The sequence below is a fragment of the Archaeoglobus sp. genome (assembly GCF_017656475.1).
GTDB lineage: Archaea > Halobacteriota > Archaeoglobi > Archaeoglobales > Archaeoglobaceae > Archaeoglobus.
In genome coordinates this window covers 1-55,674 of sequence record NZ_JACDNT010000009.1, presented here as the reverse complement: position 1 = coordinate 55,674, position 55,674 = coordinate 1, and the positions used below count along the sequence as shown (strand labels likewise).

At 45.9% G+C, this 55,674-nt stretch carries 60 protein-coding genes (1 of these 60 only partly in view); 28 read left to right on the top strand and 32 right to left on the bottom strand.

Going from position 1 to position 55,674, the window contains the following annotated elements:
- Positions 1-191, bottom strand: partial view of a phosphoribosylformylglycinamidine synthase subunit PurS gene (gene purS / locus H0Z19_RS04300; RefSeq protein WP_290724175.1) — the 5' portion only. The gene continues 52 nt to the left of window position 1, outside the view; 191 of the gene's 243 nt are visible here — the first part of the coding sequence; its start codon is at positions 189-191; the stop codon falls past the left edge of the window.
- A 165-nt stretch (positions 192-356) separates the two neighbouring features.
- Here purS and H0Z19_RS04295 point away from each other — a divergent pair, with 165 nt between their 5' ends.
- From H0Z19_RS04295 to H0Z19_RS04280, 4 genes are all read left to right on the top strand, one after another.
- The gene (locus tag H0Z19_RS04295; protein ID WP_290724173.1) at positions 357-1,118 is read left to right on the top strand and encodes a hypothetical protein; all 762 of its coding nucleotides are present in this window, start codon (positions 357-359) and stop codon (positions 1,116-1,118) included.
- On the top strand, positions 1,052-3,409 hold the full coding sequence (locus H0Z19_RS04290) for a CARDB domain-containing protein (RefSeq protein ID WP_290724171.1): 2,358 nt from the start codon (positions 1,052-1,054) through the stop codon (positions 3,407-3,409). The genes H0Z19_RS04295 and H0Z19_RS04290 overlap by 67 nt, the downstream gene beginning before the upstream one ends.
- A gap of 189 nt (positions 3,410-3,598) precedes the next feature.
- The gene (locus H0Z19_RS04285; protein WP_290724169.1) at positions 3,599-4,288 is read left to right on the top strand and encodes a hypothetical protein; all 690 of its coding nucleotides are present in this window, start codon (positions 3,599-3,601) and stop codon (positions 4,286-4,288) included.
- A gap of 160 nt (positions 4,289-4,448) precedes the next feature.
- A complete protein-coding gene (locus H0Z19_RS04280; protein WP_290724178.1) occupies positions 4,449-5,798 on the top strand; it encodes a RuvB-like helicase in 1,350 nt (449 codons plus the stop codon).
- A 53-nt stretch (positions 5,799-5,851) separates the two neighbouring features.
- Here the strand turns inward: H0Z19_RS04280 and H0Z19_RS04275 are convergent, their stop codons facing one another.
- The 3 genes from H0Z19_RS04275 to H0Z19_RS04265 are packed head-to-tail and all read right to left on the bottom strand — an operon-like array spanning position 5,852 to position 8,488.
- A complete protein-coding gene (locus H0Z19_RS04275) occupies positions 5,852-7,768 on the bottom strand; it encodes a type B DNA-directed DNA polymerase (protein ID WP_290724167.1) in 1,917 nt (638 codons plus the stop codon).
- Positions 7,710-7,982 (bottom strand): hypothetical protein, encoded by a 273-nt coding sequence (locus tag H0Z19_RS04270; protein ID WP_290724165.1) that lies wholly within the window; start codon positions 7,980-7,982, stop codon positions 7,710-7,712. The genes H0Z19_RS04275 and H0Z19_RS04270 overlap by 59 nt, the downstream gene beginning before the upstream one ends.
- Positions 7,982-8,488, bottom strand: a complete 507-nt coding sequence (locus tag H0Z19_RS04265; RefSeq protein WP_290724163.1) for a hypothetical protein — start codon at positions 8,486-8,488, stop codon at positions 7,982-7,984. Before H0Z19_RS04265 ends, H0Z19_RS04270 begins: the two co-directional genes overlap by 1 nt.
- A gap of 87 nt (positions 8,489-8,575) precedes the next feature.
- Between H0Z19_RS04265 and H0Z19_RS04260 the strand changes: the two genes are divergently transcribed.
- The 3 genes from H0Z19_RS04260 to H0Z19_RS04250 all read left to right on the top strand — a co-directional run bounded on the left by H0Z19_RS04260 (position 8,576) and on the right by H0Z19_RS04250 (position 10,733).
- A complete protein-coding gene (locus H0Z19_RS04260; RefSeq protein ID WP_290724161.1) occupies positions 8,576-9,661 on the top strand; it encodes an ORC1-type DNA replication protein in 1,086 nt (361 codons plus the stop codon).
- Positions 9,662-9,744: 83 nt separating this feature from the next.
- Entirely contained in the window at positions 9,745-10,536 is a 792-nt protein-coding gene (locus H0Z19_RS04255) for a septum site-determining protein MinD (RefSeq protein ID WP_290724160.1), read from the top strand.
- Between the two features lie 5 nt (positions 10,537-10,541).
- On the top strand, positions 10,542-10,733 hold the full coding sequence (locus H0Z19_RS04250; RefSeq protein ID WP_290724157.1) for a hypothetical protein: 192 nt from the start codon (positions 10,542-10,544) through the stop codon (positions 10,731-10,733).
- On the opposite strand, the gene H0Z19_RS04245 is transcribed toward H0Z19_RS04250, so the two are convergent.
- The 6 genes from H0Z19_RS04245 to H0Z19_RS04220 are packed head-to-tail and all read right to left on the bottom strand — an operon-like array spanning position 10,730 to position 15,454.
- Positions 10,730-10,930, bottom strand: coding sequence for a KEOPS complex subunit Pcc1 (locus tag H0Z19_RS04245; RefSeq protein WP_290724155.1), 201 nt, complete (start codon positions 10,928-10,930; stop codon positions 10,730-10,732). The two genes, H0Z19_RS04250 and H0Z19_RS04245, sit on opposite strands and share 4 nt — an antisense overlap.
- Positions 10,931-10,932: 2 nt before the next feature.
- Positions 10,933-12,249 (bottom strand): DHH family phosphoesterase, encoded by a 1,317-nt coding sequence (locus H0Z19_RS04240; RefSeq protein ID WP_290724153.1) that lies wholly within the window; start codon positions 12,247-12,249, stop codon positions 10,933-10,935.
- Positions 12,227-13,615, bottom strand: a complete 1,389-nt coding sequence (locus H0Z19_RS04235; protein WP_290724151.1) for an aspartate kinase — start codon at positions 13,613-13,615, stop codon at positions 12,227-12,229. The genes H0Z19_RS04240 and H0Z19_RS04235 overlap by 23 nt, the downstream gene beginning before the upstream one ends.
- A gap of 41 nt (positions 13,616-13,656) precedes the next feature.
- Positions 13,657-14,469: a hypothetical protein gene (locus tag H0Z19_RS04230; RefSeq protein WP_290724149.1), complete on the bottom strand. Its 813-nt coding sequence runs from the start codon at positions 14,467-14,469 to the stop codon at positions 13,657-13,659.
- Entirely contained in the window at positions 14,466-15,224 is a 759-nt protein-coding gene (locus H0Z19_RS04225; protein WP_290724147.1) for a sulfide-dependent adenosine diphosphate thiazole synthase, read from the bottom strand. Before H0Z19_RS04225 ends, H0Z19_RS04230 begins: the two co-directional genes overlap by 4 nt.
- A gap of 47 nt (positions 15,225-15,271) precedes the next feature.
- Positions 15,272-15,454, bottom strand: a complete 183-nt coding sequence (locus tag H0Z19_RS04220) for a hypothetical protein (RefSeq protein WP_290724144.1) — start codon at positions 15,452-15,454, stop codon at positions 15,272-15,274.
- A gap of 114 nt (positions 15,455-15,568) precedes the next feature.
- On the opposite strand from H0Z19_RS04220, the gene H0Z19_RS04215 reads away from it, so the two are divergent.
- Complete coding sequence (locus H0Z19_RS04215) at positions 15,569-16,390, top strand: class I SAM-dependent methyltransferase family protein (protein ID WP_290724142.1); 822 nt, start codon at positions 15,569-15,571, stop codon at positions 16,388-16,390.
- Positions 16,391-16,589: 199 nt separating this feature from the next.
- Here H0Z19_RS04215 and H0Z19_RS04210 read toward each other — a convergent pair whose 3' ends face one another.
- Together H0Z19_RS04210 and H0Z19_RS04205 are read right to left on the bottom strand one after the other, a co-directional pair.
- On the bottom strand, positions 16,590-17,036 hold the full coding sequence (locus H0Z19_RS04210; RefSeq protein WP_290724140.1) for a YbaK/EbsC family protein: 447 nt from the start codon (positions 17,034-17,036) through the stop codon (positions 16,590-16,592).
- A complete protein-coding gene (locus H0Z19_RS04205) occupies positions 17,033-17,287 on the bottom strand; it encodes a TIGR04076 family protein (protein ID WP_290724138.1) in 255 nt (84 codons plus the stop codon). The genes H0Z19_RS04210 and H0Z19_RS04205 overlap by 4 nt, the downstream gene beginning before the upstream one ends.
- 137 nt (positions 17,288-17,424) lie before the next feature.
- Between H0Z19_RS04205 and H0Z19_RS04200 the strand changes: the two genes are divergently transcribed.
- A complete protein-coding gene (locus H0Z19_RS04200) occupies positions 17,425-19,200 on the top strand; it encodes a S16 family serine protease (protein ID WP_290724136.1) in 1,776 nt (591 codons plus the stop codon).
- On the opposite strand, the gene H0Z19_RS04195 is transcribed toward H0Z19_RS04200, so the two are convergent.
- Complete coding sequence (locus H0Z19_RS04195; RefSeq protein ID WP_290724134.1) at positions 19,166-20,377, bottom strand: TIGR00297 family protein; 1,212 nt, start codon at positions 20,375-20,377, stop codon at positions 19,166-19,168. The genes H0Z19_RS04200 and H0Z19_RS04195 overlap by 35 nt on opposite strands.
- 41 nt (positions 20,378-20,418) lie before the next feature.
- Here H0Z19_RS04195 and H0Z19_RS04190 point away from each other — a divergent pair, with 41 nt between their 5' ends.
- Genes H0Z19_RS04190 through H0Z19_RS04180 form a run of 3 tightly spaced genes read left to right on the top strand, consistent with a single transcriptional unit; the run spans position 20,419 to position 21,825 of the window.
- Positions 20,419-20,973: an undecaprenyl diphosphate synthase family protein gene (locus H0Z19_RS04190; RefSeq protein WP_290724133.1), complete on the top strand. Its 555-nt coding sequence runs from the start codon at positions 20,419-20,421 to the stop codon at positions 20,971-20,973.
- Positions 20,963-21,427, top strand: a complete 465-nt coding sequence (locus tag H0Z19_RS04185) for a PUA domain-containing protein (RefSeq protein ID WP_290724131.1) — start codon at positions 20,963-20,965, stop codon at positions 21,425-21,427. The genes H0Z19_RS04190 and H0Z19_RS04185 overlap by 11 nt, the downstream gene beginning before the upstream one ends.
- Positions 21,424-21,825: a hypothetical protein gene (locus tag H0Z19_RS04180; RefSeq protein WP_290724129.1), complete on the top strand. Its 402-nt coding sequence runs from the start codon at positions 21,424-21,426 to the stop codon at positions 21,823-21,825. Before H0Z19_RS04185 ends, H0Z19_RS04180 begins: the two co-directional genes overlap by 4 nt.
- On the opposite strand, the gene ppsA is transcribed toward H0Z19_RS04180, so the two are convergent.
- Positions 21,822-24,080 carry a pyruvate, water dikinase gene (gene ppsA, locus H0Z19_RS04175; RefSeq protein ID WP_290724128.1) on the bottom strand — a complete coding sequence of 753 codons (2,259 nt, stop codon included), beginning with the start codon at positions 24,078-24,080 and terminating at the stop codon, positions 21,822-21,824. The genes H0Z19_RS04180 and ppsA overlap by 4 nt on opposite strands.
- Positions 24,081-24,172: 92 nt before the next feature.
- Here ppsA and H0Z19_RS04170 point away from each other — a divergent pair, with 92 nt between their 5' ends.
- Positions 24,173-24,529, top strand: coding sequence for a thioredoxin family protein (locus H0Z19_RS04170; RefSeq protein WP_290724126.1), 357 nt, complete (start codon positions 24,173-24,175; stop codon positions 24,527-24,529).
- The gene (locus tag H0Z19_RS04165; protein ID WP_290724124.1) at positions 24,526-24,876 is read left to right on the top strand and encodes a hypothetical protein; all 351 of its coding nucleotides are present in this window, start codon (positions 24,526-24,528) and stop codon (positions 24,874-24,876) included. Before H0Z19_RS04170 ends, H0Z19_RS04165 begins: the two co-directional genes overlap by 4 nt.
- On the opposite strand, the gene H0Z19_RS04160 is transcribed toward H0Z19_RS04165, so the two are convergent.
- On the bottom strand, positions 24,873-25,544 hold the full coding sequence (locus H0Z19_RS04160) for a HisA/HisF family protein (protein ID WP_290724122.1): 672 nt from the start codon (positions 25,542-25,544) through the stop codon (positions 24,873-24,875). The genes H0Z19_RS04165 and H0Z19_RS04160 overlap by 4 nt on opposite strands.
- Positions 25,545-25,615: 71 nt before the next feature.
- Here H0Z19_RS04160 and H0Z19_RS04155 point away from each other — a divergent pair, with 71 nt between their 5' ends.
- Genes H0Z19_RS04155 through H0Z19_RS04140 form a run of 4 tightly spaced genes read left to right on the top strand, consistent with a single transcriptional unit; the run spans position 25,616 to position 28,824 of the window.
- On the top strand, positions 25,616-26,437 hold the full coding sequence (locus H0Z19_RS04155; protein ID WP_290724120.1) for a F420-dependent methylenetetrahydromethanopterin dehydrogenase: 822 nt from the start codon (positions 25,616-25,618) through the stop codon (positions 26,435-26,437).
- Positions 26,434-27,393: a potassium channel protein gene (locus tag H0Z19_RS04150; protein WP_290724118.1), complete on the top strand. Its 960-nt coding sequence runs from the start codon at positions 26,434-26,436 to the stop codon at positions 27,391-27,393. The genes H0Z19_RS04155 and H0Z19_RS04150 overlap by 4 nt, the downstream gene beginning before the upstream one ends.
- Complete coding sequence (locus H0Z19_RS04145) at positions 27,365-28,009, top strand: NAD-binding protein (RefSeq protein WP_290724117.1); 645 nt, start codon at positions 27,365-27,367, stop codon at positions 28,007-28,009. The genes H0Z19_RS04150 and H0Z19_RS04145 overlap by 29 nt, the downstream gene beginning before the upstream one ends.
- A gap of 23 nt (positions 28,010-28,032) precedes the next feature.
- The gene (locus H0Z19_RS04140; RefSeq protein WP_290724116.1) at positions 28,033-28,824 is read left to right on the top strand and encodes an MBL fold metallo-hydrolase; all 792 of its coding nucleotides are present in this window, start codon (positions 28,033-28,035) and stop codon (positions 28,822-28,824) included.
- A gap of 20 nt (positions 28,825-28,844) precedes the next feature.
- Here H0Z19_RS04140 and H0Z19_RS04135 read toward each other — a convergent pair whose 3' ends face one another.
- From H0Z19_RS04135 to H0Z19_RS04105, 7 genes are all read right to left on the bottom strand, one after another.
- Entirely contained in the window at positions 28,845-29,900 is a 1,056-nt protein-coding gene (locus tag H0Z19_RS04135) for an ATP-grasp domain-containing protein (protein WP_290724114.1), read from the bottom strand.
- On the bottom strand, positions 29,882-30,628 hold the full coding sequence (cofE, locus tag H0Z19_RS04130) for a coenzyme F420-0:L-glutamate ligase (RefSeq protein WP_290724112.1): 747 nt from the start codon (positions 30,626-30,628) through the stop codon (positions 29,882-29,884). Before cofE ends, H0Z19_RS04135 begins: the two co-directional genes overlap by 19 nt.
- Positions 30,618-33,341: an alanine--tRNA ligase gene (gene alaS, locus H0Z19_RS04125; RefSeq protein WP_290724111.1), complete on the bottom strand. Its 2,724-nt coding sequence runs from the start codon at positions 33,339-33,341 to the stop codon at positions 30,618-30,620. The genes cofE and alaS overlap by 11 nt, the downstream gene beginning before the upstream one ends.
- 100 nt (positions 33,342-33,441) lie before the next feature.
- Positions 33,442-34,620 carry an inositol-3-phosphate synthase gene (locus H0Z19_RS04120; protein ID WP_290724110.1) on the bottom strand — a complete coding sequence of 393 codons (1,179 nt, stop codon included), beginning with the start codon at positions 34,618-34,620 and terminating at the stop codon, positions 33,442-33,444.
- A gap of 65 nt (positions 34,621-34,685) precedes the next feature.
- The gene (locus H0Z19_RS04115; protein WP_290724107.1) at positions 34,686-35,720 is read right to left on the bottom strand and encodes a M42 family metallopeptidase; all 1,035 of its coding nucleotides are present in this window, start codon (positions 35,718-35,720) and stop codon (positions 34,686-34,688) included.
- A 9-nt stretch (positions 35,721-35,729) separates the two neighbouring features.
- Entirely contained in the window at positions 35,730-36,281 is a 552-nt protein-coding gene (gene hxlB / locus H0Z19_RS04110; RefSeq protein WP_290724105.1) for a 6-phospho-3-hexuloisomerase, read from the bottom strand.
- A gap of 53 nt (positions 36,282-36,334) precedes the next feature.
- Entirely contained in the window at positions 36,335-37,300 is a 966-nt protein-coding gene (locus tag H0Z19_RS04105; RefSeq protein ID WP_290724103.1) for a phosphate uptake regulator PhoU, read from the bottom strand.
- Positions 37,301-37,387: 87 nt separating this feature from the next.
- Between H0Z19_RS04105 and H0Z19_RS04100 the strand changes: the two genes are divergently transcribed.
- Positions 37,388-38,389 (top strand): inorganic phosphate transporter, encoded by a 1,002-nt coding sequence (locus tag H0Z19_RS04100; protein ID WP_290724101.1) that lies wholly within the window; start codon positions 37,388-37,390, stop codon positions 38,387-38,389.
- Positions 38,386-39,066 carry a TIGR00153 family protein gene (locus H0Z19_RS04095; RefSeq protein ID WP_290724099.1) on the top strand — a complete coding sequence of 227 codons (681 nt, stop codon included), beginning with the start codon at positions 38,386-38,388 and terminating at the stop codon, positions 39,064-39,066. Before H0Z19_RS04100 ends, H0Z19_RS04095 begins: the two co-directional genes overlap by 4 nt.
- Here H0Z19_RS04095 and H0Z19_RS04090 read toward each other — a convergent pair.
- Genes H0Z19_RS04090 through dph2 form a run of 4 tightly spaced genes read right to left on the bottom strand, consistent with a single transcriptional unit; the run spans position 39,031 to position 42,935 of the window.
- Positions 39,031-40,053, bottom strand: coding sequence for an AI-2E family transporter (locus H0Z19_RS04090; protein WP_290724097.1), 1,023 nt, complete (start codon positions 40,051-40,053; stop codon positions 39,031-39,033). The genes H0Z19_RS04095 and H0Z19_RS04090 overlap by 36 nt on opposite strands.
- Before the next feature lie 2 nt (positions 40,054-40,055).
- Entirely contained in the window at positions 40,056-40,751 is a 696-nt protein-coding gene (locus H0Z19_RS04085; RefSeq protein ID WP_290724096.1) for a TrmJ/YjtD family RNA methyltransferase, read from the bottom strand.
- 21 nt (positions 40,752-40,772) lie between these two features.
- Positions 40,773-41,999, bottom strand: a complete 1,227-nt coding sequence (locus H0Z19_RS04080) for an LUD domain-containing protein (protein WP_290724095.1) — start codon at positions 41,997-41,999, stop codon at positions 40,773-40,775.
- A gap of 3 nt (positions 42,000-42,002) precedes the next feature.
- Positions 42,003-42,935 (bottom strand): diphthamide biosynthesis enzyme Dph2, encoded by a 933-nt coding sequence (dph2, locus tag H0Z19_RS04075; protein WP_290724092.1) that lies wholly within the window; start codon positions 42,933-42,935, stop codon positions 42,003-42,005.
- A 50-nt stretch (positions 42,936-42,985) separates the two neighbouring features.
- On the opposite strand from dph2, the gene H0Z19_RS04070 reads away from it, so the two are divergent.
- Genes H0Z19_RS04070 through H0Z19_RS04060 form a run of 3 tightly spaced genes read left to right on the top strand, consistent with a single transcriptional unit; the run spans position 42,986 to position 46,282 of the window.
- A complete protein-coding gene (locus H0Z19_RS04070; RefSeq protein WP_290724090.1) occupies positions 42,986-43,762 on the top strand; it encodes a serine protein kinase RIO in 777 nt (258 codons plus the stop codon).
- 1 nt (position 43,763) lies between these two features.
- Positions 43,764-44,300 (top strand): KH domain-containing protein, encoded by a 537-nt coding sequence (locus H0Z19_RS04065; RefSeq protein WP_290724088.1) that lies wholly within the window; start codon positions 43,764-43,766, stop codon positions 44,298-44,300.
- On the top strand, positions 44,297-46,282 hold the full coding sequence (locus H0Z19_RS04060; RefSeq protein WP_290724086.1) for a DNA topoisomerase I: 1,986 nt from the start codon (positions 44,297-44,299) through the stop codon (positions 46,280-46,282). Before H0Z19_RS04065 ends, H0Z19_RS04060 begins: the two co-directional genes overlap by 4 nt.
- Positions 46,283-46,328: 46 nt before the next feature.
- Here H0Z19_RS04060 and H0Z19_RS04055 read toward each other — a convergent pair whose 3' ends face one another.
- Entirely contained in the window at positions 46,329-46,640 is a 312-nt protein-coding gene (locus H0Z19_RS04055; protein WP_290724084.1) for a helix-turn-helix domain-containing protein, read from the bottom strand.
- Between the two features lie 117 nt (positions 46,641-46,757).
- Between H0Z19_RS04055 and H0Z19_RS04050 the strand changes: the two genes are divergently transcribed.
- The 5 genes from H0Z19_RS04050 (at position 46,758) to H0Z19_RS04030 (ending at position 50,613) form a co-directional block, all read left to right on the top strand.
- Positions 46,758-46,985 carry a winged helix-turn-helix domain-containing protein gene (locus tag H0Z19_RS04050; RefSeq protein ID WP_290724082.1) on the top strand — a complete coding sequence of 76 codons (228 nt, stop codon included), beginning with the start codon at positions 46,758-46,760 and terminating at the stop codon, positions 46,983-46,985.
- A 1-nt stretch (position 46,986) separates the two neighbouring features.
- Positions 46,987-48,129 (top strand): radical SAM protein, encoded by a 1,143-nt coding sequence (locus H0Z19_RS04045; protein ID WP_290724080.1) that lies wholly within the window; start codon positions 46,987-46,989, stop codon positions 48,127-48,129.
- Positions 48,126-48,599 carry a phosphoribosylaminoimidazolecarboxamide formyltransferase gene (locus H0Z19_RS04040; protein WP_290724079.1) on the top strand — a complete coding sequence of 158 codons (474 nt, stop codon included), beginning with the start codon at positions 48,126-48,128 and terminating at the stop codon, positions 48,597-48,599. The genes H0Z19_RS04045 and H0Z19_RS04040 overlap by 4 nt, the downstream gene beginning before the upstream one ends.
- On the top strand, positions 48,586-49,119 hold the full coding sequence (locus H0Z19_RS04035) for an ASCH domain-containing protein (RefSeq protein WP_290724077.1): 534 nt from the start codon (positions 48,586-48,588) through the stop codon (positions 49,117-49,119). The genes H0Z19_RS04040 and H0Z19_RS04035 overlap by 14 nt, the downstream gene beginning before the upstream one ends.
- A gap of 108 nt (positions 49,120-49,227) precedes the next feature.
- On the top strand, positions 49,228-50,613 hold the full coding sequence (locus tag H0Z19_RS04030; RefSeq protein ID WP_290724075.1) for a PAS domain S-box protein: 1,386 nt from the start codon (positions 49,228-49,230) through the stop codon (positions 50,611-50,613).
- Here H0Z19_RS04030 and H0Z19_RS04025 read toward each other — a convergent pair.
- The 5 genes from H0Z19_RS04025 to H0Z19_RS04005 form a co-directional block, all read right to left on the bottom strand.
- The gene (locus tag H0Z19_RS04025; RefSeq protein WP_290724074.1) at positions 50,597-50,983 is read right to left on the bottom strand and encodes a 4Fe-4S binding protein; all 387 of its coding nucleotides are present in this window, start codon (positions 50,981-50,983) and stop codon (positions 50,597-50,599) included. The genes H0Z19_RS04030 and H0Z19_RS04025 overlap by 17 nt on opposite strands.
- A 6-nt stretch (positions 50,984-50,989) precedes the next feature.
- A complete protein-coding gene (locus H0Z19_RS04020; protein ID WP_290724072.1) occupies positions 50,990-52,465 on the bottom strand; it encodes a homocysteine biosynthesis protein in 1,476 nt (491 codons plus the stop codon).
- 92 nt (positions 52,466-52,557) lie between these two features.
- On the bottom strand, positions 52,558-53,445 hold the full coding sequence (locus tag H0Z19_RS04015; protein ID WP_290724070.1) for a 3-hydroxyacyl-CoA dehydrogenase NAD-binding domain-containing protein: 888 nt from the start codon (positions 53,443-53,445) through the stop codon (positions 52,558-52,560).
- Complete coding sequence (locus H0Z19_RS04010; RefSeq protein WP_365892336.1) at positions 53,446-54,273, bottom strand: enoyl-CoA hydratase-related protein; 828 nt, start codon at positions 54,271-54,273, stop codon at positions 53,446-53,448.
- A 41-nt stretch (positions 54,274-54,314) separates the two neighbouring features.
- The coding region (locus H0Z19_RS04005) for a CoA-binding protein (protein WP_290724066.1) at positions 54,315-55,674 on the bottom strand (1,360 nt) is incomplete at its 5' end.

Genomic DNA, 55,674 nt, shown 5'->3' with positions numbered 1-55,674 from the left:
TTTTCGCACATCTCCTCAATTTCTCTTTCCGCATCCTCTTTGCTCCTCGATTCGATGTCTATGCGAAAAACTTTCACGGTTGAGACCTTCTTAACCCTCTTAAAACCGAGCAGCCTGAGAGCCTTGAGCGTTGCCTCACCTTCAGGATCGGCAACACCTTCCTTCAGCTCGATGTAAACGTCGGCAATCATAGTGGTCTTTTCACACCTGACTTTAAAAATCAAGCGATATGACAGTGTATAATTGTAATGATAATCTTCATGTAATAAATAATAACTTTTATATAGGAAGAATCCAAAAAAGGAGGGAGAGAGTTGAGAACGCCTCTGGCTGTTCTTAACTTAAATGGTGGTTGAATGAGGGTGGAATTGGTTCTAATAGCCATGCTGCTTTCGATGTCGGCCGTAACTGCATCAACCATTTGCGAACAGGGAGAGAGTGGGACGTGGGGATACCTAAAACTCTCAGATTTTACCGTTTCTGCCGATAAACCGGTTAGAGTTGGAGATACGGTTTACTACAGTTTCTATGTGGAAAATGTCGGTTCAGAGCCAGTGAAGGTCGGCAAAGGGGGCGTTTTCCTCAAGACCAGTGCTGGTGATGTTTTTTCGTTCTACAATGGCGTCAATTTAGACCCAGGAAAAGGCCTACAGGTCAAATCCTCATTTAAACCTGCAAACTCAGGAGAGTTGGAAGTATACCCAGGAGTTTGCGTTCTGACAGGCAAAGGAGAAATTTGCCATGAATACGACACTTCATGCACTTTCGACGTTTTCATCGAGTGTCCTGAGAACTGGAGCTGCATGACGGCAGAGCAAGCTTCCGGAAACTACGTCCGACTTTCCGATGAAGTATGTGGATACCAGATCTCAGGACTTGCAGCTCTTACAAAAACACCGATGTACTGTTATAGAGAGGTTGTTGAGTGTCCTGAAGGAACTGAGTATTTAACTCCGGAAGAAGCAGAGAAAAATGGGATGGACCAACCGGTCTGTTTTGCAGCTATGAAAAAGGGCAGGAAAAATACTGCTATTCAAGAGGAAAGCCAGATTTGGCTATTAGCGATGTTTGGTGGTACAACACCACACCAGGGGTTTACTCTGAACTCAGGGCTTTGATTTACAACAGAGGTGACGGGTACGCTGGTAGTTTTACCGTTGCCTTCTTCATTGATGGCGACTACGTTGGAGAGGTGGAGGTTAATGGACTTGGTGTGAACGAAAATACAGTAGCAAGGCTGAGCTACCCCCACCCCTGTGAAGGAATCACCGACACCGTTTCAGCAGAGGCTGACTACTACAAAGAAGTTGCAGAATCCGATGAGAACAACAACTACTACAAAAATCCTCGTCCCTTCCAGTGCAGCGGGAGAGGTATGCCAAATCTTAAAGTAAGCGATGCGTACATTGACTACGCAGACTACTGCAGGGCGCTTAACTACCAGAACAGCAGCGTTGTGGTTGTTGTCAAGAATGCAGGCAATCAAGCATCTCCGGCAACTAACGGATGGTTATACATCGATGACAATTCAGCCGGATCATTTAGCATTCCCGCTTTACAACCCGGAGAAACTGCAACAGTGGAGATGAACTATAACATGTACTGTTCTGGAAATACAGACACCATCAGAATTGTTGTTGATAACAGAAACTACGTTCCGGAGAGCAACGAGGATGACAACGAGTTTACCTTTACCACCGAATGCGTCCCTATGCCATCAGGAACAGCGGATCTTGTAGTGAGCAATGTAACTACCTCGGTTGTAGAGGAACTACTATTGGCCAATGGAGAAAGTTACCCCCTCAAATCAGTGATAAGCTACACGGTTAAAAACATTGGAAACGACTACTCGTGTAATTCAGAGACCGGTTTGCTTATCGATAATGTACTTCACGCATATGAGTATCTTCCCCCGCTCGCTCCCGGTGAGTCAATAACAAAAACTTTCAGTTACCAATATGACTGGGAGAGTTGCAGTGGCACCAGCGACACGCTGACAGTAAAGGCAGATGTCAACAACGATGTTGCTGAATCCGACGAAGGCAACAATGAAAAAAGTGTCACAATCCAGTGTGTGGAATATCCGCTGATAAAGCCCGATCTGACTGTCGAGGATGTATGGATTGAGGGTGAAGGGGTTTCTGACCTTGACATAGTTTTCAGAGTTAGAAACATCGGTCTCGCTGCGAGCAGTGCTACTAACGCGGAGGTGACAGTCAACTACAACCCTGCTGGAAGCTCCTCTATCCCACCACTCGACCCCGATGAGAGCGTGGAGCTTAGAGTATCAGGATTTACTGCCCAGTGGCCAGAAAATCGTATAAGTGTTTGTGCAGACAGCGGAAACTTTGTTGATGAGGTTCCCATGGAGACAAATAACTGCATCACTAAAACTATAACTATAGAAGGTGTAGGGTGTGACGACGGTGTCAGAAACAGAGATGAAGTAGGAATTGACTGTGGTGGGCATTACTGCATCCCCTGCGGTTTTGTTGAGGTCAGGGGAAGAATTGTGTATGAAGATGATGATGGGAGCTGGCTTCCAGCCAAGTTTATAAAGTTTAGAACAGATGGAGACATTAAATGGGGTCCTTTCCTGACAGACAGCGACGGCAATTTCCGAATACCTTTATCACAAAACCTTGCTGGAAAGAAATTCAGAATTAAGATTGAGCCATGGGATATAAACTACGCTGCAAAAATAGCGAGAGACCTGGATTACTGTAACGAATATGTCTGGTTCCTCTCCACTGAAATTACTGTGCCAGACAAGGGAAGAGTTGATCTGGGTGAACTGAGGATCGGAAAGGACACAAACCATGACTTCAGCGCTTACTGGATGGAACCAAAAAATTACTGCTTATTTGACCTCTGCATTTGTGGAGGAAGTACTCACCAAATTCAAGGCGGGTCGGTTTATCTGAACATAGCTGATGCTCTGCTTGCTGCCAGGGCTTATGCAGACTTCCACAGAAGCGATGATGACGGTATTGGAAGAGTTGACGTGCAGTACCCTGACGATGATTGGTCGGAGTATGATCCTCACTGGTGGGATGAAATAACACTATACAGAGGTCCACGGGGCGACCATGGATTTGATGATGGTACTGTTATCCACGAATACGGTCATTTTCTTGAAGATCATATAAGCGAAGAGGATGTGTACACAGGAGACTCTTCTCACACATTCTGCTCCGACAAAGATGACACAGAGTTCGCATGGAGCGAGGGGTTTGCCGAGTACTATGGTACATTAATAGTTGCTCTAAACAGCCATCTATCGCATCCAAATGTAGGATACTCCTCAATCGAAGACCCCTACTGCACCAAGTCGGATGACGATATTGAAGCAACCGTGGCAGCGGTGCTGTGGGACATGTTTGACAATTCCAGTTCGCCGGATACATAGATGAGCCTTTTGACACTGTTGAAGGGCTTGATGACATCATCTTCAAGATGCTGGACAGCGAGCTCGATCACTGGTATGACGCGCCTGATCTCTGTGAAATGCATAATAAGCTGGATCACAGGCTCGATTCGACCATGCTTAGCAGAGTTGAGCAGATATTTGTGCATTACAATGCGTGTAGGTGATAATATGAGGTGGATTTTACTCTTTCTGGCAATTTTGTTGGCGTCCATGGTTTCTTTGTGCACACAACCAGAGGAAAAGCCTGGAATTGAGCAAAAAAATCAGTCTTCCATTGTTTACAATGTAACTCTCGACAGCAGTTATTTTGAGAAGTTCAAGGAAATAATTGATGGAGATTCATCACCGAAAGAAAAAGAAACGGCGATACTGGAAATGGCTCAGATTGCAATTATGCTGAACGACAGTGATAGAGTGGTCGAGTATTTGAAAGACGTTGCAACCACGTCTGATGATCAAAATGTGGTCGCTGCGGCTTATGCGGCGTTGGACATTATCCGCGATTACTACCCGCCCGAAGCGCTTGGGGAGCTTGCAGTGGATGTTGACGGAGAGTTAAAACTAGGATCATCTGTAAACATAACCGCAAATGTCAGGGCCTACTCCAACTGCAACGGAATGGTCGGAATAAAGAGATTACCAATTGGATTTGAGCTAAAATCAAACGTGCGGTATAAGTTTGAAATTTCTGCAGATGAGGCGAAGAGTTTTACCTTTGAAATAGTACTGCCGGAACAGAGTGGTGAATATCCATTGACCGTAACTCTGTTTCTGGAAAAAAGCAGATTTGATTACCAGCAGATAGATCAAAAGATCATTCTCAAAGTTAACGAAGAGGGAGGAGAGGTTCTTTACTAAGTTTTTTAATTTTTATTTTAAAAGATTTTTAAATAAAAATCCTTCCAATGGACTTCAACACGCTTCTTGCAAAACTACTTCAACATTTCAATAGGTCACCAACGCATCTAAAGTGGAATCTTTATATAGTCCTACTTTTCCACCAATTTTGGTGGTGGCTATGGCGGGCGAGATTAGAGAGATTGCTCAAACTTTTGAGAGGATAAGCGCTCACTCACACATTCGCGGTCTGGGACTGGATGAGAACTTAAGGGCTAAGGACGTTGCAGACGGACTTGTTGGCCAGAAAAAGGCAAGAGAGGCTGCAGGAGTCGTAGTAAGGCTGATAAAATCAGGAAAGATGGCTGGTAGGGGAATACTGATCGCCGGCCCTCCTGGGACGGGAAAAACCGCCATAGCTGTGGCAATAAGCAAGGAGCTTGGAAAAGACATCCCGTTCGTGCAGGTGTCAGCGAGTGAGTTTTACAGTGCGGAGATAAAGAAAACTGAAGCACTCATTCAGGCAATGAGGAAGGCTATTGGTGTCAGAATAAGGGAAACGAGAACGGTTCTTGAGGGTGAGGTGGCAGGTCTCGACTACAACATGGTTCCTAATCCTTACAACCCAACGCAGAAGATTCCCGAATCAGCAACGCTAACCCTTGCAACAAAAGATGAGAAAAGAACCTTCAGCGTTGGAGGAAGACTGGCCATGCAGTTCATGGCTCAGGGAATAGAGGTCGGAGATGTTATAGTGATCGACAAGGAGACCGGAAGGATTAGCAAGCTTGGAAGGAGTGAGAAAGCCAAAAAGAAGTACGATCTTGGCGATGATGAAGTCGTGCCAGTCCCTTCAGGAAAAGTAGAGAAGGAGAAGGAGTTCACGTATGTCGTAACTCTCCACGACCTCGATGAAGCAAATGCGAGAAGGACGAGCATTTTCAGCCTGTTCTCCCCGCCAAGTAGAGAGGTGGACAACGAGGTGAGAGAGGCAGTGGATGAGCAGGTAAAGAAGCTTGTTGAAGAGGGAAGAGCGGAGCTTGTGCCGGGAGTTCTGTTCATCGATGAGACCCACCTTATGGACATTGAGCTATTTGCATTCATGAACAGAGCAATGGAGTCGGAGATGGCGCCTATCATAATACTCGCATCAAACAGAGGATTTTCGAAGATTAGGGGTACTGACATCACCGCCCCACACGGCATTCCACTCGATCTGCTCGACAGGCTGCTGATCATCACAACCGAGCCATACAGCAGGGATGAGATCAGAACGATCATCGAGATAAGGGCTGCTGAATCGGGAATGATGCTGAGCGATGAGGCTATGGAGAAGCTCACCGATATTGGAGAGAAGACTAGCCTGAGATATGCAGTGCAGCTCCTCGCCCCCGCATACGAGTTTGCCAAGATGAGGAACTCCGGAAAAGTGGAACTTGATGATGTGGAGAGAGCTGCGAGCATTTTCGCCGACGTAAGCCAGAGCTCAGCCTACCTCAAGAAGTGGGAGGAGAAGATGCTCGGGATGTAATTTTCCAACCAATTTCTCATGGGTGTTATTGACTCTGACTCAACTATTTTTTGCTAATTTAAAAACCAGCTCACCTCCTCCCACGCCTTGTCAAGTAGTTTTCTGTAGTATTTCACGTCAAAGGCTGAATGCCCTCTCACACTCACAACCTTTCTTCTTGCATCAACCACGACATATTCTATCGCCATCCCCGGTTTGACGCTTATTCCAGCTTTCCTGTACTCTTGAATCGCCGAAGATTCCAGCAGCTTTTTTCCGTACTCTGCTTTTCCTGCAACTTTCCTTATTACCATCTCTTCAGGCCTCGCCCCTCTCATGTTTTCAGAGTGCTTCCTGTAAATCTGCATTAGCTCAGGATAAAGCCCGCGAAGCTCTCTTACGCTTCTGGCCTTTTTCATCACTTCAAAGCACTCCATCTGCATTCTTCTCACGTATTCTGGAGTGTCGCGCCTTCTGGCCATGACACCTCTGAGCTTCATTTCTCCGCTGGAAAGCCTGCCGTAATAGCGGTTGTAAGCCCCACTGCCGTCCTTCATTGGAAGAAAGACTATCCAGTCGTATTTTTCCACATCAGTAAGCAGGCCAGTCTCTTCCTCGACCCTCGCCTTCAGCTCGTCGATGTTGCCCCCTCTAACCCACAGACAGTCGACTATCCCGTGCAGAACCTCAAATCCCATTTCCTCTGCAATCTCCTTCATTTTTATCAGAATCTCCCTTCCAATCCTGTTTATCTCCTCATGAACCTCTATTCTACCGAACTTGGCATTTCTGTAGCCCGTGTAGCCAAAGCACGTAACGAGCATCCACTTCAGGATTGAGTCAACACCGGCGTATCTGGGGTTTTTCTTCTTCAGACTCTTTGTTTTTATCCTCATTCTTAAAAGAGGTTCGAGAACCTCAGCCAGAAATCCTCTTCGCTTGCTTCCTATGCTCTCTGGAGAGAGGTTGTACTTCACGATTATTGACGGATACATCGACGTGAAGTCGAGCTGCCATACGTTCTCATAAACTCCCGGCTCAGGCTGGAAGATCATCCCTCCCCTGTCCGAAAATCTGAGCTCCTCCAAGTCCTTCATCCTCTCCGCATCGCTCTTTCTGAAGGGCACGGCTATGCCCCTCATCAAAGCCTCGAAAACTTCGTAGAGGGAAATGAGCGACCCGGGAGTGACACGAGATGCGTGGTTTGGTGAGATCGCAGAGATTCTTGAGGCGAGGAGAATGCCTTTAAGCCCCCCTTCTCTGAAGTTGAAGGAGTTCGTGTCTATGAGAATCCTCCCCTCAGGTATTAGAGCTTGCTTTCTATACCTTGCTTTCCCGTAGCTCCAGTAGATTTTCTGAGAGAGTCTGCGGAACTTTCCGGTTCTGCTCACAGCCTTCAGGCAAATATGCGGCATCCAGAAATCCGCGTCTTCCATCAGAATTATGTCAGGATTTTGATCCTCAATGACTCCGGAAAGCTCCTCAATGAGTTCTTTCTCTTTACTCCTAATTCTCCTCCCGTTTATGCTTATCTCCCTAATTTCCGGCTTGAATACGTCCCCCTTCACACCCACCTTTAAAACGTCAAACGGCAAATCGAAATCGACCTCGAATCTCTCGGAAACGTCTTCGAGTATGTGTGAGCATGGGAAAATCCCCTTTTCAGCCATGAACTTTTGCTCTAACCTCACATCAACGTTGTACAGTTTCACATCCTTGGCCTGCCTTTCTATCATCTCTGCAACCTTTTTTCCGGCGTAAACTCTGTATCCCTCGCATTCTCCATAAATCGTTTTGAATGTGCACTCTTCAACTCTGTATCGCGTTTCAAGAGCTTCTAAAAGCTCAACGTGAAGAGTTCTGTCGGGAAAATGCAGAAAAAAGTAGTTTTCGAACTTGAATCTTCTTTTAACAACCTTTCCATTCTCCTTCTTAATCCAGAGATCGACGCTGTTTCTGAAAGGTAAGCAGTCCAGTATCCACATCCCCATCAAGCTCCTTCACGAGCTCAATTAGAACGGAGAACACCGCCGCCTCCAAGGGATCGTCGAAGGTGTAGAACACCTCGCTGCTGTGCTTCTTCACCAAGCCGGCGAGCTTTATGGCGTAAACTCTATCCTCTTTCTTCATCGCCTTGGCAGTCCTTTCCCACCTCTCTGCTATTCTTTTTACCCCCATTCTTACGCTTGATATACTCCTTCCCATCAGAACACCTCCAGTGTCAGCTGTCCGGCTCTCTTAGGATAGAAACGCTGAGTTATTCCCTCGTCATCAACATCTGCTATGAAGTAACCACCTTCCTCCGCCTCAACGAGGATGTAGCGATCAGCAAGCGTCGTTATGAAGTCGAAGATTCTGTCTCTCTTGGTGGTGAAGTAAACGACCGTTCTATCTCTCCCTATCTGCCTCAACAGCATCACGAAGTCTTCGAGAGTATGAAAATCGCAGTCTTCGAAGAGCATCGCATCATGCTCAATGAAAACAGTGTCCTGATACGCATTAAGGAGAATCTCTATTACCTGATGTATGGTGAAGCCTCTCCTAACCCCGAAGTTCCCCCTGACACCATCCAGAACTTTTGATCTGTTCCCACAGACGTACAATGCCGGAAATCTGCTTCTATATCTGTTCAAAAAGTCGAGACATACCTCTTGTGGTGCAGCAACAGCGTTAAACCCCCCAAACACCTCAACCGAAAGTACCTCTATCATATAATGTAATGCTTCTAAGTCAATATAAGCTTCGACCCCCGGATGCAAGTGAAAAAGATTATACATATTGACGTGTGCTTTACATTAATGCTCTCATGGGACGAAACGATATTCAGAAATCCTGAGATCTTCGATCCGGATTACGTTCCGGACGAGCTGCTTTTCAGGGATAGCCAGATCAGGCAGCTTGTGTCCTGTATAAGACCTGCAATGCTCAACTCATCCCCGATCAACGCCTTCTGCCTCGGCCCACCGTCAACGGGAAAAACTTCGACAATAAAGTACGTTCTCAGGGAGGCGGAGAGCGAGGCAGGAATTCTGTACTCCTACATACGAATACCGAGGTTCAGAGAGCCCTACAAGGTCTTCTCAAAGATTTTTCAGGATGTTCTCGGACAGCAGTCCCCGCCATCTGGAATAAGCAAAACGGTTCTGATGGACAGGGTGTGGAGCAACCTTGACGAGCCTCTTTTAATCGTCCTTGACGATATAAACTTCCTCAGCAAAGCCTACGCGAACGAGATTCTGTATGAAATCCTCAAAGCGCCTGACGAGTATGGGGTTAAGGTGGGTATTGTTGCGGCAGCAACCGATGTCAAATTCCCCCTGCTGCTCGACCCTTTTGTCGGTGCGTCATTCCACTACATGGAGATACACTATCCCTCATACGGCTACCGGGAGATGAAGGAAATTCTTAGAAAGAGGGTTGAATACGGGTTTTACGAGGGTGTTTTTGATAGCAGAGCTTTCAGAAGAGTTGTTGAGCTTGCTTACAATGCGAGCGATGTTAGGTATGGGATATACCTTCTAAAGGCTGCAGGAGTGAACGCAGAAAGCAGGGGAAGCAGAAAAGTTGAGGAGAGGGATGTTGAGGTTGCACATGCCGGAGAGTCTTTATCCTTTGTCGCCAAAATTCTCACAGCATTGAACAGTGAGGAGAGGGCTGTTCTGAGAATTATATACTCCAACGACACGATTTCTACTGGCGACCTGTACGAGCAGGTGAGCAACGAGGTGAAGATGAGCTACAGAAAATACTACAACATCCTCGAAAAGCTCGAAAGGCTGAAGTTGATTGAAATATCCTTCGGAGAAAAGAGGAGGGGTAAGACGAGGTATGTACACCGGAAGTATGACGCAGAGGTCGTTGAGAGGGCAATGGAGCTGATTTAGTTTCGAATGAATTTTTTGCCTTGACATTCAAAATATTTAAATAGTGAGAAGTTCATAATGAGTATTAGGATGGAGGGAGTATCATGGTTAGAACTATAACGGTCGCTTCAGGAAAAGGAGGGACAGGAAAAACAACGATAACAGCAAATCTTGGTGTGGCTCTCGCTCAGCTTGGTCACGACGTTACAATTGTTGATGCAGACATTACAATGGCAAATCTGGAACTCATTCTTGGGATGGAAGGTTTGCCTGTAACGCTACAAAATGTGCTTGCTGGAGAAGCGAGAATTGATGAAGCCATATATGTTGGGCCGGGTGGTGTTAAGGTCGTTCCTGCAGGTGTAAGCCTTGAGGGGCTGAGAAAAGCAAATCCTGAGAAGCTTGAGGACGTGCTTACACAAATTATGGAAAGCACGGACATATTACTTCTCGACGCTCCAGCAGGTCTTGAGAGGAGTGCCGTTATAGCAATAGCCGCAGCACAGGAATTGCTTCTCGTCGTGAATCCTGAGATTTCATCAATCACCGACGGTTTGAAAACAAAGATAGTTGCAGAGAGGTTGGGAACCAAGGTTCTCGGTGTTGTTGTCAACAGAATCACAACACTTGGAATTGAGATGGCAAGAAACGAAATAGAGGCGATTCTTGAGGCGAAGGTAATCGGACTTGTCCCAGAAGACCCAGAAGTGAGAAAGGCTGCGGCTTACGGTAAGCCTGTTGTTTTGAGGGCTCCTAACTCTCCTGCGGCTAAGGCAATAACTGAGCTTGCAAATCTTATCGCCGGAAAGCCCAAGAAGAAAGTTCCGGCAGAGGTTAGGGAGAAAAAGAAGGAAGGAGCTCTGGCAAAAATGCTTAGAATATTTAGGAGAAGGTGATAGTTATGGTTATGGATTTGCTTGGATATCTGCTTATTCTACTTCTGCTTATTAGCATTGGTTTAAACTTGGTGCTACTAAAAAAAGTGAGAGACTTAAACAGAGAATTAAGAGAGGTTGGAGCAAGGGTAAGCGTGACCAAGGATGAGCTTTCTGCAATCAGATCAAGGCTTGAGAGAATGAAGGGAGAACTTTAACTATATTCAAGAACCTCTAATATTTTTTCACACATTTTTATGTTCATGAGATAATCATCGAGTGCCGAAAGAAGTGTTCCGATTTTCTCAACCTTAACCTCTATCATGATTTGGCCCTTCTCTGACCAGCATTTACACCACTCAGGATCATCCGGCTTTAGAGCTTTGACAACTGCCTCAGGATCCTTTGAGTCCAATTCTAAGCGAGCATGGTACAGCAAAGCCTGTCAACCTCCTTCAGAAACTCTTCCACTTTATCGGGAGTTATGTTAGCTCCCGCAGCAACTCTATGCCCGCCACCCCTTCCCCCAACTTTCTCGGCAGCAATTCTCATAATCTCAGCCAGGTCGACCCTCTCTGCCAAAGCTTCATTTGTTCTTGCAGAAACCTTCGCGTACTCATTTTTTATGTTAACGACGATAAGAGGTTTGTCCGTAAAAACGTAGCGGGAAAATATGGTTGCTATTGGACTTGCTGACAGCCCGTTCTCCATTACGAGGTATCTTATGCAGAAACCCTCTTTTACCTCATCCCTCCACTTTTTGAGCTCTTCGAGAGTCTGGATTACATATTCGTCGTTTATTCTGATAGCTCTGTTCATCGCCTCTACATCGCCGAGGAGCATGGCCAAGGCTGTGCTCATAGCTCCGATTCTTCCGCAGGAGTTTACAACATCGACGGCCATAACGGCATTCTTGATAAGCAGGTTTTTCAGGATGAGTCTTTTCCCGATAATCTGGCTGAATATTCCAGTGTAGGCGTTCATCTTGAGAAGTCTGAGGACTACGGCATCCGCAAGACGCCTCATTTCATCCTCACCAAGCTCATCAAACTCCCTGTCTCCATCAAGCTTGGCTTTTTCAAGAAACTCCTCAAGCTCTCCCTCCTTGCCGTAGAAATCGAGGTAGGGCTCCAGACTTTTTACCAGCGCATCTCTCAGCCTTCCGGATGGAAGGTTCAATCCTTTTCTCTCCTCAACAACTCCAGCCTCCACACCATTTCTCAAAATCTCCTCATTTCCGCCCGTCATCTTTTGCTTATCTCCGAGCGCTCCTATCAACGCTAGAGATGCTAGGTCTCTGTTCCTTCCGAGTTCATTGGCGAAGAAATAACATACGCCGCTGGCGGAAAGCTCGTAGGTCCCGTCCATCCCGACAAGATGGGGGTTGACGTGGGCAAAGTTTCTCTTCGGCCTTATCTCCCCATTCGGGATGTGATGGTCGAGTATGACAACATCTGTATCGACTTGGGAAATCAAATCGGCATAACCACTCCCCATATCGGCAAAAAGCAGAAGCTCACCCTGTTCGTACTCAAACGGCTCGTTTAGACCCTTCAAAAAAGTTATGTGGAACGCTTTGCCGGCCCTCAGGAGCGACTTTGCCAGAATGGCTCCTGCTGAGATTCCATCAGCATCATGGTGGGTGTAAATCCTCACGAAGTCGTGCCTTGCAACGAGGTCTGCTGCCTTTCTTGCCCTCTCTCTAAGCAGGTTAATTGCCGAGCCCGAACTCATCGTGCACAACCCTTACGGCATTCACCCCATCGCTGCCGTCAACAACGAAAGAAACGTTGTACTCAGAGCAGCTCTGGCTAATCATTATGACGTTTATGCTGTTCTTCCCGAGAGCCGAGAAAATCTTTCCGGCAACACCGGGAGTCCCCGCCATTCCTGAGCCGACAGCACTCACAACTGCCACATAGGGAATCTTTTCGACCTTTATAACACCGTTTTCAAGGTTTTTCAGGGCGTTGTAGGCTTTGTCCAAATCCCTTATGTCGACAACTATCGAGAGGTTTAGCTCTGACGAACTCTGAGCCACCATAATGACGTTCACTTTCGCCTCGGCAAGTCTGCCGAAAACTTCGGACATTATCTCTGCAAAATCAAAGCCCGCACCGCTCACGTTGACTATTCCCGCCTGTGGAATCAGACTCAATGCTTTGACTATTTCACTGGTGTTACTCGTAGTTGGGCCAATTACAGTTCCGGGAGCGTCGGGGTTGAACGTGTTCTTGATTCTTACCGGAATTTTCTTCCTCATTACAGGCTCCAGAGCTCTTGGATGGAGTATCTTCGCTCCGAAGTGGGATAGCTCCATTGCCTCCTGGTATGAAATTTCCGGGATAACCTTGGCGTTCGGAACGTATTTTGGATCGCATGTCATGATTCCGTCAACTTCCTTCCAGAGCCAGACCTCATCCGCATCAAGGGCTGCTGCAAGTATTGTTGCGGTGTAGTCGCTCCCACCTCTACCGAGCGTAGTTATGCTTCCGTCATCGGTTGCTCCAATAAAGCCCGTAACAACAGGGACGGTCTTCTTTATCGTCAGCAGAGGTTCAAGCCTGTTTTTAATCGTTGTATATACACCGGGAAGCGGCTTAGCTCTTCCGAAGTTTCTGTCTGTGATGATGCCAGCATCTCCTCCTGTTAGCGCGACTGAGTCAACGCCAAGGGAAAGCAAAGCTGCTGAGAATATCGGGGCTGAGAGCCTCTCCCCGAATGACACTATGTAGTCCTCGCTTCTTCTGGTCAGCTCACCGAGGTAACTTATGCCAAGCAGAACTTTTTCGAGCTCGTCGAGAAGTCTTTCCACCGCCGCTATCACCTTGCTCTTTATCTCATCGTTTCTAACAGCGTACTCAATCGCCTCGTAGTGCTTCTTCATCATATCAGCTATGAACATCTTGATGAAACCGGCAGAGGGTTCGGAGCAGCACCTCTCTGCAGCTTTTATGAGTGCATCAGTCACCCCCTGCATCGCTGAAACAACTACTACCACTTCATTTCCTTCTGAGAACTTTTTCACAAGATTAGCACAATGGTAAATGTTTTCCCCATCCTTAACACTCACTCCTCCAAATTTCATTACGATTCTCATCCTTTTGCCTGATTTTAGCAAGGAATATAAATCTTGCTGAGCTACTTGGGGCTCCAGAACTTGTGAAAGAGCTTTTTGCATTTTTCATAATCAAGTTTATCGACAAACCTGACGAGCTTCTGCTCTTGCATGAAGTGGGGAAAGTCGCCATCAAAATCCGGCTCCATTTCCCTCTTTTCAAGGAGCGTTATGAAAATAAGATTTCTGGCAGCAAGAAGATTAAAATCCTCATCCTCTTCGAAGATAAATGCTCTCAGGATCTTCTCTCCCGGACTTTCGAGATATCTCGTCCCTATCCTTTCAGCGATGATTTCGGGTATTCTCACATTTTTGGCGTCAAGAATTTCTGCGAGCTTAAAGTGGTTCATCCCAGCCTCTATTGCTGCATTATCTAAATTTTCCAGAGCTTTTGCTCTCATCTCATCTCTCAGCGCTATTCTCTCAGCCTCTGCCTTTGAGAACCTCAGGATTTTTTCGACAATCTCCTCAAAATCCGCTTTGAGGAATGATTCGGTGTAATCAACGTAAAGCTCATTTACCTTCTTTTCCATCTCTTTTACTTTCTCATCACCCTCACCAAGGTTTTTCAGCTTCTGAACCTCCTCCAAATAAGGCTCTATCTGCATTATCTCTTTTCCCTTGAACTCTTTCAGCATTTCTATGAGTTTTCCTGTGTAGATTGGAAACTGCGTACCGATTTTTCTCACATAAAAATCCACAGTAATTTTTCCCTCCAAAGCATCGTAAAAGAGGTCGTTTTTCGGCTCCTCCAGTATTATGACGCTGTGGCTTAAAAATTCTGACTTTAAAAATTGAAGGTTCTCAACTCTTGGAGAGGTGTAAACGATCTTCATGCTTTCAGGTTTTCAGCTATTATTTCAGCAACCTTTTTTCCGCTTAGCAGCATTCCGCCAAAAATCGGGCCCATTCTCGGCAGGTTGTGTACTGCTGCAACCGCCATTCCGGCTGCATAAAGGCCTTTTACAACCTTCCCTGTTTTTTCAACAATCTCCTTCTCCGCAACTTCGGAGTATGCAGACCTCTCTCCAGTAACGGTAATATCCAAGGGCATCTTTCTCGCAGCCACCGATATAACTTCAGCATCATGTCCGGTAGCATCAACCACCGCCCTGCTCCTGAGGAAGAGCGGGTCAACGTGCAGCCCGGAAATCTCAACAGCGCTCCACTGGATACAGACTCCCCTGACCCCAAGCGGGTCATCTCTAAAAATAACATCCTCAACCGAAACCCCGTGGATTATCTTTGCCCCAGCATCAATAGCCTTTGTTGCCAGTTTTGCCATGAATTCAGCAGAATCTGCCACGAGAAAGTTTCTGTGCTCAACATACCTTATTCCAAAGTCGTCGAGTATGTCCTTTGCCTCTCTCTCAATCACCACTTTGTGAAACAGCATCCCTCCTCCGCCGATACCACCACCGAAGCTCAATCTTCGCTCAAGAACGAGGGTCTTGAGGCCACTTTCAGCGAGATATTTAGCAGCAGTCAGCCCGGAAGGCCCAGCCCCAACGACTATGACATCAGATTCAGCGTACTCAACCCATTCCTCCGATGCGGTTTCGACTATTGCCTTTGTGATTTCTGCCTCCATAGGCTCAGTAAATTTCAGCGGAATTTATAAGTTTCATTATCCAGTCTCTAACCTCTCAAAAAGTAGTACATCAGCCCCACAAATCCAACAAGGCTCACTGCCATTTCAGCAGAGCTTTGAGAAGTCACACTTCCCAGAAGATACAACGGAACGAAAAGAAGGACTGGGATGAAAGAAACAACCTCCAGAAGGATTATCGGTAGCAGCAACGGTATCAAGATTCCTATCATTGTCAATTCTGGCTAAATTCAAATATTTAATCTTTGCTGACCTCATGAGTATTATAATAACATTCAATCAGTAAGTCGTCGCAACCGTTTTAGCTCTTTGGCTGAAGTAGAGGTGTGTCGTTGAAAGAGTTGCTTAAAGATAAGTTCGACGAGGAGGAACTGAAGTTTGTCAGGAGGAGTTTCGAGATTATAGGAGATGTTGTAATCATTGAGATTCCTGATGAGATACTTCATCGCAGCAAAGATATCGTCGAGGCCATACTTAAGAGACACAAACACGTCAAAACCGTGTTGAGGAAAGTCGGAGAGGTGGATGGTGTTTACAGAGTAGCAAGATACGAGCATGTTTATGGAGAGAAAACAGAGACAGTTGTGAAGGAGCACGGTTGCAGGTTTTTAGTTGATCCAACGAAAGCTTACTACTCCGTAAAGCTTTCTGGAGAGAGGGAAAGGATAGCAAGGCTTGTGAGAGAGGGGGAGAGAGTTTTGGTGATGTTCGCAGGAGTTGGGCCGTATCCAATTGTAATAGCAAAGCTTGCAAGACCAAAAAAGGTCGTAGGAGTTGAGCTCAACCCGCATGCTGCCGAGTACTTCAGGAAGAATATTAAACTCAACAAGGTTGAGGACGTTGTTGAGGTAATAGAGGGGGATGTTGAAGAGGTTGTTCCAAATCTTCCGGAAGAGTTCGACAGAATTGTTATGCCCGCCCCGTATTCGGCAGAGAGCTTTATTCACCTTCTAAAGGGCAAAGTCAGGAGGGGTGGCTTTATTCACTACTACACGTTTGACAGCCAGAATGAGGAGGAAAAGCTGCCTGATAAGGTCAAAAAAAGGTTTGAGGAGGAAGGGTTGAATGTTGAGGTTTTAAAGGTCAGGAAGTGCGGCAACTTCGCTCCGTACGTCAACAGGTATGTTGTGGATTTGAGGGTGCTGTAGTTTTCTCTGGTTTAAGGGTGAAATATTGGAGTTATGACCGATATGGCTCTTTCCTTTTGGAATAGGAAGTGAATCAGTTGTTTTTTTAGTATGGGACTGTCTGAATTGAGATTAAATGGTGAATTGGTGGAACACACTTAATATCTCACTTATCAACGAACTCCGTAGAGTTACTTCCTACGTAGAAAAACCTAAAGTTTCATTTCCTTATCCTCGCTACAACTGCCCTCTCCACAATCTCGGAAGGAGAGATTAGAAGCAGATGCTTTTCGTCCCCTCCACCGCCGTAAACTTTCTCGTTCTTGAGAACCCTCTCATCAAGGATAACCTTGCAGTTATGCCCCACAGGTGGAACACCACCGGCTGGAAATCCTGTCAAGTCCAACACTTCCTCTCTTTCTGCAACTCTTACACTCTTCCCAATCAGCTTTTCAACCCTCTTTAAGTCAACAGATGAGGTGCCGTCAACGATTGCAATAACTGCCTCATCTCCAGCAACAAGCACAATGGACTTAATTATCTGCCTTTTACTGCAACCAAGCTCTTCAGCAGCTTCTTTGACAGTTGAAGCCTTTCTGACTTCTATGATCTTTGCATCGATATTTTTCTCATTGATGTAACTCTCAAGCCACCTTACACCCTTCATTTTTCCCTGATGATTCTAAATCTTACTGTGTTTTGTGGATCCGGGCACTGAAGGACTTCAACAGCATTTATCCAGTCATCCGATGGTGTCTCTCTGTAAACTGCTGTGATGTACGGAATTAAGGCCGACAGAGCGTATATGCAGATCTTACCCTTTACAACCGGGTCCTCAACCTCGATTGTATCTCCCTTTTCATATCCGGCATAGCACGTTCCTTTCACGTCTTCCACGACAATTTTCAGCCTGTACATGATGAAAATATTCCGGGATAATTTATGAAGATTTTCCAACTTTCAGATGAAATGAGTATGTGAATTAGAAGACTTCTTTTCGTTGGAAGCTTTGTGTACACCACTAAAGTTTTTAATTATGCTGTCGGAGAATTTCCATGAGATCCGCTATTATATTTCTGATATTGATGCTGGTTCTGATCACTCCTGCAGGAGCACAGTTTGAGAACGCTCAAAAAGCAAGTATAAAGGCAGTAGCCGTTACAAGCGGTGACCAGCCAACAGGTGTTGTTATAAACATCTCTGTAATCGTAACTCCTGGAGACGGGAGAGTCTTCGTCTCCACTACACCATATACTGAAATTGACATGCAGGGAAGTGCACAGCTTGCAGCTATTACTGCCTGCGATTTGCTCGGAATAGATTTTACCAAATATGACTTTTTCTACACTATAGAGGCGGAAGCTCCAATTGTCGGAGGCCCTTCTGCTGGAGGTGTCATGACAGTCGCTACTATAGCAGCACTCAAGAACCTCTCAATCAGGGATGACGTTTACATGACAGGAATGATCTACCCCGATGGTTACATCGGCCCTGTAGGAGGGCTGAAGTATAAACTTGAAGCTGCTGCAAAAAATGGAGCTAAGATCTTTCTAATACCTCAAGGGCAAAGGATAACTTATGTTGAAGAGAAAAAGGTCAGGAGAGTCGGGATTATCAGCTACATTGAAGTGGAGTACCAAGAACTCGATCTTGTGGAATATGGGAAGCAGATCGGTGTGAATGTTTACGAAGTTGCAACAATCAATGATGCTCTGAAATTTTTTACGGGTTTCGAGATAAAGCATCCGGAAGGACAGTTCAACATCGGAAGCTACTCCACCATTTTGAAAAAGCTTGCTGATCGCATGAAATCATCCCTCGATGAGATTAGCGCAACTAATGATGACGCAGAGAAGCTGATTGAAAAGGCAAATCAATACTACAACGAGGGTAAGTATTACACTGCAACCAGCACATACTTCCAGGCAAAAATTCTCAAGAGGTATGAAGAGTACAGGAATAAAATCATCACAGCCCAGCAGTTTGACGAAGAAGTTGAAAAAATCCAGAATGAGATAGACCAGATGAAAAACTATCTCTCTGAAGAAAGTGTGGGTGTCAACTCACTGCAGATTATTGCTGCTGCACAGGAAAGAGTTGCCGAGGCTGAGAACTTACTTGAGGATGCAAAAAATGCGAGAACGGATGATGAGGCGCTGCAAAACCTTGCCTACGCCAAGGAAAGAGTTGAAAGCGCTAAGGTGTGGCTGTCCATACTTCCCGATTTGAAGAATGACTATGAAGTCTCCCCGGAGGTTTTGAAGAGAAGAGCAGAGTTTTACGTTACTGAGGCGAGCTCGCTACTGATATATGCCTCATCACTGAACGGAAACGAGTACCTAATAAACGAGGGTTTTGATTCGCTTGAAACGGCTAAAAGGTTGCTATCAGAGGGGTTGTACGCTGGTGCCGCATTCATGGCATTAAACTCGATAACCGATGCAAGCCTCTCAATTGAAGTCACCTACGGTAAAATAGACGATAAAGTACAAGGGGCGAGAGAGGCAGCAATGGTAGCAATTTCAGAGGCTGAAAAATCACTCTTTCCAGTGTTACCTGCCGCATACTTCGAGTATGCTGAAAACCTCGACAACCCGTATGTGAAGCTGATGTACTACAAGCTCTCAATGAGGCTGGCAAAGCTGCTGTCACTCATGGTGAGTTCAGGTGGGGTGAAAGAGCTCGTCCATGCAGAGTTCAACCCCTACACATACTCAACTCCATCATCTGGAAAGTCAACAATAGAGAGGGTAATCGAAACTCCGGGTTTTGAAGGTTTAGCGGCAGCGATCTCCATTACAGTGGCTGCAATAGCAGTAAGACGCAGATAATTCCGGCAGAAAGAGTTCCTAAGAAGTTTACGGCGGAGTTCGTCAAATACCCTTTTTTTTCAAGCGTCGCACCCAGCAGGCTGTCAATGTGAACACCGGCGAAGGATGATAGCACGATGAAAAAAAGCGTGTTGGATTGAGCAATTCCGAGGGTATAAGCCAGCAGTGCCGTAATAATACATCCAACCAACGCTGCCAGCTCGCCCTTAAACGAAACACCACCGCTTGTACCCGGCTCAACTCTATCCAGGTTGGTTATCAAATAGACTTTTTCTTCCGCTTTTCCGATTTCACTTGCCATGGTGTCAGCGAGAGCTGCAGCAACTGCTGTAACAAAGGCTGCTGCAAAAGTACTTTCTCCAGAAACGCCGTATTGAATCGCAAAGAACAGTGGGGCAAGACTGTTACCGAAGACATTTGCATAACCTCTTGCCCCTCCAGCCTGCTCTGCAATTCCCTTCTCCAGCTTTACGCTGTACTTGTACTTCGTTATTACGGAGCCGAGAGCGTAAAAGAGCAAGATTACGGCAAAAAACCTAATGTCGGTGAAAAGTATAAGCGTTGTTCCTACAATCGTTGCACTCATCAACCCTGACTCGTCAGCAACTTTCGCGTAAAGGGCGAGAAGGCTCACTAAGAAGGAGAACAGAAAAGCGAACGTCAGGCTGGGCATTGAGGCTGAGGGTATGTACATCTTGAAGATCGTGAAGACCGTTGAGAGGGCTATGAGTAAAGTTAGCCTTTTATCTGCGTTCGTATCAACGCTTTCTACCAACGCTGCTGTTAAACCGCCTGATAGAGAGAGAAAAAAGACCTGAGCAGGCTTAATTCCAATACCGTTAATTGCATGGTAGCTGAGAAAGTAAAATAGGGCAGCAGTTGTGTAAATTGCAATGTCCCACAAAGCATTCTTTCTAAAATTGTGAACCAAAACGAGAAAAATTGATGCGAAGACGACATCCCTGGAGAGCCCGAAGCAAGAAAGCACTGCCAGAAATGTCGAAAACAAGTAAGCATTCAAATATGACTCCTCTTCCGTTACATTTCTCAACTTTAAGCTGATTCCCGTCCTTCTGGCATATATTAGGGTGGATAAAGTAAGCAGTCCAACAACGAGTCTTGGATCGAGTTTAATCGCAGTTAGTGCTATCCCTGCAAGCGCTAAGGCTGGAAGCATTGGGAAAAGTTAAGTATTCCTTGCATTTAAACTTTGATGAGATGCTGTTGAGAGTTTACGAAAAGTTGCTCGAAAGAGAGATCCATAAGGTTCCGGAACACATCGTTGTCGTGACTGACAGCATGGGAGAAGGGTTTCTGAGGCTTGCACGCTGGTGCAGAAAGTTTGGAGTGGATGAAATTACAATCTGTGGGAACTTCCAGCTTGACAGCTTCTTTTTCGAAGGATTTCGTGTGAGGGTTATCACGAATGAAGGTGTTGAAGTGAAGGAAGGCTCCAAACCGACAATTAACATTCTCACTTTTACCGGAAGAGAGGAGATAATCAACGTGGTTAAGAAAATCGCTAAACTGGTGGAGAGAGGAGAGTTTAACATTGAAGATGTGGACGAGAAACTCTTTGAGAAATTTTTGACCATAAAATCTCCGCCTGACATAATAATAAAGGCCGGTAACGACATCCCTGATTTTCTCATCTGGCAAAGCATATATGCTGAAATATACTTTGCAGATATTGACTGGCAGAATCTCAGATATGTGGACTTTCTGAGAATATTGAGGGAGTACCAGAGGAGGGAAAGAAGGTATGGAAGATGAGAATCTCAGGATGCTGAGGGTCATAGCAGACTACCAGTTCGGAAAAGGTGTTGGTAGGGTGCTTTTTCCGGATACATGCAAGTTCATGCTCTCCAGCTCAGGCCGAGTCAGGCAGGTTGTTGACGGTGGTGTGAGAATAGCAACACTGAAGCCCGATTCCGGATGGTTCACGTTGAGTATTGAAGGGGCGAGGAGGGTTAAGGAAGCTCTGCCCTTTCCGAAAATGAGAGTAGTGGTGCTGGATGAAGTTTCTGAATTCATTGCTGCTGGCAAGAGCGTTTTTGCCAAGCACGTTGTTGAGGTTGATGATGAAATTAGAGCAAATGACGAGGTTGTTGTGGTCAATACGGCAGACGAGCTTCTTGCAACTGGCAGAGCTGTACTCTCAGCCTTCGAAATGCGTGAGATGGAGAGAGGGATGGCTGTGAAAGTAAGACAGGGTGTCAAAAAATGATGCGGATAGACAGGAAGAACATGGTTTTAAGCGTGAAGTCTGGAAGCGTTATTACGAAAAACTTGAAGTTCGACGGAACTGTTGTTGCCGGAATCGACTGCAGCTTTCTCGGCAGTATAGAGGCCAAAGAGGTGAATCTGGGAAGGGGTTGTGTAGTTGGGGGAGTTATCAGGGCTGAAGAAGTCACTGTTGGAGCGTACAGCAGTTTTAACGAGATTGAGGCCGAGGACGTCGTCGTACTCGTGGGGTGCAGAGGCAACAGGATAACGGCGAAAAGCGATGTAAGGGTTGCAAAGAACTGTGAAATTGGTGAGATAAAAGCTGGAAACAGACTTTTGATTGAAGGAAATTCAAAAATTGGGAAAATGGAGGCCAGAAAGATAATTGCTTACGGTTAAAGCTTTCTGAGCTTTTCAAGAATTATCTTCTTCTCTGCTCTGGCTACAACCTCTCTGATCTTCTGAACCGCATCGGGGTTGGCTGAAACGCTGTCGATTCCGAACTCAACAAGCTTCTCAACAACGTGCGGATAGCTTCCCGCCTGACCGCAGATTGAGCTCTTCACTCCGTGCTCCTTGCAGACCTTGATTGTTCTTTCAATGAGCTTCAGCACTGCAGGGTGAGTCTCGTCGTACAGGTAGGCAACGTTCTCGTTGTTTCTGTCAACAGCGAGGGTGTATTGAGTAAGGTCATTCGTTCCGAGGCTAACGAAGTCAATCCCCTCTTTTATTATGTCCTCAAGTATCAGAGCCGCTGCTGGCGTTTCCACCATCACTCCGAACTCTATTTTGTCCAGCGGTAATCCCTCACTAATTGCTATCTCTTTCGCCTTTCTCACTTCTTCTGGAGATGTTATGAGGGGTAGCATAACTCCAACATTGGTGTATCCCTCATCAACCAGCTTCTTTATTGCCCTCATTTCAGCCCTGAAGTGCTCCTCCTCTGCCAGGTCTCTCCTGATTCCTCTGAAACCAAGCATTGGGTTTGCCTCTATCGGCTCGTTCTCTCCGCCCTCCATTGCTCTGAACTCATCTGTTGGAGCATCAATGGTTCTAATCCAGACGGGCCTTGGATAGAAGGCCTTTACAACCTTTTTCATTTCTTGGTAGAGCAAATCGACATACCTGTCAATTTCCCCATCCTTTATGAACTTCATCGGGTGCTTTTCAAGTCCGAGAACCATGTGCTCGATTCTGAACAGTCCAACTCCGTCGGCATTTGTCTCCTTTGCCACCCTCTCAGCAACATCGGGGATTGAGATGTTTACCTTCACTTCCGTTGCAGTTATTATTGGTGCCGAAGCCACAACCGGCTTCGGCTCTTCCTTTTTCTCAATTCTGCCCTCGTAGATAATCCCCTTCTCACCGTCAACAGTGACTATCATTCCATCTTTCAGAACCTTTGTGGCCTTCTTGGTTCCAACAACAGCCGGCACTCCAAGCTCTCTTGAAACGATGGCAGCATGGCAGGTCATTCCGCCCTCGTCAGTAACAATAGCCGCAGCCCTTTTCATTGCGGGAACCATGTCAGGTGTGGTCATCGTTGTAACCAGAATGTCCCCCTCTTCAACCTTTGAAATCTCCTTCTCGCTGAAAATTACTTTGACCTTACCTGAAGCAATGCCAGGCGAGGCTCCAAGTCCCTTCAAAAGAACTTTGCCCTCAGTCTCCTCGGAAACTTCTTCCTCGACCTTTTTCTCCTTTCTAATGGTTGTGACCGGTCTTGACTGGACTATGTATATCTTTCCACCTTCTATCGCCCACTCAACGTCCTGTGGTTTTCCGTAGTGCTCTTCTATTAGCTCGCCAAGGGTTACGAGCCTCTCTATTTCTTCATCGCTCAGCACTCTCTCCTTGGCTTTCTCAGGTGGAAGTTCAACCTTAACGGTTTTTCCGTCTTTCTTGGTAAGCATAAACTCCTTCTCACCAATCTTTACTTCTTCGAGCTTTCTCTTTACTCTGTCATAAACGTAGGTGTCAGGGGTCACAAGACCGCTGACAATTGCCTCTCCGAGGCCGAAAATGGCCTCGATAATGCACTTCTTCTCTCCCGTTACTGGATGGGATGTGAACATCACTCCGCTCTTTTCACTGTTCACCATCTTCTGAACAACTACGGCGATGCTTACATCTTCGTGCTTGAAACCCTTCTGAACTCTGTAGTAAATCGCTCTCGGCGTGAAAAGACTTCCCCAGCACTTCTTAACTTTCTCAACAACCTCGTCTTCCCCAACAACGTTGAGATACGTCTCCTGCTGACCTGCGAAACTTGCATCAGGCAAATCTTCGGCTGTGGCTGAGCTTCTTACTGCAACGTAAACTTCCTTTCCCTCCTCCTCGCACAGCTTTCTGTAAGCCTCCCTGATTTCCTTCTCAATCTCTTCTGGCATCTTGGTTTTCTCGATAAGTTCTCTGATCTGCTTTGAAACTGCATCGAGCTTATCAGTGTCCTCAACATCAAGGTCTCTGAGAAGTGAGTATATTTTCTCCCCAATCCCCGTTTTCTGGATAAATTCACGAAAAGTTCGAGCATCAACAACAAATCCATCAGGAACCGGAATTTCCGCTCTTAATAACTCGCCGAGATTTGCGCCTTTTCCACCCACAAGCGGGATATCATCTTTATCAACGTCTGCCAACCAGAGTACCGGCATTTACTCACCTCGTTCTGAGTTGAGAGAAGTCTTAAAAAATTTTAGGTAATGCGAGCGCAAATAATATATTAAGCACCAAATCACGAATTCTGATGGTGAACAAGGCTGTATTTTACGCTGCTGCAATCATTTCAGGCGTTATTCTTGCTGCAGCAGGAAACACCCTGTATTATGGTAGCAATCATGATATAAACCTCCAGAACGCTAAAATTTACTTCTTCTACTCCGATTCCTGTCCTCACTGCCGCGAAGTAAAGCCTTACGTTGAGGAATTTGCTGAAAAGCACAATTTGACATGGTGCAATGTGGCGAAGATGGATTCAAACTGCTCCAAAGTAGCAGAAGAGTTGGGGATAAAATATGTGCCGACATTGGTTGTAATAGATAAGGAAACTCACATCTTTATCGGTTCTGATGAGGTTATAAAGGCCATTGAGGGATTGAAATGAAGAAGATGGCAATTTTGCTATCTCTGGCAGGGATTGTGGATTCCGCATATCTGCTGCTTGGAGATTTCGTTTCATGTCCAACGGGTACGTGTACTTCGATATCTGTTTTCTCCCTTCCCCCATTCCTTCCAGCCCTCTTTGGTTTATGCTGGTTCATTCTTTCCGTTTTTATTTTCATCACAAACGTTAACAGGACACTGCTCATCATCTGGAGGTTTTCGGGTGTTTTTGGTGCCTCGTTCTTGGGAACATACGCCATTCTGCACAGCTACTTCTGCCCTTACTGCTTTACAGCGTATGGAATTGGAGTTTTGCTTGTAGCAATCTCCGAAAAGCTTTACGGCTAAAATCCTCCTTTTCTCACCAAACTAACAGGTATTCTGCCTTTATGAATAGCCGTTGCAATCAAAACTCCACTGCAACCCATCTCCTTGAGCCTTTCAAGGTCTTCAATGCCGGAAATCCCGCCACCAAGCAAAATGGGATGTTCGGAAATTTCAAGAGCTTGCTCGAGGATTGAAAAGTCCGTCTTCATGGTGCCAACAGCATGTATCGGCAGAACGATTATCCCCTCTAAGCTGAGGGAATTCAGAAATTCTACAGCCTCCTCCCAGCTATCGAACTTCCCGGATGCATCCAGAAATTTTTCTTTGAAATCGATGCTCACGTAGCATTTTCTGTCAAGCTGCGTAATGTCGAAAGTCTCAGTTCCGACAACAGGAGTGAAGGGAAGATTTTCCAGCTCTTCGGGTTTTCTGAATCCGCAGTCTGCAATAAGTTCTTCAACTCTTTTTGATAGCTTGAGAAGAACATCCGAGTTATTCCCATTTCCCATTATCCTGTCAAGGTCTGCAGCGTACAGAAATCTTGGCCTTATTTCTTCAACCACTTCAACAGCATCATCGGAATTTACAACGCCGCTCACGGATGATATGGGAGGATACTTCTCCCTTTCACCGCTCTTGCCTGCAACAACTTTCCCGTCCTTGATGTCCACAACAAAGAACACTTTCATACCTTCAAGTCGCGATGAGATTAAAAAGGAAATGTTAAATAAACCGAAGCATACGGACATCAGGTGATAAAATGGTTGTGAAAGTTGGAGTTTTGAAGATGGGTGCTATTGGCACTGCTCTGCTTGTTGAATATCTGCTCGACGAGAGGGCTGACAGAGAGGATATTGAGGTTAGAGTTGTAACAAGTGGCGCTAAGATGCAGCCTGAAGAGGCTGTTGTGGCGGAGAAGCTCAAGGAGTTCGATCCAGATGTTGTTATTGTTGTGTCTCCAAACGCTGCCCTTCCGGGGCCAAAGGCCGCAAGAGAGGCCTTTGAAGGCAAGCCTGTAATAGTGATCAGCGACGCTCCGGCGAAGAAGGCAAAAGACGAGCTGAAGGAGAAGGGGTTCGGTTACATCCTCATCAACGCGGACTCCATGATCGGTGCAAGGAGGGAGTTCCTCGATCCAACCGAGATGGCCCTCTTCAACGCTGATGTTGTGAAGGTTCTTGCAGCCACCGGAGCATTTAGGCTCGTTCAGGAGGCTATTGATAAGGTTATTGAGGACATCAAGGCTGGCAAGCAGCCAGAACTCCCGCAGGTAGTGGTTACGGCAGAAAGAGCTGTTGAGGCAGGAAAGTTCAGCAACCCATACGCAAAGGCAAAGGCCATGGCCGCGTTCTACATCGCCGAGAAGGTTGCCGACATAGATGTTAAGGGATGCTTCATCGAGAAGGATCCGGAGAAGTACATCCCGCTCGTTGCTTCAGCCCATGAAATGATGAGGGTAGCAGCAATCCTTGCCGACCAGGCGAGGGAGATTGAGAAGGGTAACGATACGGTTTACAGAACCCCGCACTCCAAGGACGGAAAGATCTTAAGCAAGACTCAGCTTATGGCAAAGCCTGAATGAGGTCAAGGATTTTAATTTCTATTTTAATTTTTATTTTTCTGCTCTTATTCTACTCAGCGCTTTTCGTTGCCCTCATGCAAAATTTTGAAGGGAAGAGCTACTCAATTGTCGATGGACTTTACTGGGTAATCTCCACAATAACAACCGTTGGCTACGGGGATATTTACTTCACAACGACGGTCGGAAGGATATTCTCCGTAGTGGTGATGGTGAGCGGTGTGCTCTACTTCTTCGGCTTTGTCTTGCCATACGCCATACTGCCATGGGCCGAGGAGAGGCTAAAACTTGTCCTGCCCACATCGGTTAAGCTGAGTAATCACATGGTTATTTGCGGCTACAACCTCTTTACGGTTGAATTCTGCAAAATACTAAGCGAATTTGGTGTTAATTACGTCGTTCTTGAAAAAGATCCAGAGAGGGTCAGGAAGGCTATGAATGAGAAAATTGTGTGCGTCCACACTGACGGTTCTGAGCGGTCGTTCTTGGATAATGGTGTAACGAGAGCAAACGCAATGATAATAGCGTGGGAAAGGCTGGAGGATATTCTCGACACGCTGCTAACACTCAGAGAGTACGACCTTCCGAAGTATGTAGTGCATGGAGACTACAAGTACACGAAGTACCTTCTTTACGCGGGAGCAAAGAAGGTATTTTTGCCGAAAAGCTTGATTGCTTCGAGTATTGCAAGGATGATACTTCAGGAGGTAGAAATCGGGAAGAAAAGGGTAATTTTTGACGGTTTGCAGGCGATTGAGATTGTATTGCCGTCAAAGGTTTCGGTCTCTGAACTTGAGGATAAGGGTTTGAAAGTTATCGCAGCATGCCGTCTCGGAAAACTGGAGTTCAACCCTCCCAAGGACAGAACACTTGAGAAGGGATGTGTTGCACTTTTAGCTGGGACTGATGAGGCCATAAGAGGAATTGTCCATGAAGGTACTCATTTTAGGCTACGGTGATGTGGGAAGAACCGCAGCAAGAATTCTGACATCGAGAGGTGTGGATACTGTAGTTGTTGACAAGGAAGCACACGAGCCTGAGGGAAACGTGGAATTCACAATGGCTGATGTCACCTCTGAATCCTTCTGGGAAAATATCGATCTCTCCGATTTCGATGCCGCTATTGTCGCGCTTCCCGAAGACACACATGCAATTTTCGGCATCCTAACTCTTAGGAAGTTGAAGGAAGACTTGAAGATATATGTCAGATGCAATGAAACGGAAAACGCTGAAAAGATGTACATTGCAGGAGCGAATTACGTTGTTGTTCTGCCAATGGTCACGGCTGAGATGATTCTCTCAGAGGTGTTTGGAGAGTCCATAAGAAGGAAAATGGGATTCGAGAACATCGAGATTGCTGTTTATGAGGTAAAGAAGGGATCTAAGATAATCGGAAAGGCTTTGAAAGAGCTTGAAAGCAGAGAAGTAATGGTGATTGCCGCAGAATGCAATGGTGAGATTATTACCGACTTGGATTACAGGATTAAAGAAGGCTGCAGAATCGCCGTCGCTGGAAAAATCGACAAACTCCTGGAACTTGAGGCTGAGCTAAGTATCCAAAATAAAAAGGATTAAAAAGGTAGAATCGTAAGTTGGTTATGAAGGTTTACGTTCTCGTGGACAACAAGGTGGTTGACTTAAGGCCACTAGGAATGAAGGCGGAGTGGGGTTTTTCAGCGTACATCGATTCCGAAGAGCCAGTTTTGATGGATTCTGGGCAGTCGGATACCGCCTTCAGGAACATGTTGATCAGGGGGCTTGAGTTACCGCAAAAGATGGTGCTGAGTCACGGCCACTACGACCACACCGGAGGGCTGATGAGCATGCTAAGACCAAAGATGAAGCTCTACGCACATCCACACGCTTTTCTGCCGAGATTTTACAAGGGTGTGCACATTGGCATACCTTTTGTGAAGGAGAGAATCGAGTCGGTGGCGGATGTGGTGGAAGTTAGCGAACCCACAGAGGTTGCAAAGAACGTCTGGATGCTGGGTGAGATTCCGAGAAAGTATGAGGAGGCGGTACTTGAGGACTCCTATATCGTCGTGGATGGTAAAAAGCAGGAGGACAGGATTCTGGACGACACTTCTTTGGCGGTGAAGACGGACAAGGGTGTGTTGTTAGTTCTCGGATGCTGTCATGCCGGGTTGAGGAATACCATCGAGTGGGCTGAGGAGGTTGTTGGTGACGAGGTTAAGTTTGTGGTGGGAGGGACTCATTTGATAGCCTTCAAGCCAAGCGAGCTTTCTGAGATAATCAGATGGCTTGATGCCAAGGTGGAGAAGATCGCCCCCTGCCACTGCACCGGGCTCGCTTACGAGTTCGTGCTCAAGGAGAAGCTGGGAGAGAAGTATGTTATGGTCGGGAGTGGGAGTGTGTTTGAGGTTTAAGGGTTTTTATTTTTTCAAAATCAGGCTCTAACAGCCAAACTCAAAAACAAATCTCTTCTCTTGACAACCTTCCTCTCAACCTCCTCTCTGCTGTTCCCTGTAGCAAGAATCGAGACCAAGGGGTCATTTTTCTGGTAGACTGCCCCTTTATCCGGCACGTCTGCAAAAAATGGATTTCCCGCGAGGTTCTCCTTTATTTCGACTTTTTCCGGTGCAAATAGAATCGCTCTCAGTGCAAATCGTCTCGTTTTGGGTTTTGCTGGCAGCTTTCCTTCAAAAGCCTCTGCATGCATCCTGAAGATGTTGATATCGCTGCTCCACTCCACGCTGTCCAGAGAACCCTGAAATCTTGGATTTATTTCGAGGATGTATGGCTTCTCTGCCAGAATGAAGTCTACACCCACTGATCCAGTTAAACCGAAAAGTTCAACAGCCTCAACAGCAAGCCTTTCAAGCTCTCTTCTGACATCATCCTCGACGGCAAGAGGAGTCAGATTGCCAGAATATCTGAATCCGTGAGCGTTCATTTCCTTCCAGCCCGCGTAAATGAAATTGCATGCTATAGGAACAGCTTTACCGTCTGAAGCGATCAGAGAAACGCTGCAAGGGATGCCCTCAATGAACCTCTGTTTCAAAAATCCCTTTTCTGCTCTTGATGAGATTGAAACATCCTCCCCACCTCCTCCCTTTATAGGTTTGATTATTCCTTTTTCATTATCTCCGAGAAGCTCCGGAAAAGGCAAACCTGCTTTTTCAAGCTCCTTATAAAATTTTAGCTTGTTCGACACCTTCTCGCTTAGCTCAGGAGAGTTGCAGAGAAGCTCACCCCTAATCTTAAGAGTTTCAAATCCCGAGCAGAGCACGATTTTAAGGTTGAGACTTTCTGCAAGCTCTTCAACCCTCTTTTTAATCTCCTTTTCCGGCTGAGAGTCGCCAATTCTGACCACTTCTCTGCAGTAAATCTTTAAATCAGCATCTGAAAACTTGGTTAACGCATAAACCTCATAACCCGCCTTTGCCGCGGACTCGGCAACATTCCTTACGTTGTTCCCCGCTATCAGCACTTTTTCAGGCATCTTCTTATTACATCCTCCTCTTCTGGTCGGTAAATCTCATCCATGCTGCCCTCTCCCGCAACATCGAGTCCCCTCACAACTACAGCAGGAATTCCATCTCCACCCTCGCCCATGAGGAGGTTGGCAAATGCTGCGATTTCATCCGCTATGCACTCAACGGTCACTTCAAGCTCTCTCCCGTAAAGGTCTCTCTCCCCGATCCAGTCTTTCATTGCCTTTACTCCCGCAAGACCAATGGCAAAGCCAACAACGCCTTTCCTGAAACACCTTCCATTTGTGTCGGTGATTATTACTCCAACATCTTTGCCAGTCAACTCCCTGAGCCTCTCCCTGAGCCTTCTCGCACTCTCGTCGGGATTTTCGGGGGGGAGAATTATCTTCCCCTCCTCCACATTAGATGCATCAATGCCTGCATTCACACAGATATTACCAAATTTTGCTTTAACAAGCAAAAATGGGGAATCAATCAGCACCTCTTCGCTCTCCTCCAGAACTGCCTGAACGAATTCTGGCGGTTTTCCCACTTTGTCTGCGATTTCCCTTGCTCTTTCAGACGGTTTGTATTCTTTCAGCAACTTCACTCTTCCCTCAGCTTTGGACACTATTGTCGAGCAAATGACCACCACATCTCCGTCCATCAGCTCAAATTTTTCCGCTAAAAGCTTGGCTATGTCATCACCTTCCTTTATGAGGGGTAAGCCCTTAACGGGAATCACTTCAACCTTCATGCTTAGACAGGAGCTCAAACACGATGTCCAGTATTTCCTCCCTGTCCAGCGTCTGCTGCACGGCTCCCTGAGCTAAATCTTTCCTTCCTCCCCCACTTCCCTTTGCCCTTCTGCCGATTTCCTTAATCAGCTCCCTTGCGTCGTACTTCTTTTGCCCGCTGAAAGTTACAACGAAAACCTTCCCCTCTCCCTTGGCCATCAGACAGCCCACCGCTCCCTTTGATGCAAGAATTTCAGCAAGCTTCTGCAAAACCTGCATGTCCCCATCGATGTAGTCAACCACGACCTTTATGGAATCGAACTCCTCAGCCTTCTCGAAAAGTCTATCAGCCTTCGCCTCGGCCAATTCAGCCTTCAGTTTCTCAATCTCCTTTCTTTGGTCTTTCCACTCCTCAAAGAACCTCTCAACAGTCTTGGGAAGCTTTGCAGGCTCAACCCTCAAAATTGAGCTTGCCTCCCTCAGTATTTTCTCCATCTCCTCAACTGCCTCAATCGCAGCCTCTCCCGCAGCAAACTCGAACCTTATCACACCGTCCTGTATCGACTCAACTTTCAGGATTTTGAGCATTCCAATTTCTCCAGTAGAGCGGCAGTGAGTGCCTCCACAGGCCTGAACATCATCTCCAACCATCACAACCCTTATTTCCCTGCCCGGAGGTACACCTCCCTGATACAGCCTGAACCCGAACTTTCTTTCAGCCCCAATTCTGTCCATCCACATCCACTTGATTGGCTTGTTCGCCAGAATCTCTTTGTTTGCGAACATCTCGATTTCCTTTACCTCTTCCTCACTCGGTCTTTTGAAGTGAGTGACATCCAGCCTCGCCTTTCCGAACTCCTTCTTTGCTCCAGCCTGCCACACGTGGTTGCCCAAAACCTTCTGGAGTGAGTAAAGAAGAACGTGAGTTGCAGAGTGGTGGCGCATGTGCCTCCATCTCACGTTTGAGTCGATGATGCCCTTTACTTTTCTACCAACTTCTGGCTTTGCTCCCTTTACCACGTGGAGCACCACACCATCAGCATCCTGAACATCAACTACCTCGTACTTGTTGCCATTCACCATTAGATACCCAACATCGTTGTCCTGGCCACCACTCTCCGGATAGAATGCGCTTCTGTCGAGAATTACAAAATCGCCCTCGACACCTATGACTTTTGCCTCAAACTCCAGCAAGGTTGGGTCATCGTAGTAAAGCTTCTCCGTCTTGGGATACTCCTTCTGGAGAGTGATTTTCTTTTCCTGAACTTTTTCAGCCCTTGAGTGCCTCTTTGCAAGCTCGGCGTAAATGTCCTTTGGTATTTCCACCTCTGCACCTTTTTCGGTGGCAATACTTACAGCAAGCTCAACAGGAATGCCGTGTGAGTCATAAAGCTCGATTAAATCATCCTTTTCAAGCTTCTTTTTCCTCTCAACAAGCCTCTCCACAAGCCGTGTTCCCTTTGAAACAGTCGCCTTATATCTTGCCTTTTCCAGCTCTATTATTTCATGAATCGTTGTTAAAGGCACTTCAAACTCGAATCCGAGTATCTTCTTGTGCAGTTCAATCAGGTCGTAGATATCAACGCCCAGTTCAAGCTCCTCAGCAATTCTTAAGCTTCTCCTTATCATCAGCCTCGCCAGATAACCAGCACCTGCATTGGATGGGACTAAACCATCCCCAAGCATGAAAAGAATGCATCTCGTGTGGTCTGCAAGTGAGTAAACCTTCTCAAGAGGAACAACGATGGCCTCAAGCTCCTCAACACTAACTCCAACAGTTTTAGCAACGCTGTTCCTGAGCTGGTTTAATTTCTCACCCCTCAACTCCCCCATTATCCCTGCAAGTTTAGAACTCTCAGCCACAATCCTCTTAACCCTCTCGTCCTCCCTGCTGAAGTTTACGTTGCTGTTATCCATGATGGTGTCAACAACTTCGGGGAAAACAGCATCATAAACGGTTGGAGTACCCTTGCTCGCCCACACAAACCTCTCAAGACCATAACCAGTGTCAACGATGTAGTTGTCCATTTTTCTGTATTTCTCACCCTTTATCTCTATATCCCCCTCAGGATGCTCCTCAAGGTTCATGAAAACGAGAGTTGCTACCTCAAGTCCACCGACAATGGCCTCAAGGCACGGGCCAGCATTTCCACCACCAGCCCAAGGCTCTTCTTTGTAAATAATATCCTCATTCTTCACGCCAAGCTCATTGAGAAGCTCTGTGCAGTAAGCAACCGTCTCATTCTTCCAGTAAATTTCTTTTTCAGGATTATTGAAGGCGTGGTGGGCCATCATCTCAAACAGAGTCAGATGTCTCCCCGTCCTGCCCACGCTGTCGAGGTCGTCAAGCCTTATACATGGCTGGGAGATTGTGAGAGGATTTGCTGGTGGTGGAGCAACCCCAGAAGTTACGAAGGGCTGAAAGTCTGCTATTGAGGCAATTGTGAGGTATATGTCAGTTCTCCATCTTGCTACAACAGGGTAGCGGTCAATCCTTCCGTGACCCCTCTTTTCGAAAAAGCTGAGGTAGTACTCTCTCATCTCATCAAGCTCGAAGGGTTTTTTGAATACAGGATTGCCGATGAAGCTGTAACTCTCACACGGCGGGTCTCCGCAAATTTCCCTCTCTGGATTAGCCGTCCAGAAGTGCTTACCGCACTTGGGACACTTCTTCCTGACGAATCCGTTCTCAGTTAGAAAAGTGATGTCCAGATACTCCTCATCGAGAGTCATCGGATGCCCTTTGCATCGGATGTTTATATCTCTTGCCTTTGCTAATTTAATTGCTTTGAGTTTTACGCAGTAGGTAGAGTTAAAGAACCAAAAAGAAAATTTATTTCAGCCTTCTGTACCACTCCGTCAGGACTTCAAACTGCTGGTGAGTGTTGATTACGTTCGTGTCCATTGGACTCTTGAAGAAGAAGGCCATTTCCTTGACAACACCCTTTACTCCCTTCTTCTTTGCGAACAGGAGAAATCTGGCTATGTCGAGGATGAGCGGTGCTGCAACGATGGCATCTATTGCGTCCCAGATGAAGTAGAATTTCATAAGCTTGCCCAGGAAGCCCCTGAAGTGAATGAAGTCGAAAGCAGTTTTGTTGTCAACGAGGCTCGGGAAGTACTGAATCTCGGTTATGCTGTAAGGAGAGTATCCAAGCATCTTCTCCAGAACCTTGTCCTTGCTCAGAACCTTGCTTTCCTTGTTATCTCTCGCAGATAGCACTTTTCCATCGTAGTCTCCGAGGATGTTGTAGCTCATCCACCCTACGATCTCCATGTTCCTGTAGGCGAACATTGGGGCGAGAGTGGTTTTAACAAGAGTCTCTCCCGTCTTTCCGTCGTTACCAGCATGTGGAACCCCTTTCTTCTCTGCAAGCTCCTTCAAAGCTGGAATGGACGAACCGGGGCTGGGTGTGAAGTTCGCATAAGGCAAACCATGTTTCAAGACTACATAAGCGTAGAGCATGCTTGCTGAAGCGTACTCCTTTTTGTTTTCATCAATCATCCTCTCGAAACCTTCGAGAGAGCCGTGGTATTCCTCGCTGTACTTGGGCAAAGGCTCAGTAGAGGCAACGTTTATCACTACCGTCTCATCATCGGCAAAGCTCTTGATATCCTCTTCAATCCTCGAAACTATTTCTGCAAGGCTCAGCCCCTCATCTTCGAGAGTTTTGATATCTCCAAGCCCCTTTATTCCGCTACCGCAGTTCAGTGCAGTCCCCTTCTTTGCCACTATGTCCTCAAGGTCATCTTTGACGGCCTCCAGAATTTCTCTGTCGAAATGTCTGTTCAGCTCCCAGTGCTCCTTTGCAGCCTCGTATGCATTATCTAGCATTCTAATCTCATGCCCGCCAAATTCGAATGAGAAAGGAGCGTATTTCTCTATCCCATCAAAATGCGGTAATTCCGAAACAAGACCAATTTTCGGAGCAACTCCCTTCTTTATGGCCTCTGCTCCAACCATGGCAGTTGTAGAAACTATACCGTAAGCGCCTATCAGCCAAACTTTCATGAACCATCACCTCCGAAGAAATTGATGTTCAGTTTTTCTCTTGCCTTTCGGAATAAAAAATTTCCTTAGAAGTAGTTTTTGGAAGTCTCTATGGCTCTTGCCACAATACTTACAGCACTTTCAACGTCTTTCAAGTCAACAACCTCTACAGGGCTGTGGATATATCTTGCAGGCACGCTAACAACTCCTGCTGGAATTCCGGCCTTTGTGAGGTGAATTGCAGTTGCATCAGTAGTTCCACCTTCCGCCACCTCGAGCTGATAGGGAATGTTATATTTGTCTGCAGTTTCCGTAAGCCACCGCAGAACCTTTGGAGAAGCTATCAGCCCTCTGCCAGAAGCGTCAACGACAGTTATTGCTGCACCTTTGCCGAGTTTTACATCCATGTGTGCTGACTCGCTTCCCGGAAAGTCTGCAGCAACACAGGTGTCAACAGCTATCGCAGCAGTCGGTTCGATAGCGAAGGCCGAGGTTCTTGCCCCCTTTAATCCCACCTCTTCCTGAACCGTCGCAACTGCATGAACTGTAGCATCAGCATTAGCCCTCTTTACAGCCTCAATCATCACAGCAACGCCAACTCTGTTGTCAAAGGCCTTACCCGTAATCCTTCCGTTGGAGAGCTCTGCAACTTCTCTGTCAAGAGCAACTGGAGTTCCAACGTTTATGCCAAGCTCAAGAACTTCATCCTTGCTGCTTGCCCCAATATCAACAAACATGTCTTTAATCTCAATACCCTTCTTTCTCTCCTCATCTTTCATCAGGTGTGGAGGTTTACAGCCGATAACACCATAAATCTTCTTTTTTCCGTAGAGAACAACTCTTTGGGCTAACGCAATCTGTGAAAACCAGCCACCAATCGGGGCAATCCTGATGAAGCCCTTGTCGTCGATGTATTTCACCACAAACCCTATCTCGTCCATGTGGGCCGCAACCATTATTTCTGGCTTTCCTCCATTCTTCGTGCAGATCAGATTCCCCATGCTGTCTATCTTTATCTCATCAGCCCAGTCTTCAAGTTCTGCCCTGATGACTTCTCTAATCTCGTCTTCATAACCGCTAATCCCATGAGCGTTGCTCAATCTGGCGATAAGTTCCTTCAAAATATCACCTCATTCGAGAACTGCATGTCTCGCTTCTAAATCTTTTTCAGTAAGATGCTTCTGCATCATTATTTCGGCAACAAGCGCATCGAGGAATATCATGGCTGTGAGTTCAAACATCGTTCCGAGGGGGGCAAGCTGGGAGAGCATTTCATCCCTCTCCTGCTTCATCTTCCCCTTCACGAGGATTGCGATATCAGCCATCTTTGCAAGACTGGAATCCTTATTTCCGGTCACAGCGACAAGCTTGGAACCAATGTCTTTAGCCTTTTTACTTATGTTAACAACAGATGTTGTCTCTCCGCTTCCCGATATTGCTATCAGCACATCCTGCTCGGTTATTCTTGGAGTGACTGCCTCACCTACTACATAAACCGTGTATCCGAGGTGCATCAGCCTCATTGCGAATGCTTTGGCGATGTAACCGCTCCTTCCTGCTCCTATAACAAATATCGACCGAGCGGAGTCAATGAGATTTATCATTTCCTTTACTTTTTCAAGGTCTATGTGGTTTCTGAGGTTTTTTATGTGCTCAGCGACAACTTCCAGAAACTTTAGCATGGTTTCTCCCACCATAGCTATCTATTTAGTTTTTTCTCTGTTTTTAACACTAACTATACCACCACCATATTAACCACAACCTCAGCAATGTCTGCTGAGTAGCCAGCAATTCTTGAAAGACTGTCGACAATCGATTTCAGATACAGAGCCTCCTCAACATCTTCCTGCAATATTCTGCTGTAATACTTCCTTTCTATATCCTGAATGTCATCAAATTCCTCGAGAACAACCTCCGCAAGCTCCAATTCGTTTTCAAGAAACGCCACCATTGCAGTTCTTAGCATTTCAAGGTCTATGTCAACAAAATCGCAGAGGTACTTGATCGGCTTTCCAAGCTCAATTAAATTCAAGGCCATGTTTGCAGCATGGTCGGAAACTCTTTCCATCGCTCTTACGACCGTTCTATACTCCTGTATGGCCTCAATTGGAATGTCAAGCTGAGTAGCAATATCTGCGTGAAGATTTGCCTGCTTTAACTGTCTGAGCAGCAGGAAGTAGAGTCTATCCACCTCTCTTTCTCTGAAAATTATTGAATTGCAGATATACCTATCATACCTCCTTAAAGCGGAACAAAAATCCGAAACCATCCCCACGCACGTGTTCCCCATTCTCCTGATTATCCCTTCTGGCCTTAGCCTTGAGTTATCAAGGAAAATTTCCAGAATAACCTCTTTCCCCGTATCTTCAACTATTTCGACACCCATCAGGATTTCTGATGCTCTTGAGATTGCTCCTCTCTGCTCCTCATTGTAGACTCTTATTTTTAGCGAATCTACCCCGGCCAAGTAGTGAGAAATTATTCTCCTTAAAAGTGCCTCATGTTTCACATCTTTTGCGTCAATTTCCACCCTCTTAACTTTAAGCCCCGGATTTTTGGGATATATCGTTATGAAGTTCTTACCGACATTCAGCAAAACCTCACTTCCCGGTTCTATGCCGTTCAATATTGCCCACTTCTTTGGAAGTGTAAGAATTAAACTGCTCTTTCCGCTGAAGTAAACCTTCCTGTTTTCAAGCATGGTATATAGCCATTTATTGGGTATATATCTCTATCGATGTTCTACTGCTAAAGGAAAAAGATATATATCAAAGACCAGACGCTGTGCATGGATTTGTTTCTTATCGCTGCTGCAATCGTCGGCTTCTATTTGGCGTGGAACATCGGTGCCAACGATGCCGCCAACTCAATGGCCACATCGTACGGTAGCAGGGCTTTAACGTTGAAGCAGATCATAATCATTGCATCGGTTTTAGAATTTACTGGAGCTACTTTGTTCGGTAAAAAAGTAACCCACACCATTGCGAAAGGTATAGTCCCAATAGAACTCCTTGACCACAACTTGGTGGTTTATGGAGCTTTAGCAGCCCTTCTTTCTGCCGGATTCTGGATTACGGTTTCCACTTACTACAATCTGCCCATTTCCACCACTCACTCGATTGTCGGGGCTATGCTCGGTTTTGGCCTCGCTGCGGTTTCTCAGAACCACCTGACACTCGACCAGATCAAATGGGATGTGCTGGCAAAAATTGCTTTAAGCTGGCTCATCTCGCCACTTTTTGGTGCAGCTCTTGCTTTTATCACCTTCTCCCTAATTCGCTTTATTCTTCTTGATAGATATGCGAGCGAAAGTGTAGAACACGTTTTTCGCTATCTTCAGGTATTGACAGCTTGCTACATGGCCTTCGCCCACGGAAGCAACGATGTTGCAAATGCTACGGGGCCTATTGCTGCGATACTTGGCTACAGCGGAACCGTGCCATTCTGGGTTCTCTTCTTCGGCGGCCTTGGCATAGCAATAGGAATTGCCACCTGGGGTTATAGGGTTATTGAGACCGTAGGAAAGCAAATCACAGAGTTGACTTTCACAAGAGGATTCTCTGCTGAATTTGCAACCGCCACAACGGTTCTGCTGGCATCTAACTTTGGAATGCCAGTTTCTACAACTCACACTCTTGTCGGAAGTGTGATAGGTGTGGGTCTTGCCGGTGGTTTGGCAAGTGTGAACCTGAAAATAGTGCAAAAGATTATATTCTCATGGATTGTAACGGTTCCAGTGGCGGCAGCAATGACGATAAGCCTGTACACCGTGATGGTGGTGTTCATATGAAGTTCTTCAGGTCAGTGGGTGAAGTGTTCGGCTACTCTCCTTTCCGCTCCTTAGCCCAGCACGCCAGAATGTGCGGTTGGGCTGTCGGGCTTCTCGAGCAGCAGTTTGAAGCTTTGAGAAAGGGTAACTATGACGAAGTTGAGGAGTTGAGAGAGGAGATAGACGAGCTTGAGCACCATGCTGATCAGATAAAGGAGGAGATAAGGGGTAAAGTAACAAAATCTCTGATGCTTCCTGTAGACAGGCATGATTTGCTTGAGTTTTTGAAGGTTCAGGATGACATACTCAACAACTGCGAACATGTCGGCCACATGGTCACGTTCAGGAAGGTGAGAGCTCCTGAAGACGTCTGGGAGGAGTTCTCTGTACTGCTTTCAAAGCTAATGGAGATCGTGAACAACTACGAAGAGATGGTCGAAAGAATCACACAGCTTGTTGAAACCTCTTTCAGCAAGAAGGAGGTAAACAGAGCCTTAGAGTATGTGCCAATAATTGAGCAGTTGGAACATGAGTGCGATTTGGTTCAGATTGGGCTACATACGAAGCTATTCAACCTCGAAAATGCCGACCCCCTTGACATCCACCTGATGGTTACCTGGGTAGTTCATTTGGGTTACGTAGCCAACGCAGCTTCAAGAGCCTCAGACAGATTCAGAATCATGGTTCTCGGTCGCTAATTCCTCTTTTGTATAGTAATTGTAGATGGCAGTTGCAAGCCCCACAACCATAGGTGCGATGAAGAAACCGCTAATCCCTCCAACCAGCCCACCTCCGATGAAGGCGAGCATCAAAACAAGAGGGTGTATTTTTGATGTGTAGCCAACGAAGTAAGGGCGGAGAATGAGTTCCGGGAGGATGTAGAGGAAGATGACGCCTATCAGGAGAAAAGTCAGCCCCTTCTCAATGTCAACAAGAAGCAGGTAGAGCGATACGGGAAGGATGATCATCCACTCTGCGAAAATGGGGATCAGAGCGGCGAGAAACATCAGACCTGAAAGCAGAGGTGCGAAGGGGACATTGAAGTGCAGGAAGAACGGAAGACTGGCCAGGCCAATAAGAATTGCAACAACGAAGTTACCAAACCAGAGGGATTCGAAGGTAACGTCAATCTCCTCAACAAATCTCCTGAACTCCTCTCTCCTGTCTTCAGGAACAACACTCGTTGTTCTACGAACGAAGTTCTCCATGTCAGCAAGAGCGTAGAAGCAAACCACTATTGAGATGAAGAAGTTGAGAATCAGCAGAGTTGCCTTCTTGGTTATCTCGACTGCTGAGGGCTGGATGGTGCTCTGTAAAAGCGAGAAGATATTGGAGGTTATCCATCTCACGTACTCCTCACCCTCCTCAATACCTATTTTGTTCAGAAAGTTGAGAATGCCGGACTCTATAACTTTATAGTGCGTGATAAGGTAAATAGCCTGGTTTAGACCCTGTATAAGCCCGTAAAACATTAAAACCGATACTGGAAGGATGACGATCATGGTAGCAATTACTGAAGCCTTAATCCTTCCGATGTTCTCAATTCTTCTCTTAACCGGTTTGGCGACATAGGCGAAGACCACACCCATAATAATGCCGTCCAGCAGTGGTGTGAAGAAGTAGAAGGTGAGAGAAAGAACAGCAAGGATTGACACCAGCAGAACCAAGCTCCAGTATTTGTTCATGTCTATATTCTATTCATCCTCTTTATGTAACTAACGGTTTTTCGAAATATTGCATTCAGGCTGTGAACCTCGTACTTCTTAACCCTTGCCCTTCCGAGTACTCTTCTCAGAATTACAACTGTTCTTTTTATCCTGTGTTCCGGATACCGCACCATTTTTAACATTTCAACGAGGTTGGAAAGAAGAATTTCGATATCCCTTGAAGTGGCAGTCTCGTCATCTTCACCAGAACTCTCAACTTCTCTGAGAAAGTAGAGTATCACGGCAGCAGCATGACTGACGTTCATAACCGGATACTCCTCGCTTGTTGGAATTCTGACCAGAACATGGCACATTTCAAGCTCTTCGTTGTAGAGTCCGTAATCTTCTCTGCCGAATAAAATGGCGACCCTACCTTTAGCAATTGATGGTAAGTCTTCAGGTGGCAAAAGCTCCTTTCTCAGGTACTTGTAATCCCCTCCCGGAACTCCTGTTGTTCCAACCACCAGATTCATTTTTTGAAGAAACTCCTGCAGGTCTTCGATTACTACAGCATTTTCCAGCATGTCCTTCGCATTCGCTGCGGTGTGGTAGCTCTCCTCAGTGACCTTGCAGTTATAAAGGCACAGCCGCTTTATTCCGAAATTTTTTGCAACTCTCGCCATGAAACCAACATTCTCAGGAATTTTCAGCTCGACGAGCACTGGCCATATTTCCATTGACTCTCGTATGACCAAAAGTTAATCTTTCTTTCTCCCTTCAAACTCCAGAACGATTTTCAGAATTTCAAGTCTCAATCTCTCGTTCATCCAGCGGAGGTGGGAAAAGAGGAAGTTGTAAAGCTCATTACCATCTCTGGCTCTTCGTATCATTCCCGGAATGTCTATTTTCATCGGACAGTTTTTCTTGCACTTTCCGCATGATAGGCACAGCTTCAAAGCCTCCTTTTCCCCCATAAAAGCATCTAAAAGTGCAAACCTCCCACCAGAAAATTTTTCACCATAGACAGAGTGAGCAGGACAGTTTGCAACGCAGTTACCGCAGCCGAGACAGTAAAGCGTTTCTCTGAACTCAGTGTTTGCAATCTCACTCCTTCCGTTATCGAGCAGAATAACAGTGACTTCCTTGGGCTTTCCCACCTTTATCAACTTCTTTTCGATGTCCGCAGTTCTCGCCACTCCGGAAACAATTTCTATGAATGCGGGGAGGATTTCGCCAGTGGCATAAAAGCTCTGGAGCTTTGCTGCTTTTACTGCATCCTCAACGCTCTCATATACTTTCTCGATTCCGGTAACAACAATCCATTTTTCAGGCCTTGAAAGCACCTCGAAAACATTGCCCTCGTTGTGAAGAATTACAACACTTCCCTCGGCTGTAACAGCATTCGCCCCCGTAATTCCAATCTTTGCCTCTTCCACCGATTTTTCGATGTCTCTTCTGAGGAACTCAACAATTTTCTCTGCATCCGGTGGGATTTCGACTCCGTAATGTTTTGAGAGCTGTTCTGCAATGCTTTTGACCGAAAGGTGGACAGCAGGGCCGGTTGGATGAGAGGGGGATTCATCGAGAATTTGCAGCAACCTGTCTCCGATATCAGTCTCCACAACTGCCACACCTCTCTTTTCAAGCTCCTCTCTTAGCCCTATCTCCTTCGTAACGTTCGATTTTGACTTTACAACCAATTTTTCATCTCCAACAACTTCCAGAACTTTGCTTATCGCATCTTCAGAGTCTGAAGCGACGTAAACGTTAAAACCTCTTCCTCTCAGGTTTTCAACCACCTTTTCAAAGAGTTTTTGGTTTCCCACACACCGTTCTCTTTTCTCCCTCACCTCTTTTGCCAGTTCTTTAATCTCATGATAGAATTTCAGGTTTACCTTCTGCCTCTCCCTCAGAGTTTTGAATGCTCTGTTCATCGCGATTAGCTTTTCCGCCCTCTCCCTGTCCACATTCGAAATAATTCTCATATTTTAAAACTCTATCTCATCCATGGCTATTGAATCTCTAAGGCCGAGCAAAAACTCAAATTCCTGTGGAGTTATAATTGGTCTTTCAAATTTAAAGGAGTCGTCGTAAGCTATGCGTGGGCAGGCGGTGTTGACGTAGAAGTCAAAGGGTAGGTTGTAAAGCTGCTCAGCAGCAATGTTGTTCATGTAGATTATGCTGCAGAACATTCCTCTTTCTTTTGCAATTTTCTTGAGCCTCTCCGCCAGCTTAAGCCTTCTCTGTCCGGGCTTTGACGACACAAGGATGCCCGCGCTCTTCTTTCCCACACACCTCGAGACCTCAAAGTATCTCTTCCTCTCAAAATCTTTTGTATCAACTTCCTGAATTTCTCTTGAGAGTGGGTTGTAAGCGTAAACTTTTTTCTTTGTGTATATTGCCGCCCCGATGGCGTGGAAGAGTCCATCACCGATGAAAACAACCGCATCCGCTTTGCAGTCTCTCAAAACGGAGTAGTTGCACCCGAGAACCTGTCCGGAATAGATAACCCTGCCCTTGGGAGACCCAATTTCCACCTCGTAGCCCTTGCTTCTGAGCCACTCTGCCACCTCATCAAGCTTGTGCACATATTGGGCTGTTGCGATAAGTGCTATTCTCTTCTCCTCGATTTCTAGGTCGATTTTCGGATTGTAATCGATAAAGTTGGGAACGTAGATTATTCTCTCATCTCTCAGAATTGGAGTGTGGGCGAAATGAAGCAAAACGTCAACAACTTCGAGAATGGATAAATCAACATCACAGGCTCCGAAATTCGTCTCGCCAGATATGACAACCTCATACCCCTTCTCCTCAATTAGCCGTGCTATCTCAATTGCTTTCCTCTTCATCCCGTCAGGAAGCTGTATTCCAACTTTTCTCGCGTTTCCAAGTTTTTCGAATGGGATAGAGAAGTCATCCATGTTCGACTTTTGTCATTAGATTTATAAAATACGCCACCAATTTGTACTCTGTGAAGGATTTAAGGAAAATCGAGAGCTACCTCGACAAGCTGAGGATAAAGGAAAAGGACGGAGAGGAAATGAAAATTTATGCAGAGGTACTCGATGGGAGAACTCTGAAAACTCTGTACAAGCTTTCTGCGAAGGGCTACATTACCGCAATGGGTGGTGTTATCAGCACGGGAAAGGAGGCAAACGTCTTCTACGCTGATGGTGTATTTGACGGCAAAGAGGTGGCGATGGCGGTCAAGATATACCGCATGGAGACAAGCGAGTTCGACAAAATGGATGAATACCTGTTTGGAGATGAGAGATTCGACATGAGGAGAATATCCCCAAAGGAGAAGGTTTACATTTGGACAGAAAAGGAGTTCAGAAACCTTGAAAGGGCGAAGGAGGCTGGAGTTAGCGTTCCCCAGCCGTTTACCTACATGAAAAACGTCCTTTTAATGGAGTTTATAGGCGAAAATGAACTTCCTGCTCCAACTCTTATAGAGATAGGCAGAGAGTTGAAGGAGTTCGGTGTGGAGGAAATATTTAGCGATGTTGTGGAGAACATGAAGAAACTGTACCAGAAGGCGAAACTCGTTCATGCAGACCTTAGCGAGTACAACATAATGTACTTCGATAAAGTTTACTTCATAGACATGGGGCAGGCTGTGACTCTCAAACATCCGATGGTCGAAAGCTACCTCAAGAGAGACGTCAGAAATGTGATCAGGTTCTTTTCAAAGTTTGGTGTAAAGGCAGATTTCGATGAAATCCTGAATGAAGTTAAGGGTGATTGAAATGAATGTTGTGGAGTTGGAACTTCCAGAAGATAGAGTGGGAGTGCTTATAGGCAAGGATGGGGAGGTAAAGAAGCTTATTGAAGAGAAAACAGGATGCAAGTTGACCGTTATGGGGAAACACAACGTTGTTAAGATTGAATGCGATGATGCTCTTGGTTTCATGAGAGCTAAGGATGTTGTCTCCGCAATATCCTACGGATTCTCTCCAGACGTGGCCTTAAAACTCCTGTATGACGAAAATCTAGTTCTTGATGTTATAAACCTGTCAGATTACCTTTCAGACAACGCATTGAGGAGAATAAAGGGCAGGATAATAGGAAAAGAGGGAAAGATGAGAAAACAGATTGAGGACATGCTGAACGTGAATATTTCCGTTTCAGACAAACATGTCGCCATTATTGGCGACCCTGAAAACGTTGCTGCTGCCAGAGAGGCTGTTATGATGCTCGTCGATGGAGCGCAGCATTCTACAGTCATAAAGTTCATGGAGAGAAAGAGGAGGGACTTGAAAACGAGAAGTCTCGATTGGCTATGAGCTGGCTCATAATTACCGAGAAAGACAACACCGCTAGAAGAATAGCGTCCATCCTTTTTAAAGATGTTAAGACTCTAAAAAAGGGCAGGGTGAGCTACTACCACTCCCCTTCAAAAGACGCTTACGTTGTTGGATTGAAAGGACACATTGTAGAGCTTGATTTTCCGAAAGAGCTGAACAACTGGTCTAAAACTCCACTTGAAAATCTTCTTCAGGTTGAGCTTGTGAAAAAAACCAAAGAAAGGACAATCTCATCAATCCTAAAGGAAATCGCGAAGAAGGCAGACAGGGTTACGGTTGCGACCGACTACGACAGAGAGGGAGAGTTGATTGGCGTTGAGGCTCTCGAAATCGTCAAGTCCGTCAATCCCAAGGTCAAGATTGATAGAGTCAGGTACAGCAGCGTGACTGAGAGGGAGATAAAGGCGGCCTTTTCCAAACCCGTTAAAGTTGACTTCAACTTGGCAAACGCGGCCCTTGCGAGGCAGAAAATAGACCTGATCTGGGGTGCAACACTCACAAGACTCGTTTCAATTCACTCCGGCAGGATGGGCAAGGATTTTCTGAGTGTCGGAAGAGTTCAAACCCCAACTCTGCGATTGATCGTTGACAGAGAGATTGAGATCCAGAATTTCAAACCTGAGAAGTACTACGAAATCTTCGCGGAGTTTGAAGGATTCGTTGCGAAACATCCCAAAAAGTACAGCAGCAAGGAGGAAGCTGAAAAGGTATTCAACAAAATAGGCGAGACGGCAGAAGTCAAGGAGTTTACGAGAAAAAATGTGGAAGAGAACAGACCAATTCCCTTCAACACAACTGAGTTTCTGAGAGAAGCGTCGAAGTTCATGTCCCCGCACAAAGCCATGAACATCGCAGAAACGCTTTACATGAACGGTTACATCAGCTATCCCAGAACGGATAACACAGTCTACCCCTCAACAATCAATCTTGTAGAGATAGTTTCAGCACTTTCTGCAGTTTTTCCAAGAGAAGCAAAAATCGTGCTCTCGCAGGAGAGGATAGTGCCTTCGAGGGGGAGGAGGGAGACGAGGGATCACCCACCCATATACCCGACAGGTATTGCGAAAAGAGGGGAACTCTCCAAGGACGAGTGGACAATATACGAGCTTGTGGTGAGGAGATTTCTGGCAACTCTCGCTCCAAAAGCTGTGTGGGATGTGAGGAGGGCTGTGCTTGAGAGCAATGGTGTGAAGTTCAATGCAAGCGGCAGAAAGCTGATCGATGCGGGATGGAGGGCTATCTACATCTACTCAAAAGCTGAAGAGACAGAGCTACCGATTTTGAAGAGAGGAGATGTGTTGAAGATTCTGAAGAAAAGGCTTGAGGAGAAAGAAACGAAGCCACCGGGAAGATACTCCGCTTCATCTCTAATCAAGATGATGGAGAAGCTTAATCTCGGCACGAAGTCTACCAGACACGAAATAATTCAGAAGCTTATCAGCAGGCGTTACATTCACGGCAACCCATTCAGACCGAGTGAGACGGCATTTTCCGTAATAAACGTTCTGAAAGAGAGCGCTGAGACGATAACGCTGCCTGACATGACGGCAAAGCTTGAGAACGAGATGGATCTAATTGCGGAAGGGAAGAAGCGAGAACCAGAAGTTGTGGACGAGTCGAGGAAGATGCTCCTTCAAATACTAAAAGCGATAGATTACAGAAAGCTCAGCAAGGATTTAAGGGAAGGGGTTAAGAAGGACAAGATTGTCGGGAAATGCCCGGAATGTGGTGCAGAACTGGTTGTGAGAAAATCTAAAGCTGGAAAGAGATTTATAGGATGCAGCAACTATCCAGACTGCACCTTTACGCTTCCTTTGCCTCAGAACGGTACTCTTTACATCACATCCAAACTTTGCAAGGATCACGGGATTAAGGAAGTCAAAATAAGAACGAAGAAGGGTTACTGGAACCTTGGCTGTCCGTACTGCAACTACTTAAAGTGGAAGGAGGAGAATAGCTAATTGAAACTTCTTTGCGAGCATAAAGCGTGTGGCTAAACTATAAGGACTAACCCTCACCCCTTCTAAAAACATCGAGAAGATCGTCAATGGTCTCAACAACTCTGATTCCAGACTCTGTAAGCCTGTAAAAGTTGCCGTCCTTTACTACCAGACCGTATTTCAGCAGAACCTTCAGGTGTCTGTCCAAAATGCTGGGATTCAGCTTGGTTTCGAACATAATCTGTGAGAACCTTTTCGGCTCGCTTCCCAGACAGTAGAGTATGTCACTCATGCCCTTTCTGCCAATAATCTTGAGCACTTCCCCCACATTATAATCTAGGTTTCCCGTGTTCTCGCTAATTTTCGTTATCTCTGACACATGATCAAGTCATCAAGAGCACTTCTTAAATTTATCTTTTTACTTGATAATTATATTTGAGAAATTACAGTTATGTTAGTGGGCAAACTCCTTAAACCCCACAGGATATTTAAATACATGAAAGCCGGTTCGTTAGCCTCAAACCCCAACAAGCTTAAAATTATGAACCTTCTAATAAAGAGGGAGCTAACGAAGGAAAAAATTGTAAAGTCCACAAGAATGCCTGGAAATCTCGTGAACGGGCTTCTTGATGAGCTCGTGAAAGATGGCTTTGTCGAGGAAAAAGAGGGTGTTTACTCTGCAACAGAAGAAGGCAAAAAAGCCCTTAAGAGTTTGAAGGTTTGAAATGTTAAGGGAAAGAGAAGAGGGTGGCGAGAAAGTATTCATCCTGAGAGGTTTAATCGAAATAAGAATTCCGAAAGATGTTTACAAAAAGCTGGAGAAAAGGCACTCGAAGGAGTATATAATCTCCTTTGCCGAGGAGAAAAAAGTTCTGAACAGAGTAACGGGAAGAGAACTTGTTTTTATTACGAAAGAGAGCGGAATCCCTTTGTTCGGCCACTCTGCTTTTGGTATAATAGACAGAGGGACGAATCTCCTTCAGGTAAGGAACGTAACCGGCTGCAACCTTAACTGCATCTTCTGCAGCGTTGATGAGGGCAGGAGTAGCAGGACGAGAAATGCTGACTTTATAGTGGATCCAGACTATATGCTTGAAGAGCTTGAGAGTGTCGTTGAGTTTAAAGGGGAGGGTGTGGAGCTTCACCTTGACGGGCAGGGAGAGCCTTTCCTCTACCCCTACATGGAGTACTTCCTTGAAAGGGCCAGCAAAATAAAGGGTATTGGGGTTGTTTCGATACAGAGCAACGGCACATTGCTGAACGATGAAAAAATTTCGGCTATTGAGGATTACGTTACAAGAATAAATCTCTCAATAAGCTCTCTTGATGAAAAAACTGCTAAAACGCTGCATGGCCTGTACAGCGTGAAGAAGGTAAAGGAAGTTGCGGAGATGATTGCCAACAGCAAGATGGATTTGCTGATAGCCCCTGTCTGGATTCCGGGCTATAACAATAAAGAAATTCCCAAAATCATAGAATTTGCACTCGAAATCGGTGCGGGAAAGAGGTATCCGCCTCTCGGAATTCAGAAATACATCCCGTATCGCTATGGGAGGAAAGTAGGGAAAAGCATGCCCTTTAAGGAATTCTACCAGAAGCTGAGAGAGTATGAGAAGGAATACGGTGTTAAGCTGGTTTTAAGCCCGGAGGATTTTGGTATGGAGAGGAGGCCCAGGCTGGAGTGTCCTTTCAGAAGGGGTGAGAGAGTTAGAGCCAGAATAGTGTGCGAAGGCAGGTTGAAGGGAGAAAAAATCTGCGTTGCGAGAAACAGAAGCATTGCCGTCAATACAGACAGAAAGGTTGGAGATTTCGTGGAGTTTGAGGTCGTAAGCACGAAAGACGGAATAATTGTTGGGGTGGAAAGGTGAAAGTTTTGATATCATCAAGCATCAAAGAAGGAATAGAAACTCCGGCAAGGCAGCTTTCAGAGATGGGTTATGAAATTCTCGCAACTGACGGTACGGCTGAATATTTAGCCTTAAAGGGGTTAAAAGTTAGAAGGTTGTCTGAAATTACCGGAATCGCTGAGAGCAGCACTATTAAAACTCTGCATCCGAGAGTTTACGAGATGATTTTTTCCGGAGAGATAAAGGCTGTTGTAGTTACACCTTACAATTTCGGAGAGAATCCATGCAGAGAGAACATCGATATAGGCGGCATTTCTCTTTTGCGGGCTGCAGCCAAGGCCGGGATTCCGGTGGCCTATGACTTGGAGAGTCTCAACGAGCTAGTAAAGATTCTGAAGGGAGAGAAGAATTATACAGCAGCCAGAGTTTTCCGCTTCACTTCCGAATACGACAGGATGATTGCGGAGTGGTTGGAAAATGAAGCACCTTGAGTTCAAGCGGAGATACGCAAAGGCTTTGATAGAGGGTAAAAAAAAGCTCACCATAAGAAAGTGGACTAATCTTAAAGAGGGTGATGAGGTTCTTGTCCACAGCGGTGGTAAGATTATAGGTAAGGCGAGGATACTTTCCGTTCAGAAGAAACACATTACGGATATAACCGATGAGGAAGCGAGACTTGATGGCTTCAGGGATGCTGAAGAGCTAAGAAGGGAAATTGAGAAGATTGGGTATGATGGAGAAGTTTATCTCATTCATTTCGACTTCGAACCGCTTGAAGCTGTAAATCCTCACAACCTTTACTACGGAGACGCTGACCTGGAAGAGATTGCAAGAAAAAGCCTTGAGCATCTTGAACTGGATGAGAGGGACAGGAGGGTGTTGGAGACTTTTTTGAAGTACGGGAGCATAAGGAGGGCCGCGAGAAAGCTCGGAGGGGCAAGGAAGAGGGGGGAGATAAGAAAGGTTTTAAGGAAGTGCTACAGGGAGCTTATGGAGAGGGGTTTGACTTAGCTTATTTGGCCTTTCAACCATAGCTTCGTAGCCTCTTGCAAAATTACCAACTCAGGTTGTGTTTTTGGCGTATTTTTTGCAGTTAGATAATTTTAAATAATCGTTTAAATGAGGAAAGAAGAGATGGAATTCGACGTAAGTTTTTGGAGAAAAGTTGTGGATAAATCCCTCGCAGCTATTTATATAACAGATGAGAGTGGTAAGGTTCTTTACGTCAACGATATTGTGGAAAGGGCCACCAAATACTCCAAAGAGGAAATTTATTCAATGGACAGTATTTTCGAGCTGGCTCATCCTGAAGATCGTAAATACCTGAAAAAGGAATTCAACGAGCTTGGAGAGGAGGGGAAATTTTACGAGTCGCGTTATATAACCAAAGATGGCAGGGTGAGATATGTCTGGGGCTTCACCGCAAAATTCAACTTTTTGGGTAAGAGTTACATCATAGGGAACTGGATTGACGTAACAAAGGCGAAAGAGCTTGAACAGGCTTTGAGAGAAAGTGAGGAGTTCTACAAAACGCTTGTAGAGGACTCTTTGACCCCTGTTTACCTCCTCCAAGATGGGGTGATGATTTACGTTAATAAGGCCTTTGAAGAGGCTACTGGATACAAAAGAGAGGAAATCGTTGGCAGAAACCCTTTTTTCCTCATTCACCCGGATGACAGAGGGATTGTTTACAAAAGGTACGTTGAGAGGGAAAAGGGTCTGAGAGATATCATTGAAACATACAGCTGGAGAATAGTGAGGAAGGATGGTGAGGTGAGGTGGGTTACAGCGAGGCCAGGAAGGGTCACTTATAGGGGAAAGCCTGCTGTTGCTGCTACTGTTATTGACACAACTGAGATTCACAATTTAAATCTCGAACTCAAAAAAAAGGGAGAGTATTTAGAGTTCGTGAACAAGGTTATGAGGCACGATATCGCCAATGCGATTACAGCAATCAGAGGTATTCTGGAAATCATAAAGGACTCTCCTGAGGAGGCTGAAAGGTTAATTCCTCTCGCAATTAGGCGGTCTGATTACGTTTTCAGGCTTATTAACGATGCAAGAGAGCTTGAAAAGGCTCTTGAGGAGCTTAAACCGATAAATGTTGTTGAAATTGTGAAAGATGTGGTTGGGCAGTTCAAAAACGTAGATATAGATGTTAAGGGAGAAAACGTGTTCGTAAGGGCAAATGAGGGGTTGAGGACTGTATTGAACAACGTCCTGCAGAATGCGATTGTGCACGGAGGGGGTAAGGCTAAGGTGGAAGTTTTAGCGAACGAGAGTAGTGGGATAATAAGAGTTATTGACTACGGGAAAGGTGTACCCGACGAAATCAAGGAGAAAATTTTCGAGGAAGGCTTTACAAAAGGAGACGGAATGGGACTGGGCCTTTACATTACAAAAAGAATTCTCGAAATCTTTGGTGGAGAAATAAAGGTTAAGGACAACAAGCCAACCGGTGCAATTTTCGAGATAAAAATACCGAAAATTAAAGGGGAAGGCTGAGAGCTTTCGTAGGGCAGACTTTCACGCACGCTCCACAGTGTACACATTTCTCTGCAGTTATTACCACTCTCCTCTCTCCGTTGAAAGTTATAGCCTCAGTTGGACAGATGCTCACACATGCTCCGCAATGTACACACAGTTCATCATCCTTCTGAACAGCCTCCGCAAGCTCCACGACATCAACACCAAGCCTCTCCAGAACTTCCTCCACTTCTTTGGCTTTCTTGTCTTCAATTTCGATGAGTATTTCACCCCTCCTTGCTCCAACTGATGCTCTGAGGATATTTATCAAAGCTCCTGTCTCGAGAGTTGTTCTGGAAATCACCGGCTCTCTAACAGTCTTTGAGTCAAATCTCAGCAACAACCTCACTTCCAATCACCTCGCTATCAACCTGCTCAAATCTTCACTTGTCACTATCCCCAACACTCTCTTTTTTGAATCCACTACAGGCAATGCTGAGATGTCGTTCTTTTCCATTTTTCTCGCCGCAACCTCCACTGGCTCATCAGGATACGTGTAAATTACATTTTTCGTCATTATCTCCCTAACCATTCCTTTTTTGTTCCTTGCTACAGCCTTTGCAATATCCCACGAGGTAATTATGCCCACAAGAACGTCGTTTTCAACCACTGGCAGATGGTTGAGTCCCTTATCTATCATCAGCCTGGCGGCCTCCTCAATAGGAGTTTCTGGCGGGATTGTGTATGCTTTAACCATAACACTTTTCACAACCTTTATCTCCCTCTGTCTCATGGGCTTGAACACTCTTTTTGTGGGGATTCTATCCACCGGAGCTGTGAGGGAGAACTCTCCCATCCCAATTTCTCGCTTAAGTTCTTTCATTATCTTCTCCGCCATGTAAAAGCTTGAGAGTGGTGAAACTCTCACCTCTTCGCCGTTTATCTCAACTTTTCCGCTGATCAGCTCCTCGTAAGTTACCTTCCTTACTACCGGCCTATCCCTCCTTGCAACACCGAAGTCAATAATCTTGGTCTCTATCTCGCTGTTTCTAACTGCCGTGAATCTTGCCATGTCTGCATCGAGTATTGGGATTGGGATGCCTATGCCAACGAAAAGCGTTGCACCGTAGCCAGGGAAGTATGCTGCCTTCATGTATTCAGGTTTCATCTCCTTCAGATTTCCCTTGACCATAAGGGTTCCGTAAGGTGGTGCATGCTGCGTCCCCTCGCCAATAACATATCCTTTTGCCCCGCAAAGAAATATTCTTGTTCCAACACCTATCGTTCTGTATTCAGGGTCGTTGTTGAGGGGACTAATCTCTCCGGTGCCTGCAAAGGTGACGTTTCCAAAGTTTGGAAGAAGGGTGCCCATGTATGTCCTCAAAATCCTGTTTGAGCTGTTTGTTGCAGCGTTGTATCTCTGGTAAGCGTTTCTTGGGTTGAGCATGACTGCCTGGTTAACGTCTTCCAGCGATATTTCCGTGACGATCTCCTTTCTCGGATAGCAATCCGTTCCGTAAGCAGTAGCCTTTAGCTCAACCTCTCTTCCCTTGACAAGCTCCTCAATGACATGACTCCCTCCGTACTCCTCGACAGTTTCGGACAGTTGAGCAACACCAAGATAAGCATCAACTGCTGCTATACCAGTGTAAGCTTCAACGTCGTTCATCCATACTCTTTGCATTTTGATAGGGGGGTCTGAATGGCCAAAATTGAAAAAGGCTCCACTTGAGCACATTGCCCCGAATGTACCGGTAGTGACGACATCAACTTCCTTCGCCGCCTTCTCAGCCCCAAGCTCCTCCACAATCTCTTTCATCTCGGCTGCGGTGACAACTACGGCGTTCCCCTCTCTGATTTTCTGATTAATCTCTTCAATCGTTTTGACCATGCACTCAGCATCATGTTAAGGTATATAAACTTTTGTAATGTTGGAGAAGCAATATATTACCAGTAGTAATACCAAGAAAGAAAAAAGAGAGGTCATTTTTCGATGCCGTAAAAGTCGTACCAGCCTCCCCTGCTGCCGGGCTTTCTTCCAATGTATCCTGAGAGAACAAGCTTCTTCAGCGTGTTTGGAGCGGCATAGTGCGGCTCTTTTGTCTCGTTGTAAAGATATTCGGCAATATGAAGCGCAGTGTCCAAGCCGATGAGATCCATCAACTCAAATGGGCCCATTGGGAAACCAAAGGCAAGCTTGCACATCTCGTCGATTTCCTTTATCCCGCCAATGCCGATCTCGAAGAGTCTTACGGCTTCGACGAGCCACGAGTTGATGAATCTTGTAGTGAAGAATCCAGGGCCATCTCCAGCTTCGATGGGTATTTTCCCCATCTTCTTTGAAAGTTCCACGGTGAGGTTGAATGTTTCATCGCTCGTCAAAGCTCCCCTTACAACCTCAATCAGCTTCATTACTGGAGCGGGATTGAACCAGTGCATGCCTATAAACTTGCTCTTCCTTTCTACGGCAGTTGCGAGGTCGGATATCATTATTGCTGAGGTGTTTGAGGCAATGATAGTTTCGGGCTTACAGATTTTATCGAGTTCTGCAAAAATCTTCTTTTTAAGGTCTGCTTTCTCAGTTACAGCCTCAATAACGAAGTCCGCATCTTTCAAAGCCTCAAGAGAAGTTGAGGTTTTTATTCTAGCCATCACCGCTTTCGCATCATCCTCGCTCATCTTCCCCTTCTCAACCAACCTCTTCAGGCCAAAAGGTCCCGACTCGATTAGCTCCATCGCCTTTTTCAGCACTTCCTCGCTAACATCAACCATAATAACTTCATATCCGGTTCTCGCAGCTACCTGGGCAATTCCGTGCCCCATCACTCCAGCACCAACAACACCTATAACTTTAATATCTTCCAGCTTCATTCAATCACCTCCCTCAACAAACTTCCAGAAGTCTGGCTTCCTCTTCTCCATGAAGGCGTTCCTGCCCTCTACTGATTCTTCAGTTCCATAATACAGGCTCAGCCCACCAACTCCGAGCTCTGTAACACCCGCCAGTCCTTCAGTGTCCGCCAGAAAAGCGTACTTCAGCATTTTCAGTGCTGTAGGACTTTTCTCAAGCAGCTCGTTGCACCACTTCTCCACCTCTTCGTCAAGCTTTTCGTGGGGAACTACAGCGTTCACAAGCCCCATCTTGAGAGCCTCTTCTGCAGAGTAAAGCCTGCAGAGGAACCAGATTTCCTTGGCTTTTTTCATCCCCACATTTCTCCACAGCTCTCCCGTCCCAAATCCGGGATCAAAACTGCCGACTCTCGGCCCTGCCTGGCCGAACTTCGCCTTCTCTGATGCTATCGAAAAATCGCAGTTCACCTGCCAGACGTGCCCTCCACCAACAGCGTAGCCGTTAATTCTTGCAATGACCGGCTTTGGAATGTGCCTTATCAGAAATGTGACGATCTGCCATCCCACTTCAAGTGGTAGAGCAGCAATAGTCCCCTCAAGTTCCTCACTGCTGTATCCTTTGTATCCTCCCAAATCTCTGATGGACTGATCCCCACCAACGCAGAAGGCTTTATCTCCCGCACCTGTGAAAACCACAACACCAATCTTTCTGTCAGTCCAGGCATCGATGAATGCCTTGCTGATTTCATAAACAGTCACAGGAGTGCAGGCGTTCAGCTTTTCAGGGCGGTTTATTGTTATCTTCGCCACTCTACCTTCTTTCTCGTAGATTATGTCCTGAAACTTCAACAGGTACACCTCCGGGCAAAAGAAAATATACTGGAAAATACTTAAAATTTCCTCTTTGCAACCGTTACCATGTGTCTTAGCACCCTCACGGCCCTTTCAGGTGTAGGATAAACAGGAATACCACTTTTCTCAATTTCAATCCTCGCTTTCCTGAGCTCCTCTACATCATCCTTCATGTTGAAGAGAACAGGCTTCTTGAATTCCTTAGTCCATGAAAAGTCAACACCCAGCTTCATGAGGCTGGGGATGAAGACGCCGGCAACAATTGCATCGATGTTCTCGTCCTCGTTGAATATTTTCAGAACCTCATTGAAAACCGTATCTCCGCTCTTTTCGGCAATCGGATACAAATCGAGGGGGTTGTTGATGCTGTGCCATTCTGGTGCGAGTTCGTAGAGCTTTTCAAGTGTCTCCTCCGAGTACTTCGCCAGAGTTAGGCCGTTCTCTATCACAGCATCGGCAGACATAACACATTCAGCACCTGAAGGCTGGATTACCCCAACTCTCGAACCTCTGGGGAGGGGTTGTAGGGCAAAACCCTTCGCAGTATCCACAAGCTCCTCGAAGTCGTAAACCTTCGCCACACCAGCCTGTCGGCAAGCGGCCTCAAAAATCTCCTCGCTCGTTGATATTGATGCCGTGTGACTTAGGGCACTCCTCTTTCCGGCTTCAGTTCTGCCAGACTTTAAAACTACAATGGGTTTTTTAGCAGACTTCATTAGCTCATAGAACTTCCTGCCGTTCGTGAAGCCTTCAAGATAAGTTGCCACAACTCTTGTTTTCTGGTCTTTCAGCAAATAGTTCAGCACCTCTACTTCTCCAACATCAGCCTTGTTGCCTATAGCCACGATTCTGCTAAACCCGACATGCCAGAGGGGCAAAAGGATGAAGTTGGCAACCGCACCGCTTTGAGCTAAAACACCAATGTTTCCTTTACCCAATCTCCTGAGCATTGCGAAAAAGGAAGTCAAGCCTGATTCTGGATCAAGAATTCCCATCGTATTTGGCCCGATTATCCTCATTCCGCTTTTTCTGGCTACTTCTACAATCTGCTTCTCAAGCTCCTTTCCCAGCTCCCAGCCCTCTGCAAACCCTCCGCTCAATACTACTATCCCTTTAACACCCTTTTCTGCACACTCTTCAACAATTTTTGTCGCATTTTTCGAAGGAATGGCTATAATCACGAGGTCGACTCTGTCGGGAATAGCTTTAACAGAAGGATAGCACTTGAAGCCCAGAATCTCCTCAGCATTGGGATTGACGGGATAGACTTTTCCTTTAAACCCCAAATTTTTGAGATTGTTCAGAACCATTCCGCCGGGCTTGAGGAGATTCCTCGAAGCACCAACAACCGCCACACTCTCCGCATTGAAGAAGAAGCTTAAGTCTCCAACCTCCATA

Excerpts from the sequence above, each read along its gene's own strand:
- H0Z19_RS04295 (WP_290724173.1), top strand. The coding sequence starts at position 357 with ATGAGGGTGGAATTGGTTCTAATAGCCATGCTGCTTTCGATGTCGGCC.
- H0Z19_RS04285 (WP_290724169.1), top strand. The coding sequence starts at position 3,599 with ATGAGGTGGATTTTACTCTTTCTGGCAATTTTGTTGGCGTCCATGGTT.
- H0Z19_RS04280 (WP_290724178.1), top strand. The coding sequence starts at position 4,449 with ATGGCGGGCGAGATTAGAGAGATTGCTCAAACTTTTGAGAGGATAAGC.
- H0Z19_RS04275 (WP_290724167.1), bottom strand. The coding sequence starts at position 7,768 with ATGGGGATGTGGATACTGGACTGCTTACCTTTCAGAAACAGCGTCGAT.
- H0Z19_RS04270 (WP_290724165.1), bottom strand. The coding sequence starts at position 7,982 with ATGGGAAGGAGTATATCAAGCGTAAGAATGGGGGTAAAAAGAATAGCA.
- H0Z19_RS04265 (WP_290724163.1), bottom strand. The coding sequence starts at position 8,488 with ATGATAGAGGTACTTTCGGTTGAGGTGTTTGGGGGGTTTAACGCTGTT.
- H0Z19_RS04260 (WP_290724161.1), top strand. The coding sequence starts at position 8,576 with ATGCTCTCATGGGACGAAACGATATTCAGAAATCCTGAGATCTTCGAT.
- H0Z19_RS04255 (WP_290724160.1), top strand. The coding sequence starts at position 9,745 with ATGGTTAGAACTATAACGGTCGCTTCAGGAAAAGGAGGGACAGGAAAA.
- H0Z19_RS04250 (WP_290724157.1), top strand. The coding sequence starts at position 10,542 with ATGGTTATGGATTTGCTTGGATATCTGCTTATTCTACTTCTGCTTATT.
- H0Z19_RS04240 (WP_290724153.1), bottom strand. The coding sequence starts at position 12,249 with ATGAGTTCGGGCTCGGCAATTAACCTGCTTAGAGAGAGGGCAAGAAAG.
- H0Z19_RS04235 (WP_290724151.1), bottom strand. The coding sequence starts at position 13,615 with ATGAGAATCGTAATGAAATTTGGAGGAGTGAGTGTTAAGGATGGGGAA.
- H0Z19_RS04230 (WP_290724149.1), bottom strand. The coding sequence starts at position 14,469 with ATGAAGATCGTTTACACCTCTCCAAGAGTTGAGAACCTTCAATTTTTA.
- H0Z19_RS04225 (WP_290724147.1), bottom strand. The coding sequence starts at position 15,224 with ATGGAGGCAGAAATCACAAAGGCAATAGTCGAAACCGCATCGGAGGAA.
- H0Z19_RS04220 (WP_290724144.1), bottom strand. The coding sequence starts at position 15,454 with ATGATAGGAATCTTGATACCGTTGCTGCTACCGATAATCCTTCTGGAG.
- H0Z19_RS04210 (WP_290724140.1), bottom strand. The coding sequence starts at position 17,036 with ATGAAGGGTGTAAGGTGGCTTGAGAGTTACATCAATGAGAAAAATATC.
- H0Z19_RS04205 (WP_290724138.1), bottom strand. The coding sequence starts at position 17,287 with ATGTACAGGCTGAAAATTGTCGTGGAAGACGTGAAAGGAACGTGCTAT.
- H0Z19_RS04200 (WP_290724136.1), top strand. The coding sequence starts at position 17,425 with ATGAGATCCGCTATTATATTTCTGATATTGATGCTGGTTCTGATCACT.
- H0Z19_RS04195 (WP_290724134.1), bottom strand. The coding sequence starts at position 20,377 with ATGCTTCCAGCCTTAGCGCTTGCAGGGATAGCACTAACTGCGATTAAA.
- H0Z19_RS04190 (WP_290724133.1), top strand. The coding sequence starts at position 20,419 with ATGCTGTTGAGAGTTTACGAAAAGTTGCTCGAAAGAGAGATCCATAAG.
- H0Z19_RS04185 (WP_290724131.1), top strand. The coding sequence starts at position 20,963 with ATGGAAGATGAGAATCTCAGGATGCTGAGGGTCATAGCAGACTACCAG.
- H0Z19_RS04180 (WP_290724129.1), top strand. The coding sequence starts at position 21,424 with ATGATGCGGATAGACAGGAAGAACATGGTTTTAAGCGTGAAGTCTGGA.
- ppsA (WP_290724128.1), bottom strand. The coding sequence starts at position 24,080 with ATGCCGGTACTCTGGTTGGCAGACGTTGATAAAGATGATATCCCGCTT.
- H0Z19_RS04170 (WP_290724126.1), top strand. The coding sequence starts at position 24,173 with ATGGTGAACAAGGCTGTATTTTACGCTGCTGCAATCATTTCAGGCGTT.
- H0Z19_RS04165 (WP_290724124.1), top strand. The coding sequence starts at position 24,526 with ATGAAGAAGATGGCAATTTTGCTATCTCTGGCAGGGATTGTGGATTCC.
- H0Z19_RS04160 (WP_290724122.1), bottom strand. The coding sequence starts at position 25,544 with ATGAAAGTGTTCTTTGTTGTGGACATCAAGGACGGGAAAGTTGTTGCA.
- H0Z19_RS04155 (WP_290724120.1), top strand. The coding sequence starts at position 25,616 with ATGGTTGTGAAAGTTGGAGTTTTGAAGATGGGTGCTATTGGCACTGCT.
- H0Z19_RS04150 (WP_290724118.1), top strand. The coding sequence starts at position 26,434 with ATGAGGTCAAGGATTTTAATTTCTATTTTAATTTTTATTTTTCTGCTC.
- H0Z19_RS04145 (WP_290724117.1), top strand. The coding sequence starts at position 27,365 with ATGAAGGTACTCATTTTAGGCTACGGTGATGTGGGAAGAACCGCAGCA.
- H0Z19_RS04140 (WP_290724116.1), top strand. The coding sequence starts at position 28,033 with ATGAAGGTTTACGTTCTCGTGGACAACAAGGTGGTTGACTTAAGGCCA.
- H0Z19_RS04135 (WP_290724114.1), bottom strand. The coding sequence starts at position 29,900 with ATGCCTGAAAAAGTGCTGATAGCGGGGAACAACGTAAGGAATGTTGCC.
- cofE (WP_290724112.1), bottom strand. The coding sequence starts at position 30,628 with ATGAAGGTTGAAGTGATTCCCGTTAAGGGCTTACCCCTCATAAAGGAA.
- alaS (WP_290724111.1), bottom strand. The coding sequence starts at position 33,341 with ATGACTCTCGATGAGGAGTATCTGGACATCACTTTTCTAACTGAGAAC.
- H0Z19_RS04120 (WP_290724110.1), bottom strand. The coding sequence starts at position 34,620 with ATGAAAGTTTGGCTGATAGGCGCTTACGGTATAGTTTCTACAACTGCC.
- hxlB (WP_290724105.1), bottom strand. The coding sequence starts at position 36,281 with ATGCTAAAGTTTCTGGAAGTTGTCGCTGAGCACATAAAAAACCTCAGA.
- H0Z19_RS04105 (WP_290724103.1), bottom strand. The coding sequence starts at position 37,300 with ATGCTTGAAAACAGGAAGGTTTACTTCAGCGGAAAGAGCAGTTTAATT.
- H0Z19_RS04100 (WP_290724101.1), top strand. The coding sequence starts at position 37,388 with ATGGATTTGTTTCTTATCGCTGCTGCAATCGTCGGCTTCTATTTGGCG.
- H0Z19_RS04095 (WP_290724099.1), top strand. The coding sequence starts at position 38,386 with ATGAAGTTCTTCAGGTCAGTGGGTGAAGTGTTCGGCTACTCTCCTTTC.
- H0Z19_RS04090 (WP_290724097.1), bottom strand. The coding sequence starts at position 40,053 with ATGAACAAATACTGGAGCTTGGTTCTGCTGGTGTCAATCCTTGCTGTT.
- H0Z19_RS04085 (WP_290724096.1), bottom strand. The coding sequence starts at position 40,751 with ATGGAAATATGGCCAGTGCTCGTCGAGCTGAAAATTCCTGAGAATGTT.
- H0Z19_RS04080 (WP_290724095.1), bottom strand. The coding sequence starts at position 41,999 with ATGAGAATTATTTCGAATGTGGACAGGGAGAGGGCGGAAAAGCTAATC.
- dph2 (WP_290724092.1), bottom strand. The coding sequence starts at position 42,935 with ATGGATGACTTCTCTATCCCATTCGAAAAACTTGGAAACGCGAGAAAA.
- H0Z19_RS04065 (WP_290724088.1), top strand. The coding sequence starts at position 43,764 with ATGAATGTTGTGGAGTTGGAACTTCCAGAAGATAGAGTGGGAGTGCTT.
- H0Z19_RS04060 (WP_290724086.1), top strand. The coding sequence starts at position 44,297 with ATGAGCTGGCTCATAATTACCGAGAAAGACAACACCGCTAGAAGAATA.
- H0Z19_RS04050 (WP_290724082.1), top strand. The coding sequence starts at position 46,758 with ATGAAAGCCGGTTCGTTAGCCTCAAACCCCAACAAGCTTAAAATTATG.
- H0Z19_RS04045 (WP_290724080.1), top strand. The coding sequence starts at position 46,987 with ATGTTAAGGGAAAGAGAAGAGGGTGGCGAGAAAGTATTCATCCTGAGA.
- H0Z19_RS04035 (WP_290724077.1), top strand. The coding sequence starts at position 48,586 with ATGAAGCACCTTGAGTTCAAGCGGAGATACGCAAAGGCTTTGATAGAG.
- H0Z19_RS04030 (WP_290724075.1), top strand. The coding sequence starts at position 49,228 with ATGAGGAAAGAAGAGATGGAATTCGACGTAAGTTTTTGGAGAAAAGTT.
- H0Z19_RS04020 (WP_290724072.1), bottom strand. The coding sequence starts at position 52,465 with ATGGTCAAAACGATTGAAGAGATTAATCAGAAAATCAGAGAGGGGAAC.
- H0Z19_RS04015 (WP_290724070.1), bottom strand. The coding sequence starts at position 53,445 with ATGAAGCTGGAAGATATTAAAGTTATAGGTGTTGTTGGTGCTGGAGTG.